This is a genomic window from Pseudomonas sp. ML2-2023-6, from assembly GCF_037055265.1.
In the GTDB taxonomy this organism is placed as follows: domain Bacteria; phylum Pseudomonadota; class Gammaproteobacteria; order Pseudomonadales; family Pseudomonadaceae; genus Aquipseudomonas; species Aquipseudomonas kulmbachensis.
This window is the reverse complement of record NZ_CP146347.1, coordinates 354,326-411,996: the sequence shown is the minus strand read 5'-3', so window position 1 is coordinate 411,996 and position 57,671 is coordinate 354,326. Positions and strand designations below refer to the sequence as shown.

At 58.1% G+C, this 57,671-nt stretch carries 50 protein-coding genes (2 of these 50 running past the window's edge); 30 read left to right on the top strand and 20 right to left on the bottom strand.

The window, feature by feature from the left end:
• From V6L79_RS01740 to gpmI, 3 genes are all read right to left on the bottom strand, one after another.
• On the bottom strand, positions 1-115 hold the beginning of the coding sequence (locus V6L79_RS01740) for a S41 family peptidase (protein ID WP_261740143.1). The gene continues 1,202 nt to the left of window position 1, outside the view; 115 of the gene's 1,317 nt are visible here — the first part of the coding sequence; its start codon is at positions 113-115; its stop codon lies beyond the left edge, outside the window.
• A 35-nt stretch (positions 116-150) separates the two neighbouring features.
• Positions 151-1,437, bottom strand: a complete 1,287-nt coding sequence (locus V6L79_RS01735; RefSeq protein ID WP_261740142.1) for a murein hydrolase activator EnvC — start codon at positions 1,435-1,437, stop codon at positions 151-153.
• Between the two features lie 209 nt (positions 1,438-1,646).
• On the bottom strand, positions 1,647-3,182 hold the full coding sequence (gene gpmI / locus V6L79_RS01730) for a 2,3-bisphosphoglycerate-independent phosphoglycerate mutase (RefSeq protein ID WP_261740141.1): 1,536 nt from the start codon (positions 3,180-3,182) through the stop codon (positions 1,647-1,649).
• 148 nt (positions 3,183-3,330) lie between these two features.
• Between gpmI and V6L79_RS01725 the strand changes: the two genes are divergently transcribed.
• The 3 genes from V6L79_RS01725 to secB are packed head-to-tail and all read left to right on the top strand — an operon-like array spanning position 3,331 to position 4,528.
• A complete protein-coding gene (locus tag V6L79_RS01725) occupies positions 3,331-3,744 on the top strand; it encodes a rhodanese-like domain-containing protein (RefSeq protein WP_048360501.1) in 414 nt (137 codons plus the stop codon).
• A gap of 2 nt (positions 3,745-3,746) precedes the next feature.
• Entirely contained in the window at positions 3,747-4,001 is a 255-nt protein-coding gene (gene grxC / locus V6L79_RS01720; protein WP_261740140.1) for a glutaredoxin 3, read from the top strand.
• A 41-nt stretch (positions 4,002-4,042) separates the two neighbouring features.
• Positions 4,043-4,528, top strand: coding sequence for a protein-export chaperone SecB (secB, locus tag V6L79_RS01715; RefSeq protein ID WP_095027950.1), 486 nt, complete (start codon positions 4,043-4,045; stop codon positions 4,526-4,528).
• A gap of 173 nt (positions 4,529-4,701) precedes the next feature.
• On the opposite strand, the gene V6L79_RS01710 is transcribed toward secB, so the two are convergent.
• Positions 4,702-5,157 (bottom strand): tRNA (cytidine(34)-2'-O)-methyltransferase, encoded by a 456-nt coding sequence (locus V6L79_RS01710; protein WP_261740139.1) that lies wholly within the window; start codon positions 5,155-5,157, stop codon positions 4,702-4,704.
• Here V6L79_RS01710 and V6L79_RS01705 point away from each other — a divergent pair.
• Positions 5,156-5,593: a hypothetical protein gene (locus tag V6L79_RS01705; RefSeq protein ID WP_321835004.1), complete on the top strand. Its 438-nt coding sequence runs from the start codon at positions 5,156-5,158 to the stop codon at positions 5,591-5,593. The genes V6L79_RS01710 and V6L79_RS01705 overlap by 2 nt on opposite strands.
• 443 nt (positions 5,594-6,036) lie before the next feature.
• Here V6L79_RS01705 and ntrC read toward each other — a convergent pair whose 3' ends face one another.
• From ntrC to glnA, 4 genes are all read right to left on the bottom strand, one after another.
• Positions 6,037-7,470: a nitrogen regulation protein NR(I) gene (gene ntrC / locus V6L79_RS01700; protein WP_261740137.1), complete on the bottom strand. Its 1,434-nt coding sequence runs from the start codon at positions 7,468-7,470 to the stop codon at positions 6,037-6,039.
• Positions 7,467-8,552, bottom strand: coding sequence for a nitrogen regulation protein NR(II) (glnL, locus tag V6L79_RS01695; protein ID WP_261740136.1), 1,086 nt, complete (start codon positions 8,550-8,552; stop codon positions 7,467-7,469). The genes ntrC and glnL overlap by 4 nt, the downstream gene beginning before the upstream one ends.
• 422 nt (positions 8,553-8,974) lie before the next feature.
• A complete protein-coding gene (locus V6L79_RS01690) occupies positions 8,975-9,394 on the bottom strand; it encodes a cupin domain-containing protein (protein ID WP_338579729.1) in 420 nt (139 codons plus the stop codon).
• A 176-nt stretch (positions 9,395-9,570) separates the two neighbouring features.
• Complete coding sequence (gene glnA, locus V6L79_RS01685; protein WP_261740134.1) at positions 9,571-10,977, bottom strand: glutamate--ammonia ligase; 1,407 nt, start codon at positions 10,975-10,977, stop codon at positions 9,571-9,573.
• A 333-nt stretch (positions 10,978-11,310) separates the two neighbouring features.
• Between glnA and thiI the strand changes: the two genes are divergently transcribed.
• Positions 11,311-12,765: a tRNA uracil 4-sulfurtransferase ThiI gene (gene thiI, locus V6L79_RS01680; protein WP_261740133.1), complete on the top strand. Its 1,455-nt coding sequence runs from the start codon at positions 11,311-11,313 to the stop codon at positions 12,763-12,765.
• Between the two features lie 140 nt (positions 12,766-12,905).
• On the top strand, positions 12,906-14,729 hold the full coding sequence (gene typA / locus V6L79_RS01675) for a translational GTPase TypA (protein ID WP_261740132.1): 1,824 nt from the start codon (positions 12,906-12,908) through the stop codon (positions 14,727-14,729).
• A gap of 198 nt (positions 14,730-14,927) precedes the next feature.
• Here typA and V6L79_RS01670 read toward each other — a convergent pair whose 3' ends face one another.
• The gene (locus V6L79_RS01670; RefSeq protein ID WP_037031547.1) at positions 14,928-15,365 is read right to left on the bottom strand and encodes a YkgJ family cysteine cluster protein; all 438 of its coding nucleotides are present in this window, start codon (positions 15,363-15,365) and stop codon (positions 14,928-14,930) included.
• A gap of 265 nt (positions 15,366-15,630) precedes the next feature.
• Here V6L79_RS01670 and V6L79_RS01665 point away from each other — a divergent pair, with 265 nt between their 5' ends.
• From V6L79_RS01665 to V6L79_RS01650, 4 genes are all read left to right on the top strand, one after another.
• Complete coding sequence (locus V6L79_RS01665) at positions 15,631-18,078, top strand: glycogen/starch/alpha-glucan phosphorylase (RefSeq protein WP_321835000.1); 2,448 nt, start codon at positions 15,631-15,633, stop codon at positions 18,076-18,078.
• A gap of 242 nt (positions 18,079-18,320) precedes the next feature.
• Positions 18,321-19,331: a class 1 fructose-bisphosphatase gene (locus V6L79_RS01660; RefSeq protein WP_261740130.1), complete on the top strand. Its 1,011-nt coding sequence runs from the start codon at positions 18,321-18,323 to the stop codon at positions 19,329-19,331.
• A 222-nt stretch (positions 19,332-19,553) separates the two neighbouring features.
• Positions 19,554-19,808, top strand: a complete 255-nt coding sequence (locus V6L79_RS01655; RefSeq protein ID WP_261740129.1) for an outer membrane protein assembly factor BamE — start codon at positions 19,554-19,556, stop codon at positions 19,806-19,808.
• Between the two features lie 21 nt (positions 19,809-19,829).
• Positions 19,830-20,399, top strand: coding sequence for a lipocalin family protein (locus tag V6L79_RS01650; protein ID WP_261740128.1), 570 nt, complete (start codon positions 19,830-19,832; stop codon positions 20,397-20,399).
• A gap of 45 nt (positions 20,400-20,444) precedes the next feature.
• Here the strand turns inward: V6L79_RS01650 and V6L79_RS01645 are convergent, their stop codons facing one another.
• A complete protein-coding gene (locus tag V6L79_RS01645) occupies positions 20,445-21,833 on the bottom strand; it encodes an inorganic triphosphatase (RefSeq protein ID WP_261740127.1) in 1,389 nt (462 codons plus the stop codon).
• 158 nt (positions 21,834-21,991) lie between these two features.
• On the opposite strand from V6L79_RS01645, the gene argE reads away from it, so the two are divergent.
• Positions 21,992-23,134, top strand: coding sequence for an acetylornithine deacetylase (argE, locus tag V6L79_RS01640; RefSeq protein ID WP_338579727.1), 1,143 nt, complete (start codon positions 21,992-21,994; stop codon positions 23,132-23,134).
• Between the two features lie 133 nt (positions 23,135-23,267).
• The gene (gene argA / locus V6L79_RS01635) at positions 23,268-24,566 is read left to right on the top strand and encodes an amino-acid N-acetyltransferase (RefSeq protein WP_261740125.1); all 1,299 of its coding nucleotides are present in this window, start codon (positions 23,268-23,270) and stop codon (positions 24,564-24,566) included.
• Positions 24,567-24,658: 92 nt separating this feature from the next.
• Here the strand turns inward: argA and V6L79_RS01630 are convergent, their stop codons facing one another.
• From V6L79_RS01630 to V6L79_RS01615, 4 genes are all read right to left on the bottom strand, one after another.
• Positions 24,659-24,922, bottom strand: coding sequence for a DUF3077 domain-containing protein (locus V6L79_RS01630; RefSeq protein WP_338579726.1), 264 nt, complete (start codon positions 24,920-24,922; stop codon positions 24,659-24,661).
• Between the two features lie 364 nt (positions 24,923-25,286).
• Complete coding sequence (gene gshA, locus V6L79_RS01625; RefSeq protein WP_261740123.1) at positions 25,287-26,870, bottom strand: glutamate--cysteine ligase; 1,584 nt, start codon at positions 26,868-26,870, stop codon at positions 25,287-25,289.
• Between the two features lie 200 nt (positions 26,871-27,070).
• Positions 27,071-27,454: a PaaI family thioesterase gene (locus V6L79_RS01620; RefSeq protein WP_261740122.1), complete on the bottom strand. Its 384-nt coding sequence runs from the start codon at positions 27,452-27,454 to the stop codon at positions 27,071-27,073.
• Entirely contained in the window at positions 27,454-29,775 is a 2,322-nt protein-coding gene (locus tag V6L79_RS01615; RefSeq protein ID WP_261740121.1) for a Tex family protein, read from the bottom strand. The genes V6L79_RS01620 and V6L79_RS01615 overlap by 1 nt, the downstream gene beginning before the upstream one ends.
• A 358-nt stretch (positions 29,776-30,133) precedes the next feature.
• Between V6L79_RS01615 and ompR the strand changes: the two genes are divergently transcribed.
• Both ompR and V6L79_RS01605 read left to right on the top strand, forming a co-directional pair.
• Positions 30,134-30,874 carry a two-component system response regulator OmpR gene (ompR, locus tag V6L79_RS01610; RefSeq protein ID WP_261740120.1) on the top strand — a complete coding sequence of 247 codons (741 nt, stop codon included), beginning with the start codon at positions 30,134-30,136 and terminating at the stop codon, positions 30,872-30,874.
• A gap of 114 nt (positions 30,875-30,988) precedes the next feature.
• On the top strand, positions 30,989-32,302 hold the full coding sequence (locus V6L79_RS01605; RefSeq protein WP_261740119.1) for an ATP-binding protein: 1,314 nt from the start codon (positions 30,989-30,991) through the stop codon (positions 32,300-32,302).
• A gap of 135 nt (positions 32,303-32,437) precedes the next feature.
• Here the strand turns inward: V6L79_RS01605 and rimK are convergent, their stop codons facing one another.
• The gene (gene rimK / locus V6L79_RS01600; RefSeq protein WP_016783140.1) at positions 32,438-33,343 is read right to left on the bottom strand and encodes a 30S ribosomal protein S6--L-glutamate ligase; all 906 of its coding nucleotides are present in this window, start codon (positions 33,341-33,343) and stop codon (positions 32,438-32,440) included.
• Positions 33,340-33,822 carry an ATP-dependent zinc protease gene (locus tag V6L79_RS01595; protein WP_261740118.1) on the bottom strand — a complete coding sequence of 161 codons (483 nt, stop codon included), beginning with the start codon at positions 33,820-33,822 and terminating at the stop codon, positions 33,340-33,342. The genes rimK and V6L79_RS01595 overlap by 4 nt, the downstream gene beginning before the upstream one ends.
• 235 nt (positions 33,823-34,057) lie before the next feature.
• Here V6L79_RS01595 and V6L79_RS01590 point away from each other — a divergent pair, with 235 nt between their 5' ends.
• The 3 genes from V6L79_RS01590 to V6L79_RS01580 all read left to right on the top strand — a co-directional run bounded on the left by V6L79_RS01590 (position 34,058) and on the right by V6L79_RS01580 (position 37,234).
• Positions 34,058-34,465, top strand: a complete 408-nt coding sequence (locus V6L79_RS01590) for a S4 domain-containing protein (RefSeq protein ID WP_321834989.1) — start codon at positions 34,058-34,060, stop codon at positions 34,463-34,465.
• Between the two features lie 145 nt (positions 34,466-34,610).
• Positions 34,611-35,513 carry an Hsp33 family molecular chaperone HslO gene (gene hslO, locus V6L79_RS01585; RefSeq protein WP_261740116.1) on the top strand — a complete coding sequence of 301 codons (903 nt, stop codon included), beginning with the start codon at positions 34,611-34,613 and terminating at the stop codon, positions 35,511-35,513.
• A 179-nt stretch (positions 35,514-35,692) separates the two neighbouring features.
• Complete coding sequence (locus V6L79_RS01580; RefSeq protein ID WP_261740115.1) at positions 35,693-37,234, top strand: phosphoenolpyruvate carboxykinase; 1,542 nt, start codon at positions 35,693-35,695, stop codon at positions 37,232-37,234.
• Between the two features lie 66 nt (positions 37,235-37,300).
• Here the strand turns inward: V6L79_RS01580 and V6L79_RS01575 are convergent, their stop codons facing one another.
• Genes V6L79_RS01575 through V6L79_RS01565 form a run of 3 tightly spaced genes read right to left on the bottom strand, consistent with a single transcriptional unit; the run spans position 37,301 to position 38,184 of the window.
• The gene (locus V6L79_RS01575; protein WP_261740114.1) at positions 37,301-37,651 is read right to left on the bottom strand and encodes a DUF1493 family protein; all 351 of its coding nucleotides are present in this window, start codon (positions 37,649-37,651) and stop codon (positions 37,301-37,303) included.
• 22 nt (positions 37,652-37,673) lie between these two features.
• The gene (locus V6L79_RS01570; RefSeq protein WP_261740113.1) at positions 37,674-37,952 is read right to left on the bottom strand and encodes a BrnA antitoxin family protein; all 279 of its coding nucleotides are present in this window, start codon (positions 37,950-37,952) and stop codon (positions 37,674-37,676) included.
• A complete protein-coding gene (locus tag V6L79_RS01565; protein ID WP_261740112.1) occupies positions 37,912-38,184 on the bottom strand; it encodes a BrnT family toxin in 273 nt (90 codons plus the stop codon). The genes V6L79_RS01570 and V6L79_RS01565 overlap by 41 nt, the downstream gene beginning before the upstream one ends.
• Positions 38,185-38,387: 203 nt before the next feature.
• Here V6L79_RS01565 and V6L79_RS01560 point away from each other — a divergent pair, with 203 nt between their 5' ends.
• Positions 38,388-40,325 (top strand): ATP-dependent DNA helicase RecQ, encoded by a 1,938-nt coding sequence (locus V6L79_RS01560; RefSeq protein WP_338579723.1) that lies wholly within the window; start codon positions 38,388-38,390, stop codon positions 40,323-40,325.
• A gap of 112 nt (positions 40,326-40,437) precedes the next feature.
• Here V6L79_RS01560 and V6L79_RS01555 read toward each other — a convergent pair whose 3' ends face one another.
• Complete coding sequence (locus V6L79_RS01555; RefSeq protein WP_261740110.1) at positions 40,438-41,802, bottom strand: formimidoylglutamate deiminase; 1,365 nt, start codon at positions 41,800-41,802, stop codon at positions 40,438-40,440.
• Positions 41,803-41,948: 146 nt separating this feature from the next.
• Between V6L79_RS01555 and hutC the strand changes: the two genes are divergently transcribed.
• The 12 genes from hutC to V6L79_RS01495 all read left to right on the top strand — a co-directional run.
• Positions 41,949-42,659 (top strand): histidine utilization repressor, encoded by a 711-nt coding sequence (gene hutC / locus V6L79_RS01550; protein ID WP_219262600.1) that lies wholly within the window; start codon positions 41,949-41,951, stop codon positions 42,657-42,659.
• Entirely contained in the window at positions 42,656-43,234 is a 579-nt protein-coding gene (locus tag V6L79_RS01545; protein ID WP_261740109.1) for a HutD family protein, read from the top strand. Before hutC ends, V6L79_RS01545 begins: the two co-directional genes overlap by 4 nt.
• A 376-nt stretch (positions 43,235-43,610) precedes the next feature.
• Positions 43,611-45,308, top strand: coding sequence for a urocanate hydratase (gene hutU, locus V6L79_RS01540; RefSeq protein ID WP_261740108.1), 1,698 nt, complete (start codon positions 43,611-43,613; stop codon positions 45,306-45,308).
• Between the two features lie 116 nt (positions 45,309-45,424).
• Positions 45,425-46,957 (top strand): histidine ammonia-lyase, encoded by a 1,533-nt coding sequence (hutH, locus tag V6L79_RS01535; RefSeq protein WP_338579722.1) that lies wholly within the window; start codon positions 45,425-45,427, stop codon positions 46,955-46,957.
• 74 nt (positions 46,958-47,031) lie between these two features.
• A complete protein-coding gene (locus V6L79_RS01530) occupies positions 47,032-48,435 on the top strand; it encodes an amino acid permease (protein WP_261740106.1) in 1,404 nt (467 codons plus the stop codon).
• 27 nt (positions 48,436-48,462) lie between these two features.
• Positions 48,463-49,668 (top strand): imidazolonepropionase, encoded by a 1,206-nt coding sequence (gene hutI, locus V6L79_RS01525; protein ID WP_261740105.1) that lies wholly within the window; start codon positions 48,463-48,465, stop codon positions 49,666-49,668.
• Positions 49,669-49,679: 11 nt separating this feature from the next.
• On the top strand, positions 49,680-50,486 hold the full coding sequence (gene hutG, locus V6L79_RS01520; RefSeq protein WP_261740104.1) for an N-formylglutamate deformylase: 807 nt from the start codon (positions 49,680-49,682) through the stop codon (positions 50,484-50,486).
• Positions 50,487-50,700: 214 nt separating this feature from the next.
• Positions 50,701-51,672, top strand: coding sequence for a prolyl aminopeptidase (gene pip, locus V6L79_RS01515; RefSeq protein ID WP_261740103.1), 972 nt, complete (start codon positions 50,701-50,703; stop codon positions 51,670-51,672).
• Entirely contained in the window at positions 51,669-52,106 is a 438-nt protein-coding gene (dtd, locus tag V6L79_RS01510) for a D-aminoacyl-tRNA deacylase (protein WP_261740102.1), read from the top strand. The genes pip and dtd overlap by 4 nt, the downstream gene beginning before the upstream one ends.
• Before the next feature lie 231 nt (positions 52,107-52,337).
• Positions 52,338-54,071, top strand: coding sequence for a glucan biosynthesis protein G (locus tag V6L79_RS01505; RefSeq protein ID WP_261740101.1), 1,734 nt, complete (start codon positions 52,338-52,340; stop codon positions 54,069-54,071).
• Positions 54,064-56,616: a glucans biosynthesis glucosyltransferase MdoH gene (gene mdoH / locus V6L79_RS01500; protein WP_261740100.1), complete on the top strand. Its 2,553-nt coding sequence runs from the start codon at positions 54,064-54,066 to the stop codon at positions 56,614-56,616. The genes V6L79_RS01505 and mdoH overlap by 8 nt, the downstream gene beginning before the upstream one ends.
• A 272-nt stretch (positions 56,617-56,888) precedes the next feature.
• On the top strand, positions 56,889-57,671 hold the 5' portion of the coding sequence (locus V6L79_RS01495; protein WP_261740099.1) for a transporter substrate-binding domain-containing protein. 15 nt of this gene lie beyond the right edge of the window; only the first 783 of its 798 coding nucleotides appear in the window; its start codon is at positions 56,889-56,891; its stop codon lies beyond the right edge, outside the window.

Here is a 57,671-nt window from a genome sequence, read left to right as displayed (position 1 = left end):
TACTGGCTGCGGCACCTGCTGGCTGAATGCTCGGCTCGGCAGCAAATGCCATCGGCGAGCCGATCACCAGAGCGATCGTCAGGGCCAGCGAGTTGAGGCGGGACAAATGCGGCATGTTGAGCGAACTCCTACGTATTAAAGGTGATGGACTCATCCCTGAGTGCGACACCATTGTGCAGGATCGCTTGGGCGCCCCTGCTGACGAATAGCAAAATACAGTGCTGGCGTGGCTTGACCGCCGCTGTTGCCCACGGTGGAAATTACTTCGCCGGCCTTGACGATATCTCCGGCCGACTTGAGCAACGTCTGATTGTGGCCATACAAGCTTAAGTAACCATTACCGTGATCCAGAATTACCAACTGGCCTGCGCCACGCAGCCAGTCGGCAAACACCACGCGACCGCCATGTACGGCGTGAACCTGACTGCCAGCGGCGGCGCTGATCATCACGCCGTCCCACTTGGTACGCGAATCATCGCCACGGGTTTCACCGAAGCGGGCAAGCAATCGACCATCAACTGGCCACGGAAGTTTGCCCCGGGCTTGAGAAAAAACACCGCCGTAAGAAGCACCGGCACTCGACACCAGTGCGCCGGGTGTTGATTTGACCGCTTTGCGCGGGGCGTCGGTAACAACCGATTCAGCCTCGCGCTGGCGTTTTTTCTCGGCTTCCTGCTGCGCGATCAAGGCTTTCTGGCGCGCCTCTTCGGCTTCGCGGGCCTGACGGGCAAGGGTTTCCTCGATGGTCTTGAGGACTTTAGCCAGATCGGCCTGATCCTGCTCGCGGGCTTGCAACTTTTGATCGCGGTCTTTTACGTCGGTATTAAGCTTGGCCAGTACTTGCTGGCGCTCTGCGCGCACTTTGTCGAGTTCTGCGCGCTGGGTCTCCAGGCTGCTTTTCTGGGTCAGCAGTTGCGCCTGTTGCAGGTTGATATCAGCTTCGACATTGGCCAGTTGGCGCAGGGTTTCGTTGAAACCCTTGAGCTGCTCCAGACGAGCCTGGCTCAGGTAATCGTAATAGGTGAGGGTTCGGGCGAACTTCTCGGGATTTTGCTGGTTGAGCAGCAGTTTCAGGTATTCCTGACGGCCACCCTGATAGGCGGCACGGGCCTGAATGGCGATCAGGCGTTGCTGTTCAAGTTTTGCGCTGTGGAGTTTTTTTTTCTCGCTATCGAGGCGCAGCAGCTCGCCTTCACTCTTTTTTAGTTCTTGTTGCAGGGTTTCTACCTGCTTCTCCAGTTTGCCGATTTCGGTTTCGGTGCCGCGCAGGTCTTTCTGCACGCCGGATTTTTCTTCCTGGAGCTTGCCGAGGAGCTTTTTCAGCTCGCCGATATCCTGGCGCGTGGCGTCCAGCTGCTGTTGGGTTTGCGCGCGCTCGTCGGCAAACGCCGGTTGGAGCAGGCATGCGAAGGTCAGGGCTATAAGGGCGCGAAGCATGGGGCGGGCGACACCTGGGGAACGGGACGGCCTAGTATGCCCGCCCTCGTCACCTATAAGAAATGGATGAAGGTGAAATTGTGATGAAACGGCCGGCCCCTGTGGGAGCGAGCCCGCTCGCGAATGTCGTTAACGATAGCGTGTGTTGATTGGATCATCGCGGCGCGCTTGAGACCTTCGCGAGCAGGCTCGCTCCCACAGGTTTTAATTTAAGCGTCGAGCAGAATCGATTTGCCGGTCATTTCTTCAGGCTGTGGCAGACCCAGCAGCTTGAGCATGGTCGGTGCCACATCGGCCAGTACACCGCCTTCGCGGACCTTGAGTGCACGCTTGCCCACGTAAATGAACGGTACGGGTTCACAGGTGTGGGCAGTATGAGCCTGACCGGTAGTGTCATCGGACATCTGCTCAACGTTGCCGTGGTCAGCCGTGATCAGGGCTTCGCCGCCGACTTTTTCCAGCGCCTCGACAATCCGTCCCACGCACGCGTCCAGGCACTCAACCGCTTTAACGGCTGCGTCGAACACGCCGCTGTGGCCAACCATATCGCCGTTGGCGTAGTTGACCACGATCACGTCATAACGCTGGTTTTCGATGGCATCGACGATATGGTCGGTGACTTCGGGAGCGCTCATTTCCGGCTGCAGGTCGTAGGTGGCAACTTTCGGCGACGGCACCAGAATGCGCTCTTCACCCGGAAACGGTTCTTCACGCCCGCCCGAGAAGAAGAAAGTAACGTGGGCGTATTTTTCGGTTTCGGCGATGCGCAGCTGGGTTTTGCCGTTTTTGGCCAGGTAATCGCCGAGTACGTTCTCAAGGCTGCCGGGCGCAAATGCGCTTGGCGCGGGGATGCTGGCAGCGTATTGGGTCAACATCACAAAACCGGCCAGTTTTGGCTGACGGGCACGTGCGAAGGCGTTGAAATCGTCTTCAACGAACACGCGGGTCAGTTCGCGGGCGCGGTCGGCACGGAAGTTCATAAAGACCACGGCGTCGCCGTCTTCCACTTTCACCGGCTCGCCGAGGGTCGTGGCTTTAACGAATTCGTCGCTCTCGCCACGGGCGTAAGCAGCCTCCAGACCTTCCTGGGCCGTGGTGGCGTTGAATTCGCCCTTGCCATCGACGATCAGGTTGTAGGCCTGCTCTACACGGTCCCAGCGATTGTCGCGGTCCATAGCGAAGTAGCGGCCAATCAAACTGGCGATACGGCCTTTGCCGAGAGCCTTGAACGCTTCATCCAGTAATTCGATGGACGATGCAGCGCTTTTTGGCGGTGTATCGCGGCCATCGAGGAAGGCGTGCAGGTAGATTTTTTCTGCACCGCGTTTGAATGCCAGTTCGGCCATCGCAATCAGGTGGTCCTGGTGGCTGTGAACGCCGCCATCAGACAGCAAACCGAGAATATGCACGGCCTTGCCTGCGCTCACTGCCTTGTCGACAGCGGCGCAGATGGTCGGGTTTTCAAAAAACTCGCCATCACGGATCGATTTGGTGACGCGGGTGAAATCCTGATACACCACGCGGCCGGCGCCCAGGTTCATGTGGCCAACCTCGGAGTTGCCCATCTGGCCGTCCGGCAGGCCGACATCCATGCCCGAACCTGAGATCAGGCCGTTTGGCATGCTCGCGCAAAGACGATCCAGCACCGGTTTCTTGGCCGAATAAACGGCGTTGTATTCGTGACTTTCACTGTGACCGAAGCCATCCAGGATGATCAGGACCAAAGGTTTAGGCGTGGTAGTCATAGATCCCACTCGTGGCTGGTTTAATAGAAGGTATGAAGAGGACGCGCAGTTTAAAGCGAAGTTCATGTGGCGTCACCGCCGGGCGGGGTTTGGCCGACCAAGGTGGCTGTGTATACTGGCCCACATTTTACGACCCTGGAACCTTCTGATGGTTGAGCACCTGATTGCATTTGCGACTTCTCACTACCTGCTTGTAGGCGCGTTTGTCATCCTGCTGGCGTTGCTGATCACCCACGAAATAAGCCGTGGCGGGCGCAGCATCAGCACTGGCGAGCTGACCGGTCTGGTCAATCGCGACGAAGGCGTGGTGATTGATATTCGTCCGGCCAAGGACTTTGCTGCCGGCCACATCGTGGGTGCACTGAACATTCCACAAGACAAGCTGATGGCGCGCATTGCCGAGCTGGACAAGCACAAGGGCAAAACCATTATCCTGGTTGACGCTCAGGGCCAGCATTCGGGCTCCCACGCTCGTGAGCTGCTCAAGGCTGGTCACAACGCGGCCAAGCTGTCTGGCGGCATCTCCAGCTGGCGCGCCGACAACCTGCCAGTGGTGAAGTAAGCATGTCCAAGGTCATCGTTTACTCCAGCGACTACTGCCCTTACTGCATGCGGGCCAAGGCTCTGCTTGAGAAAAAGGGCACTGCCTTCGAAGAAATCAAGGTCGACGGCAAGCCTCAGATACGTGCCGAGATGGCTCAGAAGGCAGGTCGTACGTCGGTCCCGCAAATCTGGATCGGCGACAAGCATATTGGCGGATGCGATGACCTGTTTGCTCTGGAACGCGCAGGTAAATTGGATGCGCTGCTGAACGTCTGACTCTCATTCTCTATAAGCCCCAAGATCAACAAGGATCTGTGATGACTGACCAACAGAACACCGCTGCTGTTAGCGATGAAGACTCCGCTCCACAATTCTCCCTGCAGCGCATCTACGTGCGTGACCTGTCGTTCGAGGCCCCAAAAAGCCCGGCGATCTTCCGTCAGCAGTGGGAACCGAGCGTTGGCCTGGATCTGAACACTCGTCAAAAGCCACTGGAAGGTGACTTCCACGAAGTGGTTCTGACCCTGTCGGTTACCGTGAAAAACGGTGACGAAGTGGCGTTTATTGCTGAAGTTCAGCAGGCTGGCATCTTCCTGATCAAAAACCTTGATCCAGCGTCGATGAACCACACCCTGGGCGCGTTCTGCCCGAACATCCTGTTCCCGTATGCCCGTGAAACCCTGGACAGCCTGGTAACTCGTGGCTCGTTCCCGGCACTGATGCTGGCTCCGGTGAACTTCGATGCCCTGTACGCGCAAGAATTGCAGCGCATGCAGGAAGAAGGCTCGCCGACTGTTCAATAAACAGTCGTTGCCGAAAAAAGCGCCTGAGGGCGCTTTTTTTTGGGTATGTCGAAGACTCTGTGGGAGCGAGCCTGCTCGCGAAGTTCGTTAACGATAGCGCGCGGGTGATGTTGAATCACCAGTTCTTGACGCCTTCGCGAGCAGGCTCGCTCCCACAGATAACGGGATGTGAATTACTTGAAACCCAGTTGCCGCCAGGCTTCGTACACGGCAACCGCCACGGTGTTGGACAGGTTCAGGCTGCGGCAGCCTTCGCGCATCGGCAGGCGCAGGCGATGTTCTCCATCCAGTGCATCGAGCACTTCGGGTGGCAGGCCACGGCTCTCCGGGCCGAAGATAAACGCATCGCCCTCGGCAAACTGCGCGTCGTGAAACGGCTTGGAGCCTTTGGTGGTAAAGGCAAACAGGCGCGGGTGGCCCAGGCTTTCAAGGCAACTGGCCAGGTCGGCATGGCGCTTGAGCGGCGCGTACTCGTGGTAATCGAGCCCGGCCCGGCGCAAGCGCTTGTCGTCCAGCTCAAAACCGATTGGCTCGATCAAATGCAGGTGGCAGCCGCTGTTGGCGCACAGCCTGATAATGTTGCCGGTATTCGGCGGAATTTCTGGTTGAAAAAGGATGACGTGAAACATGCACGGCTCCGAACTTAAAGATGGGCAGCATTCTACGCCTGAAGAAGACCCGCGACCGAAACTATGGCCGCGGGTTTTAGGTTCTTTGGCGATAGTCGGTGTGATGGTCGGGATGATGATCGGTCGTTTGACCGCGCCAACGCCGGTTGAACTGCAACAGGTGGACGTGCTCGCGGGTGGCCTGGTGGTGTGGTTCAACGACGAGCCCAAGTGGCATGGTGAGCTGGTCGACGGCACGCTGGGGTTGTTGTTTGATGCCAAGGGCAAGCTTCAGAACGGCCAGTTGATGCTTAACGGCAAGAATGTGAATTGGCGGCTGCGGCGTACTGATGGGGGGTTGTTGCTGACTCTGGTGGCGGCCCGCCCCTTGCAGGGTGACTGGGCCGGTGCGCCGCAGGATGGGCGCTGGCGATTGCAGGTGAACCTGCGCGAGTAATAAAAGAGGGAATTCCAGCCTGCCTGTACCGGGTTCCCCAAAAGCGGTGTGCGCGTTGATGCAAAAGGCATCAAGGCTGCGGGTGTAAAAGTGGGGAGTCTTGACCTGCCTGTATCAAGGTCCCCTAAAGCGTTGTTGCTTGTTATAGGTATTGCAGGGGGCGTGCCAGGTTTTGATTTTTTGTAAAAGTTGCCTGATGCATACGCAAAAGCCCCGGAATCCGGGGCTTTTGCGTATGGTGTGACTGGTTTCTCGGGTGGTGTGGCTGTAACCATTGATTTAGAGCGGTGCGCGTTAATAGTGCGGGTTGCTTTAGGGTGGTGCGGTCAGGCTTTTGTGGGAGCGGGCTTGCTCGCGATGGCATCACTGCGGTTTTACAGGAAAACCGCGTCACTCCTATCGCGAGCAAGCCCGCTCCCACAGGGAAGGTGTGTGGCAGGTACTTAAGCTTCGTCGCTGTCATCCTCGTCGCCATCGATCTTCATGCCCAGTTCCTTGATTTTGCGAGTCAGGGTGTTGCGGCCCCAGCCCAGCAGCACGGCGGCATCGCGGCGTCGGCCTGCGGTGTGCTTGAGCGCGGTCTCGATCATGATGCGCTCAAAGGTAGGCACTGCACTGTCGAGCAAATTGGACTGGCCACGGCCCAGCGCCTGGTCGGCCCACTGGCGCAGCGCTTGCTCCCAGTTGGTCACTGGAGAAGTGTCCTGCTGCAGGTTCAGCAGTTCGGGCGGCAAGTCGCTGATATGCACTTCGCGGCCCGAAGCCATTACCGTGATCCAGCGGCAGGTGTTTTCAAGCTGGCGCACGTTGCCTGGCCACGGCAGGTTTTTCAGGTATTGCTCGGTTTCGGCCTTCAGCAGCTTGGGCTCCACGGACAGCTCTTGCGCGGCGCTGCTGAGAAAGTGCCGGGCCAGGGTCGGAATGTCTTCGCGACGGTCCGACAGGCGCGGGATATGGATGCGGATCACGTTCAGACGGTGGAACAAGTCTTCGCGAAACTTGCCAGCCTGTACCAGGGTTTCGAGGTTCTGGTGGGTAGCAGCGATGATCCGTACGTCGACCTTGACCGGCGTGTGGCCGCCAACCCGGTAGAACTCGCCATCGGCCAGAACCCGCAGCAGACGGGTTTGGGTGTCGGCAGGCATGTCGCCGATTTCATCCAGGAACAGCGTACCGCCATCGGCTTGCTCAAAACGGCCCCTGCGCAGGTTCGCGGCTCCGGTGAAGGCACCTTTTTCGTGGCCGAACAGTTCGGACTCCATCAGGTCCTTGGGGATCGCTGCCATGTTCAACGCAATAAACGGCGACGCGGCCCGTGGGCTGTGGCGGTGCAGGGCGTGGGCCACCAACTCCTTGCCTGTGCCCGACTCGCCGTTGATCAGAACCGTGATGTTTGAATGGCTAAGGCGGCCAATGGCGCGGAACACCTCCTGCATCGCCGGCGCTTCGCCGATGATTTCCGGGGTTCTGGCCAGTGCTGGAACCACTGTCAGGCCTTGTTGTTCCTGAGCGTGCTGGTTGGCACGTTTGACCAGTGATACGGCTTCATCGACATCAAATGGCTTGGGCAGGTATTCAAACGCACCACCTTGATAGGAGGCCACGGCGCTGTCCAGGTCGGAATGAGCGGTCATGATGATCACGGGCAGACGGGGGTGCTGTTCGCGAATCTTGGCCAGCAAGTCCAGGCCGCTGGAGCCAGGCATACGGATGTCGGAAATAATGACATCGGGCTGCTGGCGAGCCAGGCGACTCATCACGCCATCGGCGCTGTCGAAGCTTTGTGTGGTCATGCCTTCCTGTTGCAAGGCTTTTTCCAGGACCCAGCGGATAGAACGGTCGTCGTCGACGATCCACACGGTTTCACTTCGGCTCATGTCGATGCGGCTCCTTGTTCCAGTGGTAGAAAGATCGAGAAGAGTGTGTGGCCGGGGTGGCTTTCACACTCGATCAACCCCTGGTGCTGACTGATGATGTTCTGCGTGATGGCTAGGCCCAGCCCGGTGCCATCAGGGCGGCCGCTGACCATCGGGAAGAACAGGGTGTCTTGCAACTCGGCTGGGATGCCCGGCCCGTTGTCGATAATTTCGATTTTGGTGACCAGTCGGTGGCGCACATGACCAATGGTGAACTGGCGCATGGCGCGGGTACGCAGGCTGATGCGGCCCAGACGCAGCTCGTTCTGGCTGCCGATGGCCTGCATCGCGTTGCGCACGATATTGAGTACTGCCTGGATCATTTGTTCACGGTCGATCAGCAGGTCGGGCAGGCTCGGATCATAGTCACGCACCAAAGTGATGCTGCCCTGTGTCTCGGCCTCAACCAGATTGCATACGCGCTCCAGCACTTCATGAACATTGGTCATGGCCAGCGAAGGCAGTTTGTTGGAGCCCAGCATGCGGTCGACCAGATTACGCAGGCGGTCGGCCTCTTCGATGATCACGTTGGTGTAGTCGCGCAGGCTTTCGTCGGGCAACTGGCGCGCCAGCAACTGCGCTGCACCGCGAATGCCACCCAGCGGGTTCTTGATTTCATGGGCCAGCCCGCGCACCAGCATCTTGCTGGTTTCCTGTTTGGACAACTGGGCTTCTTCTTTGGTGATGCGCAGCAGCCGGTCGCGTGGGTGGACTTCGAGCAGCAGCATGGTGTCGCCATTGCTCAAGATTGGCGTTACGGCGTAATCCACCGTCAGGTTCTGGCCCGTTAACGAGGTCAACATGGCTTCGCGCTTGGTGAACGGGTGGGCCTGTTCAACCGCTTGGCGCAAGGAATGCAGAGCTTCGGTGGACTCGGTGAACAGCTCGCTGATGAATTGCCCGTGACTGCGTTGTCCGCTGATCGCCAGCAGCATTTCCGCCGCCGGGTTCATGTACTCAAGGCGTAAATCGGCATTGAGTAAAAGCGTGGCAGTGGTCAGGTTATCGAGTAACAGTCGGTGCAGGGCGTCACTGATGGTCATGGGCCGGTCCCGGATTGCGTGCGCGGGTGAGGCGCTGGTGCAAGGAAAATGCAAAAAACAAACCAAGGCTCTGAAAAGAAGCGCGAATCGCCTGAAATAGGGGCTTTGAGCCCGGTTAGGTAGCGCTCTTGATCAGGTTGCGAGCGGTTTTGAACCAAATTGGGCTGGCAAGTGAACATTCTGAACAGCTACTGCACCAATATAGTGCATTGAGGCTGAATAGATTCAGTCCCTTCAAAATACCAGCTGTACGGCAATATTGTTCAGTCACTCTGTGGGAGCGATCTTGCTCGCGAAGGTCGTGAACAATACCGCGCGCTTGCTGGATAACCGTGGCTCTTGGGACCTTCGCGAGCAGGCTCGCTCCCACAGTTGGGCTGATCAAGTGGGGCAGCTCCAGGGAAGAGCTACCCGCGAGGTGCTTACCGGGACAGGGGCATGCCGCTGCCACCGGCATAAAATACGATCAGCTCAACGGGCTTGTTACCGCTGGTTCCGCGGTGGGAGGTCTGCACGACTTCGGGCAGGGCTTCACCTGGGCGTACGGTGATTTTTTGTTGGCTGTCCCTGGTTTCAACCTGCAGCTCGCCTGACAGCACATAGGCCACATTAGGCATGGGGTGCTCGTGCCAATTGAGTGTGGTGTTGGCGGGAATGGTGATTTTGACAACGGTAATTTCAGGCTGGCCGGTGGGGTACGGGGCGTAAGCAGTGCCATCCCAGGTTTCGCCGGTCTTGAGCAGCTGCTCAACCTGTACACCAGATGGTTTGTTGCTGCACCCGAGCAACGCGAGGCAGGCGAGGGGCAGGAGCAAGGCTTTGAGGGTGTGTGCAGGTGTCATGGCAGCGTCCGTTTGAGAAGTCGGCTCAAACTACAGATCGCGCTTTGGGGTGGCTGTCAGGTGTGAGTGAGAAGTTGACCGGGTATTGCTGAGGCTGGTGTAAGACGTTGCGCATAAAAAAAGCCTCCCGTAGGAGGCTTTTTTCAGGTCACGCCGCTTGCGCGAGCGTTACTGGATCAGCAGCTGTAGTACAGCTCGTATTCCAGTGGGTGTACGAAGGTACGGACCTGGATTTCTTCTTCGCTTTTCAGGGCGATGTAAGCGTCGATGAAATCGTCGCTGAAAACGCCGCCTTTGGTCAGGAACGCACGACCTTTGTCCAGCTCTTCCAGGGCTTCTTTCAGGCTGCCGCAAACTTGTGGGATCTCTTTCGCCTCTTCAGGCGGCAGGTCGTACAGGTTTTTGTCAGCTGCATCGCCAGGGTGGATCTTGTTCTGGATGCCGTCCAGGCCAGCCATCATCAGTGCGGCGAAGCACAGGTACGGGTTAGCGGCTGGATCCGGGAAACGTGCTTCGATACGGCGAGCCTTAGGGCTGGACACGTAAGGAATACGGATCGACGCGGAACGGTTGCGAGCCGAGTAGGCCAGCATTACCGGAGCTTCGAAACCTGGTACCAGACGCTTGTAGGAGTTGGTAGCCGGGTTAGTGAAGCCGTTCAGGGCCTTACCGTGCTTGATGATGCCGCCGATGAAGTACAGGGCGGTGTCGGACAGGCCGGCATAGCCTTCGCCAGCGAAGGTGTTCTTGCCATCTTTGGAGATGGACATGTGTACGTGCATACCCGAGCCGTTGTCGCCGTACAGAGGCTTAGGCATGAAAGTAGCGGTACGGCCGTAGGCGTCTGCCACGTTGTGTACGCAGTACTTCAGGGTCTGAACTTCGTCAGCCTTTTTCACCAGGGTGTTGAACTGCACGCCGATTTCGTTCTGGCCGGCAGTTGCCACTTCGTGGTGGTGAACTTCGATGACCAGGCCCATTTCTTCCATGGCGTTGCACATGGAGGTACGGATTTCGTGGTCATGGTCGAACGGCGGAACAGGGAAATAGCCGCCTTTAACGCCTGGACGGTGGCCTTTGTTGCCGCCTTCCACGTCCTGGTCGGACATCCACGAACCTTGTTCGGAGTAGATCTTGAACATGGAGCCGGAAATATCGGACTTGAACTTGACCTGGTCGAAGATGAAGAACTCTGGCTCCGGACCGACGAAAACGGTGTCGCCGATACCGGTGGACTTCAGGTATTCCTCGGCACGGGTAGCGATGGCGCGTGGGTCGCGGTCATAGCCTTGCATGGTCGAAGGTTCGATGATGTCGCACACCAGAATCAGCGTTGGCTGTTCGGTGAACGGATCCAGAACGGCAGTGCTGTCGTCTGGCAGCAGGATCATGTCGGACGCTTCGATGCCTTTCCAGCCAGCAATGGAGGAGCCGTCGAACATTTTGCCATCGATGAAGAAGTTTTCATCGAGCGCATCACGGGCCGGCATGGTCACGTGGTGCTGAGTGCCTTTGGTGTCAGTGAAGCGCAGATCAATCCACTTGACGTCATGATCTTTGATGAGTTGAACCGACTTCGACATAGTGTCCTCCGGGGTGGCTTAGGGCTTGGTAGTGGAGAGCCCTTGATAAGTGGTTGATGCCGGCGCGAATACTCTGCCAAGGCAACCTGCCTCACAAGGGAGCAAATTGCATGCCAGTGCCCCGACTTGGGTTTTATGCCCCAATCTCAAGCAGGTTAGCGTCGCAGACTACCGATTAGCGGCGTTTATCGCACTCAAATGAAGCGAAATCCGGGGTTTATGTTCCATTTTGGTGCGTTGAAAACCGTTTGTACGATAACTGGTTAAACCTTGAGCAATTTCCGCTATAATCCGCGCCCCCCTTTTTTGGCAGGCTGCTCGCGCGCTGTTTTCATGAAACTAATCGTTAAAGTCTTCCCCGAAATCACTATCAAGAGCCGTCCGGTTCGGATGCGTTTCGTCCGTCAATTAGCTAAAAACATCCGTACTGTGCTCCGCGATCTGGACCCGGCTGTGGTGGTGACGGGCGTGTGGGACAACATCGAGCTGCAAACGCGCGTAAGTGACCCTAAAGCCTTGAAAGACATGACCGAGCGCCTGAGCTGCATGCCGGGCATCGCGCATTTCCTGCAAGTCGACGAGTACCCTTTGGGCGACTTCGATGACGTCGTTGAAAAGTGCAAAATGCACTTCGGCGATGCGCTGGCAGGCAAGATCTTTTCCGTACGTTGCAAACGCGGTGGCAAGCACCCATTTACCTCGATGGAAATCGAGAAATACGTCGGCAGCAAGCTGCGTCGTGAGTGTGGGGCGGCTGGAATTGATCTGAAAAAGCCGGAAATTGAAGTCCGCTTCGAAATTCGCGACCAACGGTTGTTTGTGATTCACAGCCAGCACGACAGCATTGGCGGCTTCCCGCTGGGCTCTCTTGAACAGACCCTGGTGTTGATGTCCGGTGGCTTCGACTCCACAGTTGCGGCCTACCAGATCATGCGTCGCGGCCTGATGAGCCACTTTTGCTTCTTCAACCTCGGCGGGCGTGCCCACGAACTGGGCGTGATGGAAGTCGCGCACTATATATGGAAGAAGTACGGCAGCTCGCAGCGAGTGCTGTTTGTCAGCGTTCCGTTCGAAGAGGTTTTGGGCGAAATTCTCGGCAAAGTCGATAACAGTCATATGGGTGTCATTTTGAAGCGTATGATGTTGCGCGCAGCGACCCGTATCGCTGAGCGGCTCGACATCGAAGTACTGGTGACCGGTGAAGCGATTTCCCAGGTTTCCAGTCAGACGCTGCCCAACTTGTCGCTGATTGACTCGGCTACTGACAAATTGGTGCTGCGCCCGCTGATTGCGAGCCACAAGCAGGACATCATTGATCAGGCGGTTGAAATCGGTACGGCCGATTTTGCCAAGCACATGCCTGAATACTGCGGGGTTATTTCGGTTAACCCCAAGACCCACGCCAAACGCAACCGCGTGGAGTACGAAGAACAACAGTTCGATATGGCCGTGCTTGAGCGAGCGCTTGAGCAGGCCAAACTGGTGCCGATTGATCGGGTAATCGATGAATTGGGCCAGGACTTGCAAGTCGAAGAAGTCAGCGAAGTGCTGGCGGGCCAGATCGTGATCGACATCCGTCACCCGGATGCTCAGGAAGATCAACCGCTGGAACTGGCTGGCATCGAAGTACAAGCGTTGCCGTTCTATGCACTGAACAGCCGCTTCAAGGAACTGGATGACACCCGTCAGTACCTGTTGTATTGCGACAAAGGCGTGATGAGTCGCCTGCATGCTCACCATTTGCTCAGTGAGGGACATGCCAATGTGCGCGTTTATCGACCGAGCTAAGAGCCCGGGGCTGTATGCCTGTGGCCTGCGTCACCGGCCCCCCGACGCCACCGTCAAGCTGTAACGGCTTGCACGGACTCTACTGTTAATCGCTGCCTGGACTCAGTCAGCACACCGAATCCTCTGATCGAGATACACAAGTGATCGAAAATCTACGTAACATCGCCATCATTGCTCACGTTGACCACGGTAAAACTACTCTGGTAGACAAACTCTTGCGTCAATCCGGCACTCTGGAGCGCAACGAGCTCAACGACGAGCGCGTGATGGACTCCAACGACCAGGAAAAAGAGCGCGGCATTACCATTCTTGCCAAGAACACCGCTATCAACTGGAACGGCTACCACATCAACATCGTGGATACCCCGGGCCACGCCGACTTCGGCGGCGAAGTTGAACGCGTAATGTCGATGGTTGACTCCGTTCTGCTGCTGGTTGACGCTCAAGACGGCCCTATGCCGCAAACCCGTTTTGTGACCAAGAAGGCTTTCGAAGCCGGCCTGCGTCCAATCGTGGTAATCAACAAGGTTGACCGTCCAGGCGCGCGTCCGGACTGGGTTCTGGATCAGATCTTCGACCTGTTCGACAACCTGGGTGCTACCGAAGAACAGCTGGACTTCAAAGTGGTTTACGCCTCGGCCCTGAACGGCATTGCCGGTCTGGAACACACCGACATGGCTGAAGACATGACCCCGCTGTACCAGGCCATTGTTGACCACGTACCAGCACCACAAGTTGACCGTGACGGTCCGTTCCAGATGCAAATCTCGGCACTGGACTACAACAGCTTCCTGGGCATTATCGGTGTTGGCCGTATCGCTCGTGGTCGCGTCAAGCCTAACACCCAGGTTGTGGCTATCGATGCTGACGGCAAGCGCCGTAACGGTCGTATCCTGAAGCTGATGGGTCACCACGGTCTGCACCGTATCGACGTTGAAGAAGCTTCGGCAGGCGACATCGTCTGCATCAGCGGCTTCGACCAGCTGTTCATCTCCGACACTCTGTGCGACCCACTGAATGTTGAAGCGATGAAGCCGCTGACCGTTGACGAACCAACCGTTTCGATGACCTTCCAGGTTAACGACTCGCCGTTCTGCGGCCGTGAAGGCAAGTTCGTAACCAGCCGTAACATCAAAGAGCGTCTGGACAAAGAACTGCTGTACAACGTTGCTCTGCGCGTTGAAGAAGGCGACACCGCTGACAAGTTCAAAGTGTCTGGCCGTGGTGAGCTGCACTTGTCGGTACTGATCGAAACCATGCGTCGCGAAGGCTTCGAAATGGGTGTTGGTCGTCCGGAAGTAATCATCCGCATGGTTGACGGCGTTAAGCACGAACCGTACGAAAACGTAACCATCGACCTGCCAGAAGAATCGCAGGGCGCAATCATGGAACAGATCGGTATCCGTAAAGGCGATCTGACCAACATGGTTCCGGATGGCAAGGGCCGTGTTCGTCTTGAATACAACATCCCTGCACGTGGCCTGATCGGTTTCCGTAACGAGTTCCTGACTCTGACTTCGGGCGCTGGCATCCTGACCTCGATCTTCGACCGTTACGACGTGATGAAGTCGGGCGACATGTCCGGCCGTCAGAACGGCGTTCTGGTTTCGGTTGCTACCGGTAAGGCTCTGACTTACTCGCTGGAAACCCTGCAAGCTCGCGGCAAACTGTTCCTGGGTCACGGTGAAGACGTGTACGAAGGTCAAATCGTCGGCATCAACAGCCGCGACAACGACCTGGGCGTTAACCCAACCAAAGGCAAGAAGCTCGACAACATGCGTGCTTCGGGTAAAGACGAAACCATCGCTTTGGTTCCGCCTATCCGCTTCACTCTGGAGCAAGCTCTGGAATTCGTACAAGAAGATGAACTGTGCGAAGTAACGCCTAAGTCCATCCGTCTTCGTAAGAAGATCCTGGGCGAAAGCGAGCGTACCCGCGCTGCGAAAAAATCCGGTAACAACTAAGTTATTTAGTTAGCCGTAAAAAAACGCCCCCGACCTTGCGGTCGGGGGCGTTTTTTTGTGCCTGTGTTTCTTGATATCTGAACTCTGTAGCCGCTGCCGAAGGCTGCGATAAGGTCCGAAGGACCTTGGCTTTTCATCAAAACAGCAGGGCCGCTTCGCAGCCCATCGCAGCCTGCGGCAGGGGCTACACGATCTGTTTTAAAACACCATCAACTTTTCGCTGCTGTTCTTGCGCTCGACAGCTTTGGGCACGTAGGCGCAATACCCTGGACGCGGGCCCACTCTAGGGTGGTTGCGGCAGGTGTCCGGGCGGATTTCGTAGATGGTGCACATGCGCGACTTGCGATCCAGGTACAGGCAGTCGTTATTGCTCATGCGCTGCAGGGTGAAAATCCCGGACTTCTGATTGAAGCGCTCCACGATCCCTTCTTTTTGCAGGCGCTTGGCGATGTTCTTCGGCGGATCGCCCATCTCGAACTCGTCAACGATGCCGATGCGGATCAGGTCTTTGATCTTGACCTCGACCGGCAACGTGCAGCAGCTGGAAATGCAGGAGCCGCACATGGGCGCGGAGTATTTGGCCCAGGTATCGAGACGGTCGATTTCCGCGGCGGCGATCAGGTTGGACTTCATCAGGCTTGTATTCCAGCGTGCATCAGGGCGCGCGATCATACCGGGGTTGGCGAATGAGTGAACAACCATTTGCCGGTTTTTCGATCAGGGCCATGTTTTAAAGCGTTCAACTGCGTTTGCGCCTCGTTTTGGGGCATCGCTCACTTCGTCAGTTTTTTTAAATAAACTGTTCAAAAAAGCCCGAAACAAAGCATTTTGTTTGTGTTGAAGCGTCTAGGCTGACACCACTCGTTCTTCAAATCGTCCCATCTCGATTGAGGTTGTATCGATGCCCCAGGAACCGCTTGTTCGTGACGCACAGGTGGCGGCTTTCCGTGCCGCTGTAGTAGCCAAGCTGACTTACGCGGTGGGTAAGGACCCGGAACACGCGTTTGACCATGACTGGTTTGAAGCTATTGCTCTGGCCGCCCGCGACCATATGGTCGAGCACTGGATGGACCACACGCGACAGATTTATCGCAAGGATCAGAAGCGGGTGTACTACCTGTCGCTGGAATTCCTCATCGGTCGCTTGTTGTACGACAGCCTGAGCAATCTGGGGCTGCTGGAGGTGGCCCGCGAGGCTCTCACCGAGCTGGGGGTTGATCTGGAGCGCATCCGCCTGCTGGAGCCGGATGCGGCGCTCGGTAACGGCGGCCTGGGTCGATTGGCGGCCTGCTTTATGGAAAGCATGTCGACCCTGGGCATTGCCGCCCACGGCTATGGCATTCGCTATGAGCACGGGTTGTTTCGCCAGAGCATCGTCGACGGCTGGCAGCAGGAACAAACCGAAAACTGGCTCGACTTCGGCAACCCTTGGGAGTTCGAGCGCGCCGAAGTGCTGTATTCGGTCGGCTTTGGCGGCTCGGTTGAAACCAAACAGGATGATCAGGGCCAGTTACGGCAAATCTGGTGGCCAGGCGAGACGGTGCGCGCCATTGCCTATGACACGCCCGTCGTGGGTTGGCGCGGGGCCAGTGTCAACACGTTGCGCCTGTGGCGGGCGAGGGCGCTGCACGACTTGAACCTTGGGCGCTTCAACGCGGGTGACCATTTGGGTGCGGTGGCCGAAGTGGTGCGTGCTGAAAGTATCTCGCGTGTTCTGTACCCGGCTGATGGCAACGAAGCGGGGCAAGAGCTGCGCCTGCGCCAGGAGTACTTCTTTGTTTCGGCCTCGTTGCAAGACTTGCTGCGCCGCCACCTGCACGTCCATGAAACGCTGCTGAACCTGGCCGAGCACGTGTCGATCCAGCTCAATGACACCCACCCATCGATTGCGGTGGCGGAGTTGATGCGCATTCTGGTCGACGAACACGGCATCGAGTGGCATGCGGCGTGGCAAGTGACCGTCGATACCTTGTCGTACACCAACCACACACTGCTGCCCGAAGCGCTCGAAACCTGGCCCGTTGGCTTGATGGAGCGCCTGTTGCCGCGTCACATGCAGATCATTTACCTGATTAATGCGCACCATATCGATGCGCTACGGGCCAAGGGCATTCATGATTTTGACGTGCTGCGCGCGGTATCGCTGATTGAAGAGGATCACGGCCGCCGGGTGCGCATGGGTAACCTGGCATTTTTGGGGTCTCACAGCGTCAACGGGGTCTCCGGGTTGCACACGCAGTTGATGCGCAGCACCGTGTTTGCCGAGCTGCACAAACTCTACCCGAACCGGATCAACAACAAGACCAACGGCGTTACCTTCCGCCGCTGGCTGTTCCAGGCCAACCCGCCGTTGACCGCGATGCTGGTGGATGCGCTGGGGGTCGATGTGCTCGATGAGACCGAGCACAAACTGATCAAACTGGAGCCTTTCGCCGAGCGCGCCGATTTTCGCAAGCGCTTCGCCGAACAGCGCCTGCAAAGCAAATGCACCCTGGCGGCGCTGATTTATGAGCGTCTGGGCATCGTGGTCAATCCTGAGGCGATGTTCGATGTGCAGGTCAAACGGATTCACGAGTACAAGCGCCAATTGCTCAACTTGATGCACACCGTGGCGCTGTATCAGGCGATTCGGGCGGAGCCAGGCAATCAATGGGTGCCGCGGGTGAAGATTTTTGCCGGCAAGGCGGCGGCCAGCTATGAGCAGGCCAAACTCATCATCAAGCTGGCCAATGACATCGCCCGTACCGTGAATAACGACCCCACCGTGCGCGGTCTGCTCAAGGTGGTGTTTATCCCTAACTACAACGTCAGCCTGGCCGAGAGCATCATTCCGGCGGCGGATTTGTCCGAGCAGATATCCACCGCAGGCTACGAAGCGTCCGGCACCAGCAACATGAAGTTTGGCCTTAACGGTGCGCTGACCATCGGTACGATGGACGGAGCCAATGTCGAGATGTGCGAGCGGGTCGGCGAGGACAACATGTTCATCTTCGGCCTCAGTTCGCAGCAGGTTGAAGCGCGCAAGCGCAATGGCGAGTTCCATGCGGCCCCGGATGTGGCTGCTTCGCATCGACTCAATGATGTGCTGCAGGCTATTCGTGGTGGGGTGTTTTCCCACGATGACCCGGCGCGTTACACCGGGCTGGTGGATTCTTTGATTGATTACGACCGCTTCCTGGTCTGCGCCGATTTTGATGCTTACTGGGATGCGCAGATGCGCGTGGAGCATCTGTGGCAGGACAAGGATCAGTGGTGGCGTAAAGCCGTGTTGAACACGGCGCGCATGGGCTGGTTCTCATCGGACCGGACCATTCGTGAGTACGCGACTGATATCTGGAAAGCGTTGTAGGTTGCGCGGCCTTTGTAGCCGCTGCCGAAGGCTGCGATCGAGACCGCAGGGCCCGTGTTTTCAAGAGCGAAGCCCCTGCGGGACTTATCGCAGCCTGCGGCAGCGGATACAGGTTTTACGGTTGATTTAAGGTTTCAGCAGAACTCGCTCTGTCGGTTCTGAGTCTGATTAGAAGATTTGCACCGCAACTCGCGTTAAACTGCGCGGGTTTTTCGCCCCCTCCCCATTGTTCGGAGCCTTACATGTCCCGCGTTACCCTGAGTCGCTATTTGATTGAGCAGACCCGCAGCAACAACACGCCTGCTGATTTGCGTTTCCTCATCGAAGTGGTGGCGCGTGCTTGCAAAGAGATCAGCCACGCCGTGTCCAAAGGCGCCTTGGGTGGTGTTCTGGGCAGCATGGGCACCGAAAACGTACAAGGTGAAGTGCAGAAGAAGCTCGATGTAATTTCCAACGAGATCCTGCTCGAAGCCAACGAATGGGGCGGTCACCTGGCCGGTATGGCGTCCGAAGAAATGGACAACGCCTACCAGATCCCGGGCAAATACCCGAAAGGTGCCTACCTGCTGGTATTCGACCCGCTGGACGGCTCGTCGAACATCGACATCAACGCGCCGGTGGGTACGATCTTTTCGGTACTGCGTTGCCCGAACGAATACCTGACTCAGAACGAGCCTTTGAATGAAAAGGCCTTCCTGCAGCCAGGCACCCAGCAGGTAGCTGCCGGTTATGCCATCTACGGTCCTCAGACCATGCTGGTACTGACCCTGGGCGACGGCGTTAAGGGCTTCACCCTGGACCGTGAAATGGGCAGCTTCGTACTGACCCACGAAGACATCACCATTCCTGAAACCACCCAGGAATTTGCAATCAACATGTCCAACCAGCGTCACTGGGAAGCTCCGGTACAGCGCTACGTTGGCGAATTGCTGGCTGGCGAAGATGGCCCGCTGGAAAAGAACTTCAACATGCGCTGGGTTGCGGCCATGGTTGCAGACGTACACCGCATCCTGACCCGCGGTGGCCTGTTCATGTACCCGCGCGACAGCCGCGAGCCGTCCAAGCCGGGCAAGCTGCGCCTGATGTACGAAGCCAACCCGATGTCGTTCCTCGTGGAACAGGCGGGCGGCGCGTCCACGGACGGTCATCAGCGTATTCTCGACATCCAGCCTGAAGGCCTGCACCAGCGCGTAGCGGTGTACCTGGGTTCGAAAGAAGAAGTGTCGCGCATTACCGCTTACCACAAAGAGTAAAACGCATAACACTGTAGCCGCTGCCGCAGCCTGCGATGGGCTGCGCAGCAACGCTTGTGCTTGAAGGGCCTGCGGCCCTTATCGCATCCTTCGCCAGCGGCTACAGAATCCTCGTCCGACCCCGCCAAACAAATCCTTTCTCCCTTCGGGAACCCGCTCGCGCTTTTCTCTTCTAAGCTTGCATCAGGCAGCCATGCCGCCCTTCCCATGCAGGAGCTTTTCATGAAATTGCGTACTTTGGCGTTGTTGTCGTTCTGTGTATTGCTGGCCGCTTGCAGCAAGGTCAATCAGCAAAATTACTCGAAACTGTCGACCGGCATGCCCAAGGCCGAGGTTGAAAAACTGCTGGGCAGCCCAACCGATTGCTCGGGCGCACTGGGGATGTCGAGCTGTACCTGGGGCGATAAAAACAGTTTTATCAGCGTGCAATATGCCGGTGACAAAGTGTTGATGTTCTCGGGGCAGGGCTTGAAGTAAGGCAGGTCAGGAGCGTTTGCAATGAAACGTCTTTTAATCAGTCTTGGGGCCGCCGTGTTGCTGGCCGGGTGCGCCGGGTCCAGCAGCGATTCTCTGGCACCGAAAACGGTCGAAAATGTCGACCTCAAGCGATATCAGGGAACCTGGTACGAACAGGCACGCTTGCCGATGTTCTTCCAGCGTAACTGCGCGCAGTCCGAGGCCCACTACAGCTTGAAACCTGACGGCGACGTGGCGGTACTGAACCGCTGCCTGACCGCGCAAGGCAAGTGGGAGCAGGCCAATGGCACAGCAACCCCGCAGGTGGAGGGCAAAACCGACAAACTGTGGGTCGAGTTCGACAACTGGGTTTCGACCTTGCTGCCGGGTGTGACCAAGGGTGACTATTGGGTGTTGTACGTGGGCGACGACTACAGCACGGCGCTGGTGGGCAACCCCGACCGACGCTATTTGTGGCTGTTGTCGCGCAAGCCGCAGGTTGATCAGCAAACCCGCGATGAGCTGCTCAGCAAGGCTCAGCAACAGGGCTACGACACCACACGTTTGATTTGGCGAACGCCGGATGCAGACATGCCCAAAGGCACGGAATAAGCGAAGGCACCCCCCGGCAAGCGCCAGGGGGTGTTGGCTGGGCGCTTAGGCGCGCAGCAGGGTCTTCCACGCGCGGTTCTGGTACACGGCGATGGCTTGCTGCTTGCGAGCGTTGAGCAATTCGTCGTTGTGCTCCGCGTCGTCAGTGATTGGCAAGTTGGCCAATTCCTGCAGCTTGTTCATCTCGCCGTACAAACGGTCCAGTTCCGGAATTTCCAGCACGTTACGCGCCAGACGCAGCCATGCCTGAATGCGCTCGATGCGCGGCAGTTGCTCGGCCAGGTCTTCAGGTTGCTGCTGGTAGCGATTCAGACGCAAGGCAATTGCCTCATCCGACAGCAAGCGCGGCAACCAGCTGTGCAGCTGTGCAGCGCCCTGGCGGTTGCCACGGGTGGTGCCGCGATCGACAGTCCAGCTGCGGTCCATCAACCAGCGCGAGGTGCTCAGCGAGAACTGGCCCCAGCGCGGGTCTTCCAGCTCTTCCAGGAACTGCTCGGGTGCGGCTTTACGCACGTCTTCGTCGTCCTGACCGATCTGTACCAGCGGGCGCCAGTCTTCCAGCAGGGCGTCCAGCGCAGCGCGCAGGGTGCTGGTGGATTGGCGTGGAGCGGCTTGACCGAGGCTGCTGACCAGCGCGCGCAGATCAATCAACTGCTGAACCCAGTCTTGCAGCAAGCGCCAGTGGCCATTGAAACGATACTGCTCGGCCAGACGCTGGCTGTTGCCCAGCAAGTGCCAGGCCAGTGCGGCGAAGGCATCGTCCAGCGGCGTTTCGGGTGTCAGCTCGGGAGCTGGCAGGTTAACGGCGTAGCTGTTGGCGTCGAACAGGCGATAGCCGCGCTCGGCCTTGCTGATGTCACATGGCATCAGGGCCAGCTTCTCGGCCAGCTCTGCGGCCAGCTCCAACAGGGCAGACGGCTCGCCTTCGCGCAGTTCGAGTTCCAGTTCGCAGATTTCTTCTTTCTGCTTGCCAGCAATCACATGGCCCAGGTCCAGAGCGGCTTCAATTACCACTTTGGCCTTGCCGCGACCCCAGGAGATTTCAGCGCGTTCGCGTACGAAATCAGTGGTGAAGATAGGCTTGAGGGTTTTCTTGTCCAGCTCGGCCAACTCTTCAGGCCAGCATTCGCCGTCGAGTTTTTTGACGTCGAGCTTGGCTTTAGGCAGGTTCCAGTCGTATTCGTTGCGCTCAGACAGGCCAGCGATGCTTTGGCCGCGGGTCTTGAGGGTCTGGATCACTTCTTCGCCATCGCGGCGCAGGCGCAGGGCAACCTTGGCCTTGGCCAGGTCGCGCTCAGGCGTGTCGAAGTACTGGTTCAACAACTCACGGCTTTCCCAGCCACTTTTGTTGCGCTTTTTCAGCAAAGGGTGCTCGCGCAAGGCGGCGAGGGTTTCGCGGCTGACGCGCAGTTTGATTTCGGTTTCTTTTTGCATGGCCGGAAAATCCAGGAACGGTTGCGCAGCCGGGAAAAAGTGTGGCTGCCAAGGCCGTGCAGTGTACAGGACTCGCCGCCCTGACGCCGCGCATGGGTTTATTCTGCGGCGCAGATGGCTCTATGATGGGCCTCGCCCCGCCAACAGGAAGTCAGCGCATGCCTTTACCTTCCATGAAAGAGCAGTTCGCGGCTTTGATCGGCATGCCGTCGGTCAGTTGCACCCAGCCCCACTTGGATCAATCCAATCGTGGCGTGATCGATTTGCTGGCGACCTGGCTCGCCGAGCTGGGCTTCAACTGCGATATCCAACAGGTCAGCCCAGGCAAATTCAACCTGCTCGCAACCTTTGGCAGCGGCCCCGGCGGGCTGGTGCTGGCAGGGCACAGCGACACCGTGCCCTACGATGAAGCACTGTGGCAGACCGATCCGCTCAAACTGACCGAAGTCGATAACCGCTGGGTGGGCTTGGGCAGCTGCGACATGAAGGGTTTTTTCGCGCTGGTGATCGAAGCCGTACGCCCATTGCTCGATCAGCCCTTCAAGCAGCCACTGCTGATTCTGGCAACGTGCGACGAAGAAACCTCGATGGCCGGGGCCAGAGCTTTGGTCGAAGCCGGTCGCCCGCTAGGCCGCGCCGCAGTGATTGGTGAGCCGACAGGGCTCAAGCCGATCCGCATGCACAAAGGCGTGATGATGGAACGCATCGAGATTCTTGGGCAAAGCGGCCACTCATCCGACCCAAGCCTTGGCCACAGCGCGCTGGAGGCCATGCACGACGCGATCAGCGAACTTAAGGGGCTGCGCCAGCAGTGGCTCAACGAATACCGTAATCCGCAGTTCAGCGTGCCTCAGCCGACCCTGAACTTTGGCTGCATTCATGGTGGCGACAACCCGAACCGGATTTGCGGCCAGTGCTCACTGGAGTTCGACCTGCGGCCACTGCCGGGCATGGACCCCAACGCGCTGCGGGCCATTATTCGCAGCAAGCTGCAGCCCTTGGCTGAACGCCATCAAGTGAAGATCGATTTCGCGCCCATTGCTGCCGGCGTGCCGCCGTTCGAACAGGACGCGGATGCCGAGTTGGTGCGGGTTGCCGAGCGACTCACCGGGTATCGTGCGCAAGCAGTAGCGTTTGGCACCGAAGCGCCTTATCTTCAGCAACTTGGCTGCGAAACCATCGTGCTGGGCCCGGGTGATATCACTTGCGCGCATCAACCGGGTGAACACCTGGAAATGTCACGTTTGCAGCCGACAGTGCGTCTACTGACTCAACTGATCGAACACTATTGCCTGAAATAGCGAAAATACCCTTTGCCCTGCACACAAGGAGAGCGCGCGTGTTGCCAACAATGTTTCGACGATAACCACCAGCCCGCTGTGCGTTTGCTGTTTTTGCCCTCTTTAGGCGACTTAATTTTTACAGGCTCTGGTTATGCACGATTACGTTAACTGGCTTCGTCACGCATCTCCCTACATCAATGCCCACCGCGACTGCACCTTTGTCGTCATGCTCCCCGGCGACGGCGTGGCGCACCCCAACTTTGGCAATATCGTCCACGACCTGGTGCTGTTGCACAGCCTGGGCGTGCGTTTGGTGCTGGTTCACGGTTCGCGCCCGCAAATCGATGGCCGCCTTGAAGCCCGTGGCTTGGTGCCCAATTACCACAACGGCATGCGCGTCACCGACGCGACAACCCTGGAGTGCGTAATCGACGCCGTGGGCCAGTTGCGCATTGCGATTGAAGCGCGCTTGTCGATGGACATGGCCTCCTCGCCGATGCAGGGCTCGCGCCTGCGGGTGGCGAGCGGCAATCTGGTTACTGCGCGGCCGATTGGCGTGCTTGATGGCGTCGACTTTCACCACACCGGCGAAGTGCGCCGGGTCGACCGCAAGGGTATCAACCGCCTGCTCGATGAGCGCTCGATTGTGCTGCTGTCGCCCTTGGGTTACTCGCCGACCGGCGAGATTTTCAACTTGGCCTGCGAAGACGTCGCCACCCGCGCCGCCATTGATCTGGCGGCTGACAAACTGCTGCTGTTCGGCGCCGAATCGGGCTTGCTCGACGCAGAGGGACGGTTGGTGCGCGAGTTGCGCCCACAGCAAGTGCCAGCGCACATGAAGCGTCTGGGCAGCGACTACCAGGCCGAACTGCTGGAAGCTGCCGCTGAGGCTTGCAGCGGCGGTGTAGCCCGCAGCCATATCGTCAGCTATGCCGAAGATGGCGCGTTGCTCACAGAGCTGTTCACCCGTAACGGTGGCGGTACGCTGGTGGCGCAAGAGCAATTTGAAGTTACGCGGGAGGCGGCGATTGAAGACGTTGGTGGCTTGCTTGAGCTGATCAGCCCGCTGGAAGAACAGGGCATTTTGGTACGTCGCTCGCGTGAAGTACTGGAGCGCGAGATCGAACAGTTCAGCGTGGTTGAACGTGAAGGCATGATCATCGCCTGTGCGGCGCTGTATCAGATTGCCGAGTCGGATGCGGGGGAGCTGGCGTGCCTGGCGGTGAACCCGGAGTACCGTCATGGTCGCCGTGGCGATGAGCTGCTCGAACGCATCGAAAACCGTGCGCGGGCTCAGGGCTTGAAAACCCTGTTTGTATTAACCACACGCACTGCCCACTGGTTCCGTGAGCGCGGGTTTGTGCCGAGCGGTGTAGAGCGTCTGCCGGCGGCTCGAGCGTCGCTGTACAACTACCAGCGTAACTCGAAGATCTTTGAAAAAACGCTGTAACCGCTGACGAGGAACAATTCAACTGTGGGAGCGAGCCTGCTCGCGATGACTTTCGCGAGCAGGCTCGCTCCCACAGGGCTCAGCAAACCCCGTCAGAACTCCCGCAAACACACATCATCAAGCACCGCCTTGCCCATGTCGCACAAGTAATGCGAAGCCCAGGCATGGGGCTGGCAGTCTTTATCCAGCGCGGCATCCAGTGCCAGCTTTTTTGCGCAATAGAGCAACGCCGACACCTGCTCCAGCGCTTGGCGCAGCGGTATATCGGAGTTGACGCGAAACAGTTCGTGGTTGTCCTGGCCGCAAGGGCCGAAGGTGACGGTGCCGAGGGTTTTGATTGGGGTGTTATCAGCCATTTAGTGCGCTCCTATAGTAATTAAGAGCTGTCACTTTCGTTTCCAGGCGAAGGTGGCAGCTGTACGCAGGCTGGAAACCGGGACAATAGGAACCCGGCAAGTCCGAGGACCTCCCGCGCACAGCCGCCATAACATATAAAAACGCCAACAATCACAGGGATTGATGGCATTAAGGCGATTATTGTTACCCGGGTTTCCAGGCCCGGCCACTGTTTTTTTCAGTGACAACGCACAGTACGCCTCCCTTCAAAACGCGGAAGCCGTCCATTGCCTCAGTGGGCGTAGGAACTGACTGCGCTCGCTCGCACGAACACCACTGATCAGTCCCCTCTCCCTTCGGGAGAGGGCTAGGGTGAGGGGTTTTTTAGTTACTGATCGCCAAAATACTTGCCTGATACGACGCTACAAACAGGTCAAAGTCGCCTTCTTCCGTTTGTTCGGTCTCGGCTTGTTCGAGCAGTGACTTGCGTGCTTTCTCTTCGAACGCGGCCTGATCTTCAGCACTCAGTGGCTCGCTGCGGAAGTACTCGGCATGGGCCAGGCTCTGGCGCATCGAGAATTGGGCGAAGCTTTCCTTGTGCTCGGCCATGCTGGCCAGCACACGGGCAGACGGCGTCAGTGACACGTCCTGGATCTTGGCCAACTGTTCGTCGAGCGCTTTGCTGTGGGTGTCGCCACCGTGGCTCTGATCGAGCAGGGCAGCCAGCGGAGCGATTTTTTCCAGCAGCTCTGCCGCCCACTCCTTCATGTCGATTGCTGCACCGTCACGCTGCAATTGCAGGCCCGGACGGCGACCTTCCTTGACCACGCTGAGGAAGTTCGAAGAACAATTGCCACAGGCCGTGCTGTCGAACTGCGGGCTGTCTTGCAGCGCGCAATACAGCAGGAAGGCGTCCAGAAAACGCGCTTCAGGCAGGTCGATGCCCACCGGCAGGAACGGGTTGATATCGAGCAAGCGCACTTCTACGTACTGCACGCCACGCGCCACGAGGGCCTGAATCGGCCGTTCGCCGGTGTAGGTCACGCGCTTGGGGCGGATGTTGGAGTAGTACTCGTTTTCGATTTGCAGGATGTTGGTGTTCAGCTGTACCCATTCGCCATCCTTGTGCGTGCCGATTTCAACATAGGGCGCGTAAGGCGTGGCCACTGCTTTACGCAGGCTGTCGGTGTAGCTGTCGAGGTTGTTGTAGCACGGCGTCAGGCCGGCCTGGGCGTTGCTCTGGTAACCCAGGTCGCTCATGCGCAGGCTGGTGGCGTACGGCAGGTAGAGGGTGTCGGCGTCCAGCTGTTCAAGCTGGTGCGAACGGCCGCGCAAGAAACCGGCATCCAGTGCAGGCGAGGCGCCGAACAGGTACATCAGCAGCCAGCTGTAACGACGGAAGTTACGGATCAGGGCGATGTAGGCGTTCGATTGGTAATCGCGCTCGGTGCCGACAAAGCCTTCAGCCTGCATCAGTACAGGCCACAGGGCCTCGGGCAGGGAGAAGTTGTAGTGAATGCCGGCGATGCATTGCATGGTCTTGCCGTAACGCAGGGCCAGGCCCTTGCGGTACACGTACTTGAGCTGTCCGATATTGGACGTGCCGTAGTAGGCAATCGGGATGTCTTCTTCGGCCGGCAACGGACACGGCATCGAAGGGCTCCACAGGTACTCGTTGCCGAGCTTGCTGTAGGCAAAACGGTGAATCTTGTCGAGGCTGGCCAGGGTGTCTGCCGGGTCGGGCAGGGCTGGGGTGATGAACTCCAGCAGCGACTCGGAATAGTCGGTGGTGATCTGATCGTTGGTCAGGGCCGAGCCCAGTTCTTCTGGGTGCGGGGTCTGCGCCAGGCGTGCATCGGCTGTGACGCGCAAGCATTCGCGCTCGATGCCGTGCAGGCATTGCTCAAGCAGAGTGAGGTTAGCGCGCTCGCTGAGCAGAGCCAGGCGGCGGTTGAGAAGTTGGCTCAAGTTGGATTCCTTCACGCGTCAGTCGCCCCAATATGGGGGTGGTCAGGACGGTCTACAAGGGTGAAGTTGAAACCGGCGTGGTCGCCTGGCTTTTATTGATAGTGCTTTGGCCCCGTCCCTGTTTCGGCCCCTGAGCGCTCCAAGCGCATTTCGGCACCGCGTTAGCAATGCCGAAATTAACTCAAATGACCCAGCGGCGGCTACAGGACAGCGAACGTGCCTTGTGCTTTTGCGACCAGTTTGTCGCCCTGCAACACCTCTGCTTCGACGACCAGAGTGCGTCGCCCCGGGTGAATGACCTTGGCGATGCATAGCACATCGCCTTCAGACACCGCGCGGATGTAGTTGATTTTGCACTCGATGGTCACGCTCTGCTGATCAAAACCATGGGCGCTGGAGCACGCCAGCCCCATGCTGATATCCACCAGGCTGAACAACACGCCACCGTGCAGCTTGCCGCCCCGGTTGCGCAGTTGCGGCTCCAGGCTCAGCGCCACATGCGCCACGCCGTCTTCCAGCGACTGCACGCGGCAACCGATCAACTCGCTGAAAGCGCTTTGGGTCAGACCATCCGGGAGCGCCATTAGCGTTTCTTCAGCTGTTTAGCGTTGGCAAACAGCGAGGCCATCGCATTATTGCTCGGCGCTGCGGCAACCGTTTCCTTGCGTGGTGCTGTGTTTTGCTGGCGCGGGGCGGAACCCGGGCGTGCACCGCGAGCACCGTCGATTTTTTCGCCGGGGGTGTCGCTCATGCGCATCGACAGGCCTACGCGTTTGCGCGGGATGTCGATTTCCATGACCTTGACCTTGACCACGTCACCGGCTTTCACGGCTTCACGCGGGTCCTTGATGAACTTCTCGGACAAGGCCGAGATGTGCACCAGACCGTCCTGATGCACGCCGATATCGACGAAAGCACCAAAGTTGGTCACGTTGGTCACCACACCTTCCAGAATCATCCCCAGTTGCAGGTCCTTGAGGTCTTCGACGCCTTCCTGGAACTCGGCGGTCTTGAACTCAGGACGCGGGTCGCGGCCTGGTTTTTCCAGCTCTTGCAGAATGTCGGTGACCGTCGGCAGGCCGAAGGTTTCGTCGGTGAACTTCTTCGGATCAAGGCGCTTGAGGAAGCTGGCGTCGCCGATCAGCGAGCGAATGTCACGCTCGGTATCCGAAGCAATGCGCTTGACCAGCGGGTAGGCCTCGGGGTGAACCGCCGAGCTGTCCAATGGGTTGTCGCCATTCATGACGCGCAAGAAACCTGCCGCTTGCTCGAAGGTTTTTTCGCCCAGGCGGCTGACTTTTTTCAACGCCGCACGGGTTTTGAACGCGCCGTTTTCGTCGCGATGGCTGACGATATTTTGTGCCAGCGTGGCATTAAGGCCCGAAATACGTGCCAGCAGCGCCACGGAGGCGGTGTTCACATCCACGCCCACGGCGTTTACACAGTCTTCAACCACAGCGTCCAGGCCGCGAGCCAGCTTGAGCTGGGACACGTCGTGCTGGTACTGGCCGACACCGATGGACTTTGGATCGATTTTCACCAGTTCTGCCAGTGGATCTTGCAGGCGGCGGGCAATCGACACTGCGCCACGGATCGAAACGTCCAGATCCGGGAATTCCTTGGCCGCCAGTTCCGAGGCCGAGTACACCGAAGCGCCAGCTTCAGAGACCATCACCTTGGTGACTTTCAAGGCCGGGTATTTCTTCATCAGATCGATGACCAGCTTGTCGCTTTCGCGGCTGGCAGTACCGTTGCCGATGGCAATCAGCTCCACCGAGTGCTTGGCGCACAGGGCGGCCATGACCGAGATGGTCTGGTCCCATTTGTTGTGCGGCACGTGGGGGTACACGGTGGCGTATTCCAGCAGCTTGCCGGTGGCATCGACCACGGCAATTTTGCAGCCGGTACGCAGGCCCGGGTCCAGACCCAGGGTGGCGCGCGGGCCAGCAGGTGCAGCCAGCAGCAGGTCGTGCAGGTTGTGGGCGAATACGTTGATCGCTTCGGTTTCGGCACCGTCGCGCAGCTCACCCAGCAAGTCGGTTTCGAGGTGGGTATAGAGCTTGACCTTCCAGGTCCAGCGCACCACTTCGCCCAACCATTTGTCCGCCGGGCGATTTTGATTTTCCAGGCCGAAGCGCTGGGCAATCATCATCTCGCCGGGGTGCAGTGTGCCGGGCAATTCTTCACCGACTTTGAGCGACGAGCTGAGGATACCTTCGTTGCGGCCCCGGAAAATCGCCAGAGCACGGTGCGACGGCATGCTTTTGAGCGGCTCGTCGTGTTCGAAGTAGTCGCGGAACTTGGCGCCTTCCTCTTCTTTGCCAGCAATCACGCGGGCGCTGAGGATGGCTTCGTGCTTGAGGAAGCTGCGCAGTTTATCCAACAAGCTGGCGTCTTCTGCGAAGCGCTCCATGAGGATGTACTTGGCGCCATCGAGGGCTGCCTTGACGTCTGCCACACCTTTTTCAGTGTCGACAAAACGGGCCGCTTCGGTTTCGGGATTGAGTGTCGGGTCGTTGAACAGGCCATCTGCCAGTTCGCCCAGGCCTGCTTCCAGGGCGATCTGGCCCTTGGTGCGGCGCTTTTGCTTGTACGGCAGGTACAAGTCTTCGAGGCGGGTTTTGGTCTCGGCGAGTTTGATGTCGCGGGCCAGTTCCGGGGTCAGCTTGCCTTGTTCTTCGATGCTGGCGAGGATGCTCAGACGCCGTTCGTCGAGTTCGCGCAGATAGCGCAGGCGTTCTTCCAGATGACGTAATTGGGTGTCATCCAGGCTGCCGGTCACTTCCTTGCGGTAGCGAGAGATGAAGGGCACGGTGGAGCCTTCATCCAGAAGAGCGACGGCCGCTTCGACCTGCTGCGGGCGCACGCCAAGTTCTTCGGCGATGCGGCTGTTGATGCTGTCCATAAAACCACCTGACAAATTGTGATGCAGGCTCGCAGGCCCGGGCTTGAAGGCTTGCGAGGCTGGTTGAGCGGCCCGGAGGGCGCCGCTACCTGGGCCAAAAGGGCAGCCTGTTGACCCGTGAAATCAGCAAATTACGGCAGGCGCTGAAAAAATAAATCCTGCCACAACCTTTGAAAATTCGTGGTTGCCTGACACAAAAGGCGGCGCATTATAACCAGCGTTCCCGGATTCAGGGCACTGCGCGCTACGGCCTCATTGACGGGTCTGCTGTTTATGCAGGAAAAATCTGCTAACAATGCACACCATGCGTATCACAGCGGCTAAGCCATAATGCGCGCCGAGATCACAGGAGCATCTAATGAGCAGCATTGCACAAACGGCTGAAGGCGAAAAAATTCTCATCGTTGATGACGATCCTGGGCTGAGCAGCCTGCTGGAACGTTTCTTCGTCAGCAAGGGCTATCGCGCCCGTGCTGTGCCGAACGTCGAGCAAATGGATCGTTTGCTGGCTCGTGAGGTATTTAACCTGGTGGTACTGGATTTGATGCTGCCTGGCGAAGACGGCTTGTCAGCCTGCCGTCGTCTGCGTGCAGCAGGCAATCGGGTGCCAATCATCATGCTGACCGCCAAGGGCGACGAGCTGAGCCGTATCAAGGGCCTGGAACTGGGCGCCGACGATTACCTGGCCAAACCGTTCAACCCCGATGAGCTGATGGCGCGGGTGCGTGCCGTGCTGCGCCGCCAAGCGGCTCCGGTGCCGGGTGCGCCGGGCAGCGAAGACGAAAGCGTGACGTTCGGTGATTACGAACTGTCCCTGGCGACTCGCGAGCTTAAGCGTGGCGATGAAGTTCACATGCTCACCACGGGTGAGTTTGCAGTGCTTAAAGCCCTGGTCATGCATGCTCGTGAACCATTGACCCGCGACAAGCTGATGAACCTGGCCCGTGGTCGTGAGTGGGATGCGCTGGAGCGTTCAATCGACGTCCAGATTTCCCGTTTGCGTCGCATGATCGAGCCGGACCCGTCCAAACCGCGTTATATCCAGACCGTCTGGGGCGTAGGTTATGTGTTCGTGCCCGATGGTAATGCGACCAAGTAATCGCTCATTTGTAGGAGCGAGCCATGCAGGTGCCCTTCGGGGACCTGATCGGCTCGCGATACTTTTTTTGCGGGTCTCAGGGCTCGTTCCTGCAAAGTGTAAAAGCGGCTGTCTATGAAAACCCCTCTCTGGTTTCCCCAAAGTTTTTTCTCGCGCACTCTCTGGCTCGTCCTGATTGTCGTTCTGTTTTCCAAGGCCCTGACGCTGGTTTATCTGCTCATGAACGAGGACGTATTGGTCGATCGCCAATACAGCCACGGTGTGGCACTGACCCTGCGCGCCTATTGGGCCGCTGATGAAGAAAACCGTAACAAGATTATCGATGCCGTCGATCTGGTGCGTGTCGTGGGCGGCGGTGTGCCCGAGGGTGAGCAACACTGGCCCTACAGTGAAATCTACCAACGTCAGATGCAGGCTGAGCTTGGGCCTGATACCGAAGTTCGCTTGCGGATGCACACGTCTCCTGCGCTGTGGGTGCGTGCCCCGAGCCTGGGTGAAGGCTGGCTGAAAGTGCCGTTATACCCGCACCCGCTTCGCGGGCAGAAAATCTGGAATGTGCTGGGTTGGTTCCTGGCGATTGGCTTGCTATCCACTGCATCGGCCTGGATTTTCGTCAGCCAGCTCAATCAGCCGCTCAAGCGTCTGGTGTATGCGGCACGTCAGCTGGGGCAGGGGCGCAGTGTGCGCTTGCCCATTAGTGACACGCCCAGCGAAATGACCGAGGTCTACAGTGCCTTCAATCAAATGGCTGAGGACGTCGAGCAGGCAGGCCGTGAGCGTGAGCTGATGCTTGCGGGCGTGTCCCATGACCTGCGGACCCCGCTGACCCGTTTGCGTCTGTCTCTGGAGCTGATGGGCAACCACAGCGATCTTTCGGACGATATGGTGCGTGACATCGAAGACATGGATGCGATCCTCGATCAGTTCCTGGCCTTCATCCGTGATGGACGTGATGAGCCGGTCGAAGAAGTTGACCTGTGTGAATTGATCCGCGAAGTCGTGGCGCCCTACAACCAGAACGGTGAGCAGGTTCGCTTGCGTTTGCAGCCGATCCAGCCGTTTGCGTTGCGCCGGGTATCGATGAAACGCCTGCTCAACAACCTGATCGGCAATGCTCTGCACCATGCGGGCGAAGACGTTGAGGTTGCGGCTTATGTGTCCGGAGACGTCAGCGCGCCGTACGTGGTACTGAGCGTGATGGACAGGGGAGCGGGGATTGACCCTTCGGAGCTTGAAGATATCTTCAATCCGTTTATTCGCGGCGACCGTGCCCGTGGCGGCAAAGGTACGGGTCTGGGCCTGGCGATCGTCAAGCGGATTGCCTCCATGCATGGCGGCAATGTCGAATTGCGCAACCGCAGCGGCGGCGGGCTGGAAGCTCGTGTACGCCTGCCGCTGGGGCTGATGTTGCCAAGAGGGGCGGTTTAGGCCCTGTAGCCGCTGCCGAAGGCTGCGATAAGGGCCGCAGGACCTTCGCTTTTGACATGAAAAGCGGGGTCGCTAGCCGCTGCCGCTGCCGCTGCCGCTGCCCATCGCAGCCTGCGGCAGCGGCTACAAAGGTCCTTAACCCTTGCCCTTGGTCCGCGTCATATGCGGGCTGCTGTTTTTCTCCAGATGCTGAATGATGATCCCGGCCACATCCTTGCCTGTGGTGGTTTCAATGCCTTCCAGCCCAGGTGAAGAGTTGACCTCCAGCACCAGCGGGCCGTGGTTGGAGCGCAAGATATCGACCCCTGCCACGCTCAGTCCCATGACCTTGGCCGCACGAATGGCGGTCATGCGCTCTTCCGGTGTAATTTTGATCAGGCTGGCGCTGCCGCCACGGTGCAGGTTGGAACGGAACTCGCCCGGTTTGGCCTGACGTTTCATGGCCGCGATCACCTTGTCCCCGACCACGAAACAACGAATATCGGCACCGCCGGCTTCCTTGATGTATTCCTGCACCATGATGTTTTGCTTGAGCCCCATAAAGGCCTCAATCACCGACTCTGCGGCGGTGGCGGTTTCACACAGCACCACGCCAATACCCTGGGTGCCTTCCAGCACTTTGATCACCAGCGGCGCGCCGTTGACCATTTCGATCAGGTCGGGAATATCATCCGGAGAGTGGGCAAAGCCGGTCACCGGCAAACCCAGGCCACGCCGCGACAGCAGTTGCAGCGAGCGCAGTTTGTCCCGCGAACGGGCAATCGCCACCGATTCGTTGAGCGGGAAAACCCCCATCATTTCAAACTGGCGCAGTACCGCGCAGCCGTAGAATGTAACCGACGCACCAATGCGCGGAATCACCGCATCGAAGCCTTCCAGCGGCTTGCCGCGATAGTGAATCTGCGGCTTATGACTGGCAATGTTCATATAGGCGCGCAGGGTATCGATCACTACCATTTCATGGCCTCGTTCGGTACCGGCTTCAACCAGACGACGAGTGGAATACAGACGCGGGTTACGCGACAGCACAGCGATCTTCATGCAACACCTGTGGCAGAGGTAGTAGTGACCGGGAACACCGGCTTGTCTTGAACATATTTATGTTCAGGATTGACGACCAGTTGGCCGTCAATCAGGGCTTTTGAGCCCAGCAATAAGCGGTAACGCATCGATTTGCGGCAGGCGAGGGTGAATTCGACCTGCCAGACCCGGTCACCCAGCGCCAGGCCGGTGCGGATCACATAGCGAACCTGGGTGTGGCCGTTGGAGCTTTTGATGGTTTTAATGGCCACCAAGGGAGCTTCACAGCGGCGATGACGCAGTTGTACCAGTGTGCCCAAATGGGCATTGAAACGTACCCACTCGACTCCGTCGCGCACAAATGGCTCGATTTCGGAGGCGTGCAAGCTGGAGGTACTGGCACCGGTGTCGATTTTCGCCCGCAGGCCCGCGACTCCCAAATCGGGAAGCGCCACCCACTCGCGCAGACCGACAACGGTCAAGTGATCAAAAGTCTTCAATATAAGTAACCAGCGATTAACGTATTCAGGCCGCAGGAGGAACCCTGCAGGTAAAACAATCGGCGATGCCGATTTGGCAGTCTACAAACGGTATTCACGCAGAATATCCGGCAAATGGCGACAGTTATCTGCGTGTACGCTGTTCAGCAGGCAGGCATTCTATCGGGCCGATTGCTTCAGTTGTTCATCGCAAGTAGTAGTACAGTTCTGACTATTTCAGTGAAGAGGAATTCCAGTGGCACAAAAGCAGGAAGAGGACGACAAGGTTCGCCTGGACAAGTGGCTCTGGGCAGCGCGTTTTTACAAAACCCGTGCGTTGGCCAAAGCGGCCATTGAAAGCGGCAAGGTGCATTGCCGTGGTGAGCGCTGCAAACCGAGCAAAGAGCCCCGCTTGGGTGATGAACTGCAAATACGTGTAGGCCTTGAAGAACGCACTGTGGAAGTCAAAGCGCTGTCAGTCGTGCGCCGTGGCGCGCCGGAAGCTCAATTACTCTACGCCGAAACCGAACAAAGCATCGCCAAGCGCGAGAAAGCAGCTGCCATGCGTAAATCCGGGGCCATGGGCATCAGTACCGATGGCAAGCCGACCAAGAAACAAAGGCGCCAACTGCACCAGTTTCATGATGCCAGTGGTGCCGAGTGAGCTGATCAATACTCACAAACCGTACGTCGAGTCCGCGAGTGCATAACTTGTAATAGTCCATGCATGGCGCCATATAGGGTCATCAGACCTGCACGACATTGAAAGACTCGTACACATTTTGTCACCAATTCAGAACTCTATTCTTATGTCCGACTTACTCAAAACCGATTCCACACAACGTTTTATGTTCGACACCAGCGATGCTCGCGGCGAACTGGCCTCGCTGGAGCACAGCTACGCTGATGTGTTGGCCAAGCACGCCTATCCGCAGCCGGTCCAGCAGTTGTTGGGCGAGTTGATGGCTGCCGCTGCGTTGCTGGTAGGCAACCAGAAAATCGATGGTTTGCTGAGCCTGCAGGCACGTTCCGAAGGCCCGGTGCCCCTGTTGATGATCGAATGCACCAGCGACCGTGAAATACGCGGCCTGGCTCGTTTTGACGCTGACAGCATTGCCCCGGACGCCACTCTGGCTGACCTGCTGCCTAATGGCGTACTGGCCATTACCATTGATCCTACAGTTGGCAAACGCTATCAGGGCATTGTGGATCTGAACGGCGAAACGCTGGCTGACTGCTTCACCAACTACTTCGTGATGTCTGAGCAAGTGCCGACCCGCTTTTGGCTTGTCGCCGATGGCAAGCGTGCGCGTGGCATGTTCTTGCAGCAGTTGCCTGCTGATGTGGTCAAGGATGAAGAAGAGCGTGTCGACAGCTGGGACAAGTTGCTGATGCTGGGCGATACGCTCAAGGCCGAAGAGTTGCTGGGGTTGGACAACGAAACCATCCTGCATCGCCTGTATCACGAAGAAACAGTGCGCTTGTTTGATAACCAGGTCATTGAATTCAAGTGCAGCTGTTCGCGTGAGCGTTCGGGTAATGCATTGACCAGTCTGGGGCATGAAGATGCGCTGGCTTTGGTTACCGAGCATGGCGGCCATATCGAAATTGACTGTCAATTTTGTAACGAGCGCTACCTGTTTGATGCCGCTGATGTCGATCAATTGTTCGCTGGCGCGGGTGTTAAATCACCTTCAGGCACTCAGCACTAAAACGATTCAGCTTAGGTAAAACGCCTGTCAAAACCCGTTCTTGCGCGGTTCTGACAGGTGGGCCCTACTCTTTTTGGGGTTTTCTGGCATAATCCGGCCCACTTTTTTCGCGGTAGTAGTGCAAACTTTTCTACTACAAAACGTTTGGCGCAATCGGCCAATGGCCGACGGGGAACCTCATGACGCAAGCTAATAACGCCGTGTACACCGATCTGAGCATCGACGATCTGGTCAAAGAAGCCCTGAGCCGTGGTGAGGGCGAGCTTGCCGACAATGGCGCACTGGTTGTCAAAACCGGCCATCGTACCGGCCGTTCACCAGCTGACCGCTTCATTGTTGAAGAGCCGACCACTCAGGACGCAATCGCCTGGGGCCCGATCAACCGCAAGTTCCCGGCCGACAAGTTCGATGCACTGTGGGACCGCGTTGCGGCTTATCTGGGTGAGCGTGAGCGTTTTGTTTCTCACGTGCATGTAGGTTCAGATCCGGCGCACTACCTGCCCGTCAAAATGACCACCGAAACTGCTTGGCACAACCTGTTTGGCCGTTGCCTGTTCATCAACCCTGAACAGTACAACCCAGCGGGCAAAGACGAGTGGCAAGTGATCAACGCACCGAACTTCGTGTGCGAGCCAGAGCGTGATGGCACCAACTCCGACGGTTGCGTGATCATCAACTTTGCAGCCAAAAAAGTACTGATCGCGGGCATGCGTTATGCCGGCGAGATGAAAAAAGCCCTGTTCTCGGTTCAGAACTTCCTGCTGCCAGCAGTCGACGTTCTGCCGATGCACTGCGCTGCCAACATGGGCGAAGAGGGCGACGTTACCCTGTTCTTCGGCCTGTCCGGCACGGGTAAAACCACTCTGTCGGCTGACGAAAGCCGTTACCTGATCGGTGACGACGAACACGGCTGGGGCGTAGGCGTTGTGTTCAACATCGAAGGCGGTTGCTATGCCAAGTGCATCGACCTGTCCGAGAAGAACGAGCCGGTTATCTGGAAAGCCATCCAGCACGGCGCCGTGTTGGAGAACGTTGTTCTCGACGAGAATAAAAAACCAGACTACGCAGACGACAGCCTGACTCAGAACAGCCGCGCCGCTTACCCGCGTGAACTGATCGAAAAACGCGCTCCGCTGAACCTCGGTGGTGAGCCTAACGCTGTGATCTTCCTGACTTGCGACCTGACTGGCGTGTTGCCACCTGTTTCGATCCTCAGCGAAGAACAAGCGGCCTACCACTTCCTGTCTGGCTACACCGCGCTGGTGGGTTCGACTGAAATGGGTTCGGGCAGCGGCATCAAGTCGACTTTCTCCACCTGCTTCGGCGCACCGTTCTTCCCGCGCCCAGCTGGCGAATACGCAGAGCTGCTGATCAAGCGCATCCGCGGCTTCGGCTCCAAGGTGTACCTGGTTAACACCGGCTGGACCGGCGGTGGCTACGGCGTTGGCAAGCGTTTCAACATCCCGACTACGCGTGGCGTGATTGCAGCGATCCAGAGCGGTGCTCTGATCGGCGCAGCAACCGAGCACCTGGACACCATCAACCTCGACGTACCATTGACCGTACCGGGTGTTGACACAGTACTGCTCAACCCACGTAACACTTGGGAAGACAAAGCTGCCTACGACGAAGCTGCCAAGGCATTGGCTGGCCTGTTCGTTGAGAACTTCAAGAAGTTCGACGTCAGCGACGCGATCAAGGCTGCTGGCCCGAAGGCGTAAGCATTCGGTCAGTGTGTTGATCCACGAAAAAGCCGCCTGAAAAGGCGGCTTTTTTGTGCCTGGAATTTAGCCTTCCAGAGCTTGGGTATCCCACTGTCGGGCTTGGATAGCCTCATACAGCATGCCAATGGTCAGCGGCACTTTGCCCTCGCGGCCCTTGGCCTTGCGCTTGAGGTGCGGGTCATTACCGGCTGGCTGGAAGTAACGGTAGGCGTCGTAATCGGTCAGCTCAAGGCCGAAGTGCTCCTCCAGTGTTTCCATCAGATGCTGGGCATCGCTGCCGTTGCAGCCCAGGTCGAGGTTGATCGAGGTCTTCAGGCTGACGGCCTTGTGTTCCGGCAGGCCGATTTCTTCATGCAGCACCTGCATCAGCTCGCGTAGGGCAGGGGTGTCCGGGAGGTCAGAGGCGAGTTTCATGGTCAAAAGTCCGAAAAGAATTTCAAGGTATCTCTCCTGGCGAGTGAGTCTTCAACCAGTCAGCCAATGCTGCGTTCATTCGTGTTTGCCAGCCGGGTCCGGACGCTTTGAATTGCTCCACGACTTCGGGCGCAAGTCGGATGGTGATGCGTGTGAGCACTTTTTCAGCCTTGGGCCTGCCGCGTTTGATCAACTGCGGACCTTTGAACTCGTCGGCAGCTTCAAAAAAGGCCTCTGTCAACTCCGGCGCGTCATTCGGGTCAGCCCAATCGATGGGCATAGAGTACTTGTTCGCGCTCATTGGCTTTCCTCATTGATATAATACGGCGGTCCTCGCCGCGCGGTGTCCAGACCAAAACAACCATGCGTTCCTGTATCAGGCCGATGCTGATTAGTCGGACTTCGCCGTAATCCTGACGTAAGTCTTCAGCTGTGAAGTGATGACCTGCAAATACGGCTTTTGCGTCAGCGAAATCAAGGCCTCGCTCGATTAGCGTCTTGTTGCGCTTGGTGATGTCGTAGGTTATTTGCATCAATATATCGTATGTACAATAAATACTACTGGCAAAATCCAGTTGTTGCCAAACTTTGCGTTTTCTCCTGACAAAGGGTTGTTCAAGGCATTCTGGCCCGGCCCTGTATCATCCCCTCTCAATTTTCCCCCGACCTTTTCTCGATCAGCTGCAACCCCCGCGTTAGAGTTTTGCGCTTTGCAGTGGTCAATGGAGTGACAGTGATGCACAACACCCTGGAGCAGGTTTTCGGTTACCCACAGTTTCGTGCCGGGCAAGAAGCGGCGATCAGTGCTGTTCTGGCTGGGCGTTCGGCGGCGGCGATTTTTCCGACGGGTTCGGGCAAGTCGTTGTGTTACCAACTGCCGGCCCTGTTATTGCCGCACCTGACACTGGTGGTCTCGCCCCTGTTAGCCCTGATGCAAGATCAGTTGGCGTTTTTGCAACGCCACGGGATTGCGGCGGCCAGCATTGATTCGGCGCAAAGCCGTGATGACGCAAGTGCAGTCATGGCTCGGGCGAAAACGGGTGAGTTGAAGATTTTGATGATCTCGGTTGAGCGCCTCAAGAACGAACGTTTTCGTAACTTCTTGCAGCAGGTGCCGATTTCATTGCTGGTGGTGGATGAAGCGCACTGTATTTCCGAGTGGGGGCACAATTTTCGCCCGGACTACCTGAAGCTCCCGGACTACCAGCGTCAGTTCAATATCCCGCAGGCCTTGCTGCTTACGGCTACAGCTACGCCCAATGTAATCGCGGATATGCAGGCCAAATTCGCGATTGCCGAGGCGGATGTCATTACCACCGGTTTCTATCGCGCCAACCTCAACTTATGGGTTGAGCCGGTCAGCGGCGCGACCAAGCGCGAGCGCCTGGTGCAGTGGATGGGCCAGCGCATTGGCCAGCCCAGCATCGTGTACGTCACGCTGCAAAGGACCGCTGAGCAGATTGCTCAGCACCTCAACCAGCACGGGATCAGTGCCAACGCCTATCACGCCGGTTTGCCCCACGATCAACGTGAGGGCATTCAGCGCCAGTTTATGAGCGGGCAGTTGAATTGCATTGTCGCCACCATTGCCTTTGGGATGGGCATTGATAAAAGCGACATCCGCAACGTGGTGCATTTTGACTTGCCCAAGTCGATTGAAAACTACAGCCAGGAAATCGGCCGCGCCGGGCGTGATGGTCAGCCGTCCGAATGTCTGGTGCTGGCCAACCGCGACAGCCTCAACGTGCTGGAAAACTTTGTGTACGGCGATACGCCCGAGCTGCAAGGCATTCGCTGCGTGCTTGATGAACTGCGTGGGGCGATACCTGAAGGGCAGTGGGAGTTCATGCTTCTGCCGTTGTCTGATCAGAGCAATATTCGTCAGTTACCGCTCAAAACCTTGTTGGTGCAACTGGAGCTGCGTGGTCTGATTGCTCCGCGCTATGCCTATTTTGCGGAGTATCGCTTCAAGTTTTTGATCGAGCCCGAAGTACTGCTGGCCAGGTTCGAGGGCGAGCGCCAGCAGTTCGTCTCGGCCATCATCCAGACTTCCAGCCGTGCCAGAACCTGGGCCACGGTGAATTTCGACGCGTTGTACAGCCAGCATCAGGCCGACCGCAATCGGGTGGTCAAGGCGCTGGATTACTTTCAGGAGAAGGGCTGGATCGAGCTTGAAAGCAAGCAGATGACTGAGGTCTACAGCCTGTTGGTGAGCGATTTTGATGCCCAGGCGCTGAGCCAGGAGTTGCATGCTTACTTCACTGCCCACGAGCGTGGCGAGATTGTGCGTATTCACGCGATGCTGGCGTTGTTCGCCAGTGAAACTTGCCTGAGCTATCGGCTGGCGCAGTACTTTGGCGACGAACAGGCACCGCAGCATTGCGGGCATTGTTCGGTGTGCGCAGGGCAGGTAGCTCACTTGCCGGAGCCGCCTGCACTGTCGCCGCTTGTGGATAAGAACTTCGAAGCGTTATGTGGCGCTTTTATCCACAGGCATCAGGAATACACGGGAAGTTATCCCCTGGCAGAACGCCTGACCCGTTTTTTATGCGGGATCAGTGTGCCGATGTTCACCAAGATGAAAGCGCGCGCCATTGCGGGGTTTGCGGCATTGGAAAACTACCCCTATGCCCAGGTGCGGGAATGGGCCGCGAAGGAAATGCTTTCCTTGTAGATACGTTGTTGCCGGCCAAGGTATTCCCAGTGGGAACGAGCCTGCTCGCGAACGGGCTTCGCGAGCAGGCTCGTTCCCACGGTTAGTTTCTTTGTAACCGTTGCCGTAGGGGTTAACCCAACAGCTCGCGCAGCACCCGGGTGAAGTCGCGGCAACTGGCTTCTTCATCGGCGTGATGACCATCACGCACCACCCACTGGCCATTGACCAGCACGTCGCGTACCTGACGATCGCCGCCCGCAAACAACCAGCGGTTAAGAATTGCGTCGTCCTTGGCGGTGGCCAGGTACGGGTCGTTACCGTCAAGCACCAGCCAGTCGGCGCGCTGGCCCACGGCCAATCCGGCAACCGCCTGCCCCATCGCTTGGGCGCCACCCACCAGCGCCGCGTCGTACAGCGTGCGCCCGACCATCGGTTGGTCGCTGCGATACATCCGGTTACGGCGTTGATCACGCAAGCGCTGGCCGTATTCCAGCCAGCGCAGTTCTTCAACCACACTCAGCGACACATGGCTGTCCGAGCCGATACCCATGCGCCCGCCTTGAGCAAGGAAGTCCACCGCCGGGAAAATACCGTCACCCAGGTTGGCTTCTGTGGTCAAGCAGAGCCCGGCTACGGCCTGGCTTTGCGCCATAAGCTGAACTTCAGCGGCGTTGGCGTGGGTCGCATGCACCAAGCACCAGCGCTGATCGACCTCGACATTGTCGTATAGCCACTGGATCGGCCGCTTGCCGCTCCAGCTCAGGCAGTCGTCGACTTCCTTTTGTTGCTCGGCGATATGGATATGCACTGGGCAAGTCGTGTCGCTGGCGCGCAAGACTTCATGAATTTGCTCGGGGGTAACGGCGCGCAGCGAGTGAAAACACAGGCCCAAGGCTTGCGCAGGCTGTTGCGCCAGCAGCGGCTGCAACTGCTGCTGCAATTTCAGATATTGCTCGGTGCTGTTGATAAAGCGCCGCTGGCCGTCATTGGGTGCTTGGCCGCCAAAGCCCGAGTGGCTGTAAAGCACCGGCAACAGGGTCAGGCCAATGCCGGTCGAGCGCGCCGCTTCGCTGATGCGCAACGCCAGTTCTGCCGGATTGGCATAAGGCTGGCCCGACAGATCGTGGTGTACATAATGGAATTCGGCGACCGAGGTGTAACCTGCCTTGAGCATTTCAATGTACAACTGACGGGCAATAACACCGAGCTGCTCGGGGCTTATTTTTCCGACGAGCCGATACATCAAATCGCGCCAGGTCCAGAAACTGTCATTGGGGTTGCCCGCCACTTCGGCCAAACCGGCCATGGCCCGTTGGAATGCGTGGGAGTGCAGATTCGGCATGCCCGGCAGCAGTGGCCCGCTCAGGCGTTCGGCGCCGTGCGCGTCGGCATTGGCTTGAACCCGGGTCAGGTGGCCATCGGCACCGACCTCGATTCGGACATTGGCAGCCCAGCCTGTGGGTAGCAGCGCACGCTCGGCAAAGAAGACGGACATCGGTTCGGTACCCCATTGCTTGTAATTTGTATATACATATACAGACGTTTGCCTGCTCGGTAAACTCCGGCAAGCTACGCCACTTAACTCATGAACAAGGATTGCCTGTGTCGACTCCGCCTGTCGTGTCCCCGCTGGCCGCCCACATGGGCGATAGCCCGGCCCCGCTTTACGCCCGCGTAAAGCAAATGATCACTGCGCAAATCCAGAGTGGGAACTGGCCGCCGCATTACCGTGTGCCTTCTGAAAGCGAGCTGGTGACCCAATTGGGCTTCAGTCGCATGACCATTAACCGTGCGCTGCGTGAAATGACCGCCGACGGTTTACTGGTGCGCATGCAGGGCGTCGGTACTTTTGTGGCCGAGCCCAAGACTCAGTCCGCGCTGTTTGAAGTCAACAACATTGCCGATGAGATCGCTGCTCGTGGGCATAAACACACCTGCAAGGTGATCAGTCTGGGCGAAGAGATGGCCGGTTCCGAACGCGCCGCCGTGCTCGACATGCGTGAAGGGCAGAAAGTCTTTCATTCGCTGATCGTGCACTACGAGAACGGGATTGCCGTGCAAATTGAAGACCGTTTCGTCAATGCGCTGGTGGCACCGGACTACCTTAAGCAGGATTTCACCCTGCAAACGCCTTACGCCTATCTGTCTCAGGTTGCACCACTGACCGAAGGCGAGCACGTGGTTGAAGCGATTCTGGCTGACCCTAAAGAATGCAAATTACTGCAAATCGAGCCCGGTGAGCCGTGCCTGCTGATTCGCCGCCGCACCTGGTCGGGTCGTCAGCCTGTTACCGCCGCCCGCTTGATCCACCCCGGTTCCCGTCACCGCCTCGAAGGACGTTTCAATAAATGAGCCAGACCGTTGTTTTACGCGCCGCCGATTACCCGCGCATGCCGTGGAAAAACGGCGGCGGCAGCACCGAAGAGATCACCCGTGACGCGGGCGAGGGCCTTGAAGGTTTTGGCTGGCGCCTGTCGATTGCCGATATTGGTGAGTCTGGCGGTTTTTCGCGTTTCGACGGTTATCAGCGGGTTATCAGCGTGCTGCAAGGCGCGGGGATGAACCTGAAAGTCGACGGCGTAAGCACCCGAGGATTGTTACCGTTCGATGCGTTTGCGTTCCGGGGTGAAAGCGCCGTCACCTGCACCCTGATTGATGGGCCAATCCGCGACTTCAATCTGATCTACGCCCCCCATCGCTATGCGGCACGCCTGCAATGGCTGCACGCGACAACCCCGCAGCGCCTGTTCAGCTCGGCGCATACGCTGTTGGTGTTTGGTGCGGGTGAACAAACGCATGTGAGCTTGGGTAACACCAGCCACGAACATCTGGGCCGTTACGACTGCCTGCAATTGAGCGGCAATCGCCAGTTGTTGGAAATCACTGTGACCGGGTTGTGCTGTGTGATCGAGTTAACGCCGGTCTAGCGTGTAGCCGCTGCCGCAGGCTGCGATAAGGACCGAAGGGCCTTTGCTTTCAATATCAGGGCAGGGGCCGCCTCGCGCCCAATCGCAGCCTGCGGCAGCGGCTACATATAAGCAGTGATGTTTCCGTTCTCTGTTACCTAACGCCCCAATTCAGCGCACAATTCTGCTTTCGTAACACCTCCTACAAATTTTTCCCTCCCCCCCATAAAACTTCTCTCGCAGCTGCGCGCCTTTATTTACGGGGCTTGCAGATTTTTCATGGCGAAAATTTGCAGATTGGCCGCTAACTTGCATATGCTTGTATGTACAAGTACATAAGTGTGCGTCGATCCTCTTCTCACACCCGACGCATCTGCCCAACGCTGAGGAGTTACCCGTGACTTCAACTACCCCAAAATCGCCTGCTTCGTTCACTCGTCACCGTGATGGTGAGATCCGCGCCGCCCGTGGTACACAGCTCACAGCCAAAAGCTGGATGACTGAAGCTCCACTGCGGATGCTGATGAACAACCTCGATCCGCAAGTGGCCGAGAACCCGACCGAACTGGTGGTGTATGGCGGTATTGGCCGGGCAGCGCGGAACTGGGAGTGCTACGACAAAATCGTCGAAAGCCTGACCAACCTCAACGATGACGAAACCCTGCTGGTGCAATCGGGCAAGCCGGTCGGCGTGTTCAAAACCCACAGCAACGCGCCACGGGTTCTGATCGCCAACTCCAACCTGGTGCCGCACTGGGCCACGTGGGAGCACTTCAACGAACTCGACGCCAAAGGCTTGGCCATGTACGGCCAGATGACTGCGGGCAGCTGGATCTACATCGGCAGCCAGGGCATCGTGCAGGGCACTTACGAAACCTTCGTCGAAGCCGGTCGCCAGCACTACAACGGCAGCCTGGTCGGTAAATGGGTACTGACCGCCGGTCTGGGTGGCATGGGCGGCGCGCAGCCGTTGGCTGCAACTCTGGCTGGTGCCTGCTCGCTGAACATCGAATGCCAGCAAAGCCGCATCGATTTCCGTCTGGCCACTCGTTATGTCGACGAGCAAGCCGCGGATCTGGATGACGCGCTGGCCCGTATCGCCAAATACACCGCTGAAGGCAAGGCGATTTCCATCGCTCTGTGCGGCAACGCTGCCGAGCTGTTGCCAGAAATGGTCCGCCGTGGCGTACGCCCGGACATGGTCACCGACCAGACCAGCGCCCACGACCCGCTGAACGGCTACCTGCCTAAAGGCTGGACCTGGGAGCAGTACCGCGACCGCGCTGTGACTGATCCCGCAGCCGTGGTCAAAGCCGCCAAAGCCTCGATGGGCGAACACGTAGAAGCCATGCTGGCGTTCCAGAAGGCGGGTGTTCCAACCTTCGACTACGGCAACAACATCCGTCAGATGGCCAAGGAAGTTGGCGTCGAAAACGCTTTCGACTTCCCGGGCTTTGTACCCGCGTATATCCGCCCACTGTTCTGCCGTGGTGTAGGTCCATTCCGTTGGGTCGCGCTGTCGGGTGATCCGGAAGATATCTACAAAACCGACGCCAAGGTTAAAGAGCTGATCGCCGACGACGCCCACCTGCACAACTGGCTAGACATGGCCCGCGAGCGCATCAGCTTCCAGGGCTTGCCGGCACGTATCTGCTGGGTTGGCCTGGGCCAGCGCGCCAAGCTGGGCCTGGCGTTCAACGAAATGGTGCGCAGCGGCGAGCTGAAAGCGCCGATCGTGATCGGTCGTGACCACCTGGACTCCGGCTCGGTCTCCAGCCCGAACCGCGAAACCGAATCGATGAAAGACGGCTCGGACGCCGTGTCCGACTGGCCACTGCTCAACGCTTTGCTGAACACCGCGAGCGGCGCGACCTGGGTCTCCTTGCACCACGGCGGCGGCGTTGGCATGGGCTTCTCGCAGCATTCGGGGATGGTAATCGTATGTGACGGCACCGACGAAGCGGCTGAGCGCATCGCTCGTGTTCTGCACAACGACCCGGCGACTGGTGTGATGCGTCACGCCGATGCGGGCTACGACATTGCCATCGACTGCGCCAACGAGCAGGGCTTGAACCTGCCGATGATCAACGGCTGACACTGGTCTTCTGTGGGAGCGAGCCTGCTCGCGAACGACCTTCGCGAGCAGGCTCGCTCCCACAAGGTTGCTAAAGATTTCTATAATTTCGGTTACACGCGTGAAGGAGTATTAACGTGCTTGAGTTAAACCTGATCCCCGGCCAACTGAGCCTTGCCCAACTGCGTGACATTTATCAGCAGCCGGTTACCCTCAGCCTGGACGAGAGTGCTTCGGCGCAGATCGATGCCAGTGTGGCGTGCGTTGAGCAGATCCTTGCCGAAAACCGCACCACCTACGGCATCAACACAGGTTTCGGTCTGCTGGCTTCGACAAAAATTGCCAGCGAAGACCTGGAAAACCTCCAGCGTTCTCTGGTGCTGTCCCACGCAGCCGGTATCGGCGAGCCGATCAGCGATGATCTGGTGCGCCTGATCATGGTGCTCAAGGTCAACAGCCTGAGCCGTGGTTTCTCCGGGATTCGCCGCGTAGTGATCGACGCCTTGATCGCGCTGATCAATGCCGAGGTTTACCCGCACATCCCGCTTAAAGGTTCAGTGGGCGCGTCGGGCGACCTGGCGCCGTTGGCGCATATGTCACTGGTGCTGTTGGGCGAAGGCAAGGCACGTTACAAAGGCGAGTGGCTCGATGCAGTCACTGCCTTGAAGCAAGCCGGTCTTGAACCGCTGACTCTGGCTGCCAAAGAAGGTCTGGCGCTGCTCAACGGTACTCAAGTATCGACAGCCTACGCCCTGCGCGGTCTGTTTGAAGGCGAAGACCTGTTTGCTGCCGCTATGGCGTGCGGCGGCCTGACGGTTGAAGCGGTGCTGGGTTCGCGTTCGCCGTTCGATCCACGTATTCATGCTGCTCGCGGTCAACGCGGTCAAATCGACGCTGCTGCGATTTATCGCGACCTGCTGGGTACCAGCAGCGAAGTGTCCGAGTCGCACAAGAACTGCGACAAGGTACAAGACCCGTACTCCCTGCGCTGCCAGCCACAAGTGATGGGTGCCTGCCTGACCCAGTTCCGTCAGGCGGCTGAAGTGCTGGGCGTTGAAGCCAACGCGGTGTCGGATAACCCGCTGGTATTTGCCGAGCAGGGCGACGTGATCTCCGGCGGTAACTTCCACGCCGAACCGGTAGCGATGGCTGCAGACAACATGGCGTTGGCGATTGCCGAAATCGGCTCGCTGAGCGAGCGCCGCATCTCGTTGATGATGGACAAGCACATGTCGCAATTGCCGCCGTTCCTGGTGGCCAATGGCGGCGTCAACTCCGGTTTCATGATCGCTCAGGTAACGGCTGCGGCCTTGGCCAGCGAGAACAAGGCGTTGTCCCACCCACATAGCGTTGACAGCATTCCTACCTCGGCCAACCAGGAAGACCACGTTTCGATGGCTCCTTCTGCTGGCAAGCGTCTGTGGGAAATGGCTGAAAACGTACGCGGTGTACTGGCAATCGAGTGGCTGGCTGCGTGCCAGGGTCTGGACCTGCGTGATGGCCTGAAAACCTCGGCCAAGCTTGAAGTCGCTCGCACCAGCCTGCGCAGCAAGGTCGCTCACTATGAGAAAGACCGCTTCTTCGCTCCGGATATCGAAATTGCCATGCAATTGCTGGCGACTCGTTGCCTGAACGATCTGCTGCCTGCTCACGTTCTGCCAAGCCTGTAATCCAAAAAAACGCAGAGGGCCTACGGGCTCTCTGCGTCTCTGTTTTCGCCGACAAAAATAATCAAGGACGCGAAATGCAAACGCAAACTCAAGGTTTGAAACGCGGGCTATCCGCTCGCCACATCCGTTTTATGGCGCTGGGTTCAGCGATCGGAACGGGTCTTTTTTATGGTTCAGCCGCTGCCATTCAAATGGCTGGACCTGCTGTGCTGCTGGCCTACCTGATTGGTGGCGCCGCGGTGTTTATGGTAATGCGTGCACTGGGCGAAATGGCCGTGCACAACCCGGTGTCGGGCTCCTTTGGCCATTACGCCAGCACCTACCTGGGCCCTATGTCGGGCTTTATTCTGGGTTGGACCTACGCCTTCGAGATGATCATCGTGTGTCTGGCCGATGTCACGGCCTTCGGCATTTACATGGGTTTCTGGTTTCCTGAGGTGGCGCGCTGGATCTGGGTTTTGGGCATTGTGCTGCTGATTGGCGGGTTGAACCTGTGCAGCGTCAAAGTCTTCGGCGAAATGGAATTCTGGCTGTCGCTGCTTAAAGTTGCCGCCATCGTGGCGATGATTCTGGCCGGTTTCGGCATCATGCTGTTTGGCATCGGTACTTCCGGCAGCTCTGACGCTGTTGCCACCGGCGTCAGCAACCTGTGGTCGTTCGGTGGCTTTATGCCTAATGGCGTGGGCGGCTTGATCGCCTCGTTTGCCGTGGTGATGTTTGCCTTCGGCGGCATTGAAATCATCGGCATCACTGCCGGTGAAGCCAAAGACCCGCAACGCGTGATTCCTAAAGCGATCAACGCGGTGCCGCTGCGTATTCTGTTGTTCTATGTGCTGACGCTGTTTGTGTTGATGGCTATTTACCCGTGGAACCAGATTGGCAGCCAGGGCAGCCCGTTCGTGCAGATTTTTGACAGTCTGGGCATCAGTTCTGCAGCCACCATTCTGAATATCGTGGTGATCTCGGCGGCAGTGTCGGCCATCAACAGCGATATCTTCGGCGCTGGCCGCATGATGTACGGTCTGGCACAGCAAGGGCAGGCACCTAAAGGCTTTGCCAAAATCTCCCGCCATGGCGTGCCGTGGATGACCGTACTGGTGATGGGCGCTACGTTGTTGGGCGGTGTAGTGCTCAACTACCTGATCCCGGAAAACATCTTCCTGGTCATCGCCTCGATTGCCACCTTCGCCACGGTGTGGGTGTGGTTGATGATTTTGGTGACTCAGGTGGCCATGCGCCGTTCCATGACCCGAGAGCAAGTGGCCGAACTCAAGTTCCCCGTGCCGTTCTGGCCGTATGCGCCAATGGCTGCTATCGCATTTATGGTGTTTATCTTCGGCGTACTGGGTTACTTCCCTGAGACCCAGGCGGCACTGATGGTAGGCGCGGTCTGGATTGTATTCCTGGTTGTGGCTTATCTATTGTGGGTAAAGCCGGCTGCGGGTCGTGCGATTGAAGTGGCTCCCGAGCTTTCCTGAGTTTTTGATCATTGACGGAGTGACGCAATGAAAACCCTTTGGCAACACTGCAATGTCGCAACCATGGCTAATGGCATGTACTCGATCATCGAGGACGCCGCCATCGTTACCCGTGACGGCTACATTGAGTGGATTGGTTCGCGTCAGCAGTTGCCGACGGGCGAGTATGGTCAAACCCATGGCCTGGAAGGGGCGTGGGTGACGCCGGGGCTGATCGATTGCCATACCCACACGGTGTTTGGCGGTAATCGCAGTGGCGAATTCGAGCAACGCTTGCAGGGTGTGAGCTATGCAGAAATTGCCGCTGCCGGTGGCGGTATCGCCAGCACCGTGCGTGCGACCCGTGCTGCCAGCGAAGAGGAATTGTTCGCCAGCGCCCGTCAGCGTTTGTTGTGCTTGCTGCGTGATGGCGTCACCAGTGTCGAGATCAAGTCCGGTTACGGCCTGAGCCTTGAGAGCGAACGCAAAATTCTGCGGGTGATCCGCCGTCTAGGGGCCGAGTTGCCGGTCACGGTGCGCAGCACCTGCCTGGCGGCCCATGCTTTGCCGCCGGAGTACAAGGATCGCGCCGACGACTATATCGAGCATATCTGCAACGAAATGCTGCCAGCGCTGGCAGCTGAAGGGCTGGTGGATGCAGTGGATGCGTTCTGCGAGTACCTGGCGTTTTCTCCGGCTCAGGTTGAACGGGTATTCAAAGTGGCGCAGCAACTGGGCCTGCCAGTCAAATTGCACGCCGAGCAGTTGTCCTCGTTGCATGGCTCCAGCCTGGCGGCGCGCTATCAGGCGTTGTCTGCGGATCATCTGGAGTTCATGACTGAAGAAGATGCGATTGCCATGGCTGAATCCGGAACCGTGGCCGTGCTGCTGCCCGGTGCGTTTTACTTTTTGCGTGAAACCCAGCTGCCGCCGATGGAGGCCCTGCGCAAGCACGGGGTGAAAATCGCCATCGCCAGCGACCTCAATCCGGGCACGTCGCCGGGGTTGTCGTTGCGCCTGATGCTGAACATGGCCTGCACCCTGTTCCGCATGACCCCCGAAGAAGCCCTGGCCGGTGTCACTCAGCATGCGGCTACGGCGTTGGGCATGGGCGAGACCCACGGCTCGCTGGAGCCCGGCAAGGTGGCCGACTTTGTGGCCTGGAACATTGATCGTCCCGCAGACCTGGCCTACTGGCTGGGCGGTGATCTGGATAAACGCGTCGTGCGCAACGGCGTTGATGTAGCGCTTTAGGAGAAAAGCTTGTGGATAAGGTACTGACATTTAAACAAGGCCGCGTGCCATTGCTGATCAGCATGCCCCACGCTGGCTTGAAACTGACACCTGCGGTGAAGGCCGGGCTGATCCCCGAAGCGCAAAGCCTGCCGGACACCGACTGGCATATCCCGCAGCTTTATGATTTTGCCAACGAGATGGGCGCCAGCACCCTGGCGGCTGAATATTCGCGTTTTGTGATTGACCTTAATCGCCCCGAAGACGATGCGCCGATGTATGTGGGGGCAACCACAGGGTTGTTTCCGGCCACGCTGTTTGATGGCGTGCCACTGTTTCGCGAAGGGCAGGTGCCTACGGCACAAGAGCGCGCCACCTACCTGGAGCAGATCTGGAAACCCTACCACCAGACCCTGCAACAGGAACTCAAACGCCTCAAGGACGAATTTGGCTATGCGCTGCTGTTTGATGCGCACTCCATTCGCTCTTGCGTGCCGCACCTGTTTGACGGGCGTTTGCCGGACTTCAATCTGGGCACCTTCAATGGCGCCAGCTGCGACCCGTTACTGGCCCGCGATCTGGAAGCGATCTGTGCCGAGCATCCGACCTATAGCCATGTGTTGAACGGGCGCTTCAAGGGGGGTCATATCACCCGCCATTACGGCAGCCCGGCCGACAACATTCACGCCGTGCAGCTGGAACTGGCGCAGTGCACCTATATGGAAGAGTTCGAGCCGTTCAACTACCGCGAAGACCTGGCCGCACCAACCCAAGTGGTGCTCAAGCAATTACTGGCGCGGATTATTGAGTGGGGGCAGCAGCGTTATTCCAGGGGTTGATTTTGATTTTGTGGGAGCGGGCTTGCTCGCGATGCGGACTACTCGGTCTTACGGTTAGACCGCATCGATGCAATCGCGAGCAAGCCCGCTCCCACAGGATTTATGCAGTTGCCAGATATTCAACCACAGCCTTTTTAAGGACATGCTCCTTGCACCCATTCGGGTTTATGATGCCAGACGGCAACATTTTTCAGCCCCTCTCTCGGAGTGCGTAATGCAGACCTTGTTCCCGCAGATCAAACCCTACGCCCGGCATGAGCTGGCGGTTGATGGGCCGCATGTGCTTTACGTTGACGAGAGCGGTTCGCCGGATGGCTTGCCTGTGGTTTTTGTCCACGGCGGGCCAGGTTCGGGCTGCGATGCCAACAGTCGCTGCTATTTTGATCCGGGCCTGTACCGCATCATTACGTTTGATCAGCGCGGTTGCGGGCGTTCGACGCCGCATGCCAGCCTGGACAGCAACACCACGTGGGATCTGGTCGCCGACATGGAGCGGATTCGTCTGTACCTAGGTGTCGACAAGTGGGTGTTGTTTGGTGGTTCCTGGGGCTCGACCCTGTCACTGGCGTACGCGCAAAGCCACCCGGACCGGGTACATGGACTGATTCTGCGTGGGATCTTTCTGGCACGTCCTCAAGAAATCGAGTGGTTCTATCAGGCAGGTGCCAGCCGGATTTTCCCGGATTACTGGCAGGAATACATAGCGCCTATCCCGCAGGAAGAGCGTCACGATCTGATGAGCGCTTTTCACAAGCGCCTGACAGGCAATGACCAGATCGCCCAGATGCATGCGGCCAAGGCCTGGTCGACCTGGGAAGGACGTGCTGCAACCCTGCGGCCCAACCCGCAAGTGGTCGAACGTTTTTGCGACCCGCATCGGGCCTTGTCCATTGCCCGTATCGAATGCCACTACTTCATGAACAACGCGTTCCTGGAACCCAATCAGTTGCTGCGTGACATGTACAAGATTGCCCACCTGCCAGCGGTGATCGTGCATGGCCGCTACGACATGATTTGCCCGCTGGATAACGCCTGGGAGCTGCATCAGGCTTGGCCTGGCAGCGAGCTGCAAATCATCCGCGAGGCCGGGCATGTGGCCTCTGAACCCGGTATTACCGATGCCTTGGTGCGCGCCACCGAGCAAATGGCCCGCAGCCTGCTCAACTTGCAGCCCGACGAAGCATGAAGGGCCTGTTGCAGCGTGTCAGGGGCGCGCGGGTAGAGGTAGCAGGGGAGATTGTCGGTTCAATCGACCAGGGCTTGCTGGTGCTGGTCGCCGTTGAACCTGGTGATACCGAAGCGAGCGCGGCCAAGTTGCTGCACAAGCTGCTCAACTACCGGGTGTTCAGCGATGCCGAAGGCAAAATGAACCTGTCACTGGCTGATATTGGCGGCGGTTTGCTGCTGGTTTCGCAATTTACCCTGGCCGCCGATACCAAAAGTGGCCTGCGCCCCAGCTTCTCCACAGCAGCGCCTCCAGCATTGGCCGAGGCACTGTTCAATCACCTGCTGATTGAGGCAAAACGCCTTCACCCGATCGTCGGCTCAGGGCGTTTTGGGGCTGATATGCAGGTGCATTTGGTCAATGATGGCCCTGTGACATTCCTGTTACATATTTAAAACACTGAAAATCCGTGTTTTCGTCCGAAAACAGGGGGTTTTAGCGATAAATACTTGCTGACAGTAGATGCGTTGTCACGCGGGCTACTAGATAATCCCGCGCTACACAGAGACTAATCCGACACGATGGGGGAATTAAAACCTCTACCAATTGTCGGAACAGTGCTCGCCAACCTGGCATTTAGATCGCTGGCCGTTGGTTTCATCATCTGTTTTCGGCGAGGTTTGCTCGTGATTGTTAGTCCATTAAATGCACCAAAAATGTCTGCCAAGCGGTTTCGCAACGCACTGGTGACGGGCTCTGCGCTCTTTTGCTTGTTCGGTGCGGGTCAACTGTGGGCATTCAGTCTGGATGACGTGGCGGCTGAGGCTAAAACCCTCGCCGAACAGAAGTACCAAGCGCCGCGCAGCAATTTGCCAAATGAATTCCGCGACATGAAGTTCGCGGATTATCAGAAGATTCAGTTCAAGCGTGAAAAGGCTGAGTGGGCGGGCGATAAAACCCCGTTCAAATTGTCCTTTTATCACCAAGGCATGCATTTCGACACGCCGGTGAAAATCAATGAAGTGACCGCTACCAAGGTTGAAGAGATCAAGTACGACTCCAGTCGTTTCGATTTTGGCGACGTCAAGTTCGACCCTAAAGCGACCGAAAACCTCGGTTGGGCCGGTTTCCGCGTGCTGTATCCGATCAACAAGGCGGATAAGCAGGACGAAATCATGACCATGCTGGGCGCGAGTTACTTCCGCGTTGTGGGCAAGGGCCAGATCTATGGCCTGTCTGCCCGTGGTATGGCGATCGACACTGCATTGCCGTCGGGCGAAGAGTTTCCGCGCTTCACCGAGTTCTGGATCGAAAAGCCCAAGCCTAATGACAAGCACTTGGTGATCTTCGCCTTGCTGGATTCGCCACGGGCTACCGGTGCTTACCGCTTTACCCTGCGCCCGGGCGTGGACACGGTAGTGGATGTCAAAGCGCAAATGTTCCTGCGCGACAAGGTTGGCAAGCTGGGCATTGCTCCGCTGACCAGCATGTACCTGTTCGGCGCTAACCAACCGTCCAAAGTCCTCAACTACCGTCGCGAGCTGCACGATTCGTCGGGCCTTGCCATTCATGCTGGCAACGGCGAGTGGATCTGGCGTCCGCTGAACAACCCGAAACACTTGTCGGTGAGCAACTTCTCGGTTGAAAACCCGCGTGGCTTCGGCTTGCTGCAACGTGGCCGCGACTTCAGCCACTATGAAGACCTGGACGACAACTACGACAAGCGCCCAAGCGCCTGGATCGAACCGCAGGGTGATTGGGGCAAAGGCTCGGTAGACCTGGTGGAAATTCCTACCGCTGACGAAACCAACGACAACATCGTTGCGTTTTGGAGCCCGGCCACTCTGCCAGAGCCACTCAAGCCATTTGATTTCGCCTACCGCCTGCACTGGACCATGGACGAAGCGGCCCTGCACCCGACTGACAGCGCCTGGGTCAAACAGACCCTGCGTTCGACCGGTGACGTCAAGCAATCGAACCTGATCCGCCAGCCTGACGGCAGCGTCGCCTACCTGGTCGACTTCGAAGGCCCGTCGCTCAAGGCCTTGCCTGAAGATGCCGCTGTGCGCAGCCAGGTCAGTGTCGGTGACAATGCCGAGTTGGTTGAAAACAGCGTGCGTTACAACCCTGAAACCAAGGGCTGGCGCTTGACCCTGCGGATGAAAATCAAGGATCCGAGCAAGTCCACGGAAATGCGAGCTTCGCTGGTTCAGGATGTTGAGCATGCACCGGCGGCCAAACCGGCAGCGCCTTTGACCAAAGCTGAAAAAGCTGCGGCCAAGGCACAAGAGAAGAAAGAACACGCAGCCAAGGACGCCAAGGCTCCTGCGGCTGACGCAACCCCAGCCACTCCAGAACCGGTGAAGACTGAAAAAGTGTTGACCGAGACCTGGAGCTACCAGTTGCCCGCCGATGAGTAATGCTCACCCCCAACCGGCCTCGCTCAGCGAGTACCTGGCGCATTTGCCTCTGAGCGATGAGCAGCGCGCCGAACTGGCGAGCTGCACCTCGTTCGACGAGTTGCATGCACGCTTGTCGGCGCAGACCGATGTTGATGCCAGCGAGGCCGCGCAGGCCTCGGTTGGCACGCGTCTGAACCTGACTTCGGCGACTGAGCTTGAGGACGCAGAAATGCTCGCCCTCGATGCCAGTGGCCGGGTGATGCTCAAGGCCACGCCACCGATCCGTCGCACCAAAGTGGTGCCCGAGCCGTGGCGTACCAACATTCTGGTTCGTGGCTGGCGGCGTCTGACCGGGCGCAGCAATCCGCCTGCGCCGAAAATCGACGAGCGCGTCTTGCCCAAGGCCCGCTGGCGTACGGTGGGTTCGATCCGCCGTTACATCCTGCTGGTCTTGATGCTTGGCCAAACTATCGTCGCTGGCTGGTACATGAAAGGCATCATGCCGTACCAGGGCTGGGCGTTTGTTGATCTTGAAGAAGTGCTGCATCAACCGCTGATGCAGACAGCGCAGCAAGTGCTGCCGTATGCACTGCAAACCAGCATCCTGATTCTGTTCGGGATTTTGTTCTGCTGGGTATCGGCAGGTTTCTGGACCGCCCTGATGGGCTTTCTGGAACTGTTGACCGGGCACGACAAGTACCGTATTTCCGGCAAAAGCGCCGGTAATGAGCCAATCCCTGAGCAGGCACGTACTGCGCTGGTAATGCCGATCTGTAACGAAGACGTCACCCGTGTATTTGCGGGCTTGCGGGCGACCTACGAATCGGTAGCGGCTACGGGTGATCTGGATCGCTTCGACTTCTTTATCCTCAGCGACAGTAACGACCCTGATATTTGTGTCGCCGAGCAACAGGCCTGGCTGGATGTGTGCCGCGAAACAGAAGGCTTCGGGCGGATTTTCTATCGTCGTCGCCGTCGTCGTGTGAAGCGCAAGAGCGGCAACCTCGACGACTTCTGCCGTCGCTGGGGCGGCGATTACAAGTACATGGTGGTACTCGACGCCGACAGCGTGATGAGCGGCGAATGCCTGACCAGCCTGGTGCGCTTGATGGAAGCCACGCCAGACGCCGGTATCATCCAGACCGCGCCACGTGCGTCGGGCATGGACACTCTGTATGCGCGCATGCAGCAGTTCGCCACCCGTGTGTACGGGCCGCTGTTTACAGCCGGTCTGCACTTCTGGCAGTTGGGCGAATCCCACTACTGGGGCCACAACGCCATCATCCGCATGAAACCGTTTATCGAGCACTGCGCCCTGGCGCCGTTGCCGGGCAAAGGGGCATTTGCGGGCGCGATCCTGTCTCACGACTTCGTTGAAGCCGCGTTGATGCGCCGTGCCGGTTGGGGCGTGTGGATTGCCTACGATCTGCCGGGCAGCTACGAAGAATTGCCGCCTAACCTGCTGGACGAACTCAAGCGTGACCGTCGTTGGTGCCACGGTAACCTGATGAACTTCCGCCTGTTTCTGGTCAAGGGCATGCACCCGGTACACCGTGCGGTGTTCCTCACGGGCGTGATGTCGTACCTGTCAGCGCCGCTGTGGTTCTTCTTCCTGCTGCTGTCGACGGCCTTGCTGGCGGTCAACACGCTGATGGAACCGCAGTACTTCATGGAACCGCGCCAGCTGTACCCGCTGTGGCCTCAATGGCACCCGGACAAGGCTGTGGCGTTGTTCTCGACCACGATCGTGCTGTTGTTCCTGCCTAAACTGCTGAGCATCATTCTGATCTGGGCCAAGGGCGCAAAAGAGTTCGGTGGCAAGTTCAAGGTCACACTGTCGATGTTGCTGGAGATGCTGTTCTCCATGCTGCTGGCGCCGGTGCGCATGATCTTTCACACCCGCTTCGTACTGGCTGCGTTCCTGGGCTGGGCTGCGACCTGGAACTCGCCACAGCGTGACGACGACTCCACGCCGTGGAGTGAAGCTGTGCGCCGTCATGGCCCGCAAACCCTGCTGGGTGCGGCCTGGGCTGCGTTGGTGCTGTGGTTGAACCCGAGCTTCCTGTGGTGGCTGGTGCCGATTGTCGGTTCACTGATGCTGTCGATCCCGGTTTCGGTGATCTCCAGCCGGGTCAAGCTGGGCCTCAAGACTCGCGACGAAAGCCTGTTCCTGATTCCCGAGGAATACGCACCGCCGCGCGAATTGTCGGCCACCGCCGAATACACCCACGAGAACCGCTACCATGCACTGCATGACGGTTTTGTGCGGGCCGTGGTTGATCCGCAACAGAACGCGTTGGCCTGTGCGTTGGCGACGTCGCGTCACCGTGAAGCCGAGCCGATTGAATGGCTGCGCACCGAACGTGTGCGTCACGCGCTGAAAGTCGGTCCTCAGGGCGTCACCAACAACGAGCGTATGGCATTGCTGAGCGACCCTGTTGCCCTGGCGCGCTTGCACGCTCTGGTGTGGAACGAGGGTCATGAAGACTGGTTGAACGCCTGGCGTGAGTCGGTTGCTGCCGACCCGCATGCCCCGTTGTTGCCATTGCAGCCTTCAGCCTGATCTAAAAGAAACCCCACTTCGGTGGGGTTTCTGCTTTATAGCCGCTGCCGAAGGCTGCGATGGGCTGCGAAGCGGCCCCAGGATGCGGACCTTATCGCAGCCTTCGGCAGCGGCTACAGGGTCTGCTTCTTTTCTCTCGCAAAACTCGTGTCACAACCCTTCTGTGAGTTAGCATCCGTTTCCGAATGGGTGAGTGCCCGGCTGTATTGGCTTTTTGAATCGAGCCCGCCGTTGGCCAACACCTTAATTGAGTAGGTTGAGGGGAGTTGATGATGAAGAAGTTTCTATCGAAACTGCTGGTCGGCGTCACTGCGGTACTGGCGATCAGCGCAGCCCATGCGGGCGCAATTGATGACGCGGTCAAGCGCGGCACCTTGAAGGTGGGCATGGACCCAACCTACATGCCATTTGAAATGACCAACAAGCGCGGCCAGATCATTGGCTTCGAAGTTGACCTGCTCAAAGCCATGGCCAAGTCCATGGGCGTCAAGCTGGAGCTGGTTTCCACTGGCTATGACGGCATCATCCCGGCCCTGATGACCAACAAGTTCGACATGATCGGCAGCGGCATGACCCTGACCCAGGAACGCAACCTGCGCCTGAACTTCAGCGAACCCTTCATCGTTGTGGGCCAAACCCTGCTCATCCGCAAAGAGCTGGAAGACAAGATCAAGTCCTACAAAGACCTCAACGACCCACAATACCGCCTGACCTCGAAAATCGGCACCACGGGTGAAATGATCGCCCGCAAACTGATGTCCAAAGCCCAGTACCACGGCTATGACAACGAGCCAGAAGGTGTGCTGGACGTGGTAAACGGCAAGGCTGATGCCTTTGTTTACGATGCGCCGTACAACGTTGTTGCAGTAAACAAGTTCGGTAACGGCAAACTGGTGTTCCTCGACCAGCCGTTCACCTACGAGCCTTTGGCCTTTGGTCTGAAGAAAGGCGACTACGACAGCATCAACTTCATCAATAACTTCCTGCACCAGATCCACGAAGACGGCACCTACGATCGCATCCATGACAAGTGGTTCAAAGACACCGCTTGGCTC

Coding starts and splice junctions, on each gene's coding strand:
- V6L79_RS01735 (WP_261740142.1), bottom strand. CDS start 1,437: ATGCTTCGCGCCCTTATAGCCCTGACCTTCGCATGCCTGCTCCAACCG.
- gpmI (WP_261740141.1), bottom strand. CDS start 3,182: ATGACTACCACGCCTAAACCTTTGGTCCTGATCATCCTGGATGGCTTC.
- V6L79_RS01725 (WP_048360501.1), top strand. CDS start 3,331: ATGGTTGAGCACCTGATTGCATTTGCGACTTCTCACTACCTGCTTGTA.
- grxC (WP_261740140.1), top strand. CDS start 3,747: ATGTCCAAGGTCATCGTTTACTCCAGCGACTACTGCCCTTACTGCATG.
- secB (WP_095027950.1), top strand. CDS start 4,043: ATGACTGACCAACAGAACACCGCTGCTGTTAGCGATGAAGACTCCGCT.
- V6L79_RS01705 (WP_321835004.1), top strand. CDS start 5,156: ATGCACGGCTCCGAACTTAAAGATGGGCAGCATTCTACGCCTGAAGAA.
- V6L79_RS01710 (WP_261740139.1), bottom strand. CDS start 5,157: ATGTTTCACGTCATCCTTTTTCAACCAGAAATTCCGCCGAATACCGGC.
- ntrC (WP_261740137.1), bottom strand. CDS start 7,470: ATGAGCCGAAGTGAAACCGTGTGGATCGTCGACGACGACCGTTCTATC.
- glnL (WP_261740136.1), bottom strand. CDS start 8,552: ATGACCATCAGTGACGCCCTGCACCGACTGTTACTCGATAACCTGACC.
- V6L79_RS01690 (WP_338579729.1), bottom strand. CDS start 9,394: ATGACACCTGCACACACCCTCAAAGCCTTGCTCCTGCCCCTCGCCTGC.
- glnA (WP_261740134.1), bottom strand. CDS start 10,977: ATGTCGAAGTCGGTTCAACTCATCAAAGATCATGACGTCAAGTGGATT.
- thiI (WP_261740133.1), top strand. CDS start 11,311: ATGAAACTAATCGTTAAAGTCTTCCCCGAAATCACTATCAAGAGCCGT.
- V6L79_RS01665 (WP_321835000.1), top strand. CDS start 15,631: ATGCCCCAGGAACCGCTTGTTCGTGACGCACAGGTGGCGGCTTTCCGT.
- V6L79_RS01660 (WP_261740130.1), top strand. CDS start 18,321: ATGTCCCGCGTTACCCTGAGTCGCTATTTGATTGAGCAGACCCGCAGC.
- V6L79_RS01655 (WP_261740129.1), top strand. CDS start 19,554: ATGAAATTGCGTACTTTGGCGTTGTTGTCGTTCTGTGTATTGCTGGCC.
- V6L79_RS01650 (WP_261740128.1), top strand. CDS start 19,830: ATGAAACGTCTTTTAATCAGTCTTGGGGCCGCCGTGTTGCTGGCCGGG.
- V6L79_RS01645 (WP_261740127.1), bottom strand. CDS start 21,833: ATGCAAAAAGAAACCGAAATCAAACTGCGCGTCAGCCGCGAAACCCTC.
- argE (WP_338579727.1), top strand. CDS start 21,992: ATGCCTTTACCTTCCATGAAAGAGCAGTTCGCGGCTTTGATCGGCATG.
- argA (WP_261740125.1), top strand. CDS start 23,268: ATGCACGATTACGTTAACTGGCTTCGTCACGCATCTCCCTACATCAAT.
- V6L79_RS01630 (WP_338579726.1), bottom strand. CDS start 24,922: ATGGCTGATAACACCCCAATCAAAACCCTCGGCACCGTCACCTTCGGC.
- V6L79_RS01620 (WP_261740122.1), bottom strand. CDS start 27,454: ATGGCGCTCCCGGATGGTCTGACCCAAAGCGCTTTCAGCGAGTTGATC.
- V6L79_RS01615 (WP_261740121.1), bottom strand. CDS start 29,775: ATGGACAGCATCAACAGCCGCATCGCCGAAGAACTTGGCGTGCGCCCG.
- ompR (WP_261740120.1), top strand. CDS start 30,134: ATGAGCAGCATTGCACAAACGGCTGAAGGCGAAAAAATTCTCATCGTT.
- V6L79_RS01605 (WP_261740119.1), top strand. CDS start 30,989: ATGAAAACCCCTCTCTGGTTTCCCCAAAGTTTTTTCTCGCGCACTCTC.
- rimK (WP_016783140.1), bottom strand. CDS start 33,343: ATGAAGATCGCTGTGCTGTCGCGTAACCCGCGTCTGTATTCCACTCGT.
- hslO (WP_261740116.1), top strand. CDS start 34,611: ATGTCCGACTTACTCAAAACCGATTCCACACAACGTTTTATGTTCGAC.
- V6L79_RS01580 (WP_261740115.1), top strand. CDS start 35,693: ATGACGCAAGCTAATAACGCCGTGTACACCGATCTGAGCATCGACGAT.
- V6L79_RS01575 (WP_261740114.1), bottom strand. CDS start 37,651: ATGAAACTCGCCTCTGACCTCCCGGACACCCCTGCCCTACGCGAGCTG.
- V6L79_RS01570 (WP_261740113.1), bottom strand. CDS start 37,952: ATGAGCGCGAACAAGTACTCTATGCCCATCGATTGGGCTGACCCGAAT.
- V6L79_RS01565 (WP_261740112.1), bottom strand. CDS start 38,184: ATGCAAATAACCTACGACATCACCAAGCGCAACAAGACGCTAATCGAG.
- V6L79_RS01560 (WP_338579723.1), top strand. CDS start 38,388: ATGCACAACACCCTGGAGCAGGTTTTCGGTTACCCACAGTTTCGTGCC.
- V6L79_RS01555 (WP_261740110.1), bottom strand. CDS start 41,802: ATGTCCGTCTTCTTTGCCGAGCGTGCGCTGCTACCCACAGGCTGGGCT.
- hutC (WP_219262600.1), top strand. CDS start 41,949: ATGGGCGATAGCCCGGCCCCGCTTTACGCCCGCGTAAAGCAAATGATC.
- V6L79_RS01545 (WP_261740109.1), top strand. CDS start 42,656: ATGAGCCAGACCGTTGTTTTACGCGCCGCCGATTACCCGCGCATGCCG.
- V6L79_RS01530 (WP_261740106.1), top strand. CDS start 47,032: ATGCAAACGCAAACTCAAGGTTTGAAACGCGGGCTATCCGCTCGCCAC.
- hutI (WP_261740105.1), top strand. CDS start 48,463: ATGAAAACCCTTTGGCAACACTGCAATGTCGCAACCATGGCTAATGGC.
- pip (WP_261740103.1), top strand. CDS start 50,701: ATGCAGACCTTGTTCCCGCAGATCAAACCCTACGCCCGGCATGAGCTG.
- dtd (WP_261740102.1), top strand. CDS start 51,669: ATGAAGGGCCTGTTGCAGCGTGTCAGGGGCGCGCGGGTAGAGGTAGCA.
- mdoH (WP_261740100.1), top strand. CDS start 54,064: ATGAGTAATGCTCACCCCCAACCGGCCTCGCTCAGCGAGTACCTGGCG.